Below are 55892 nucleotides of genomic sequence, written 5' to 3' on the forward strand. Positions count from 1 at the left end.
GCGACCACGAGGGCCAGGGGGCCCGTGATGCGGTCCGGCCAGCGGATCGACGAGACCAGGACGGCGGCGGCCAGGCCCAGCCCGGACAGCAGCATGAGTGAGGAGTTGGAGGCGTTCGGGGCCAAGCGGTCCGCCGCGACCCAGCCGGAGCCGAGGACCGCGACGAGGACGCCGGCCATCCCGCCGAGCGTGGACTCGAGGCGCTTGCGCTCGCCCGTGCCGCGCAACAACTGCACCATGAAGATGCCGAGCGTGCCGACGGCCGCACAGGAGGCCATCCAGAACATCGGCTGCGGCATCGGGGTCGAGGCGGCGAGCGTGGCGGCCGCGAGGCCGGACACGCCGATGACCCCGGACAGGGCCCAGGGCGCGGGCAGGTCCAGCAGGCGCGGCCAGCCGGCCGCGAAGACGAGCACGCCCACGGCCGCGACGAGCCAGACGGCCGGTCCGGAGACGGACGGCGTCCCGGCGTAGCTCGCGGCCACGAGCAGGGCGGTGGCAAGCAGGGCGGTCCCGGCGGTGGTCTTGGTCCTCACGCCTCCATCCTGCCCTATCGCCTCCCGGCCCGCTCCCCTGCCGGCCCCCGCCGCCCCTGACCGTCCCGGGCCGCGTCCCGGTGATGTCCCCCGGGATGTCCCCTGGATGTCACCGCGGTGTCCCGGCCGTAGCCCCGCGATGGCGCGCCGGTGGCGGGGATGTGTCCGTCCCGTGACGCGGCGGAACCTCCCGGAGGACGGTCCCGATCTATACTGGAGCAACCCCGGACCCAACGGCGAGCTTCGGTTCAAGAGGCCGTGAGGAGGCGCGGAATGGCCAGCATCATGCTCCTGACCAACGCAGCAGGACCGTCGATCGACGTGCTCCCGGCGTTGGAGCTGCTTTCCCACGAGGTGAGGATCTTCCCGGCGTCCGCGACGGCGCTCCTGGACGCCGAGCGCGCCGACGTCGTCATGGTCGACGCCCGCAAGGACCTCTCCGGCTCCCGTTCCCTGTGCCAGCTGCTGCGCACGACCGGCCTCTCGGCCCCCGTCATCCTGATCCTCACCGAGGGCGGCATGGCCGCGGTCTCCTCGCTCTGGCAGGCAGACGACGTGGTCCTGGACACCGCGGGCCCCGCCGAGGTCGAGGCGCGGCTGCGCCTGGCCACCGTCAAGCCGTCCGATTCCGGCGGCGACCCGTCGGAGATCCGCGCGGCCGGCGTCGTCATCGACGAGGCGAGCTACACCGCCAAGGTCCACGGCGAGCCCCTGAACCTGACCTACAAGGAGTTCGAGCTCCTGAAGTACCTCGCGCAGCATCCGGGCCGCGTCTTCACGCGCGACCAGCTCCTGCACGAGGTCTGGGGCTACGACTACTACGGCGGCACGCGCACCGTCGACGTCCACGTCCGGCGCCTGCGCGCCAAGCTCGGCGCGGACCACGAGCAACTCATCGGCACGGTCCGCAACGTCGGGTACCGCTTCGCGAACGCCCGCTCCGGCGCCGAGGAGGGCGCGGTCGTCGACGCGGGCTGAGCCCCGGCCCGCACTCCCCTTCGCCCGGCGCCCGGCGCTATGTTGGTTCCATGAGCGCCACGGAAAGCACCGACTGGACCATCACGACCCTGGCGGGCACGCCCGACGCCGATCTGCTGGGCCCGCTGCGGGCCCTCGCGGCCGCCGCCGAGGACTCCGACGGCAACCCCCCTTTGAGCGAGCAGACGCTCGTGGAGCTGGGGACCAATGACGACGCCGATGCCCTCTTGGGTGCCTACGCCTACCTCTCCGACGGCGAGGGGCGGGACTCGGCCGAGCTCGTCGGGCTCGCCGTCGCCGTCCACGCGCGCCCGGGCGCGTCCCACGGGACGCTCGAGCTCGTCGTGCATCCCGACTACCGCAACGACGGGATCGGCACGGGCCTCGTCGAGACGCTCGCGGCCCGCGTGGACCTCGGCGGCTACCAGGCCTGGTCCCACGGAAACCACGCCGGAGCGGCCCGGCTCGCCGAACGCCACGGCTTCGCCTCCGTCCGCGAGCTGTGGCGGATGCGGCTCGTGCACCACGAGGTCGTCGACGAGCCCCGTCTGCCCGACGGCGTCACGCTGCGCGCGTTCGTTCCCGGGCAGGACGAGGAGGCGTGGCTCGCGGCCAATGCCGCCGCCTTCGCCGACCACGCCGAGCAGGGCTCGCTGACGCGGCGCGACCTGCTGGCCCGCATGGACGAGGACTGGTTCGACCCGGCCGGCTTCCTGCTGGCGGTCGACGCCGGGGACCGGATCCTGGGATTCCACTGGACCAAGGTCCATCCCGCCGTGGCGAGCCGGACCACGGGCGAGCACTCCGCGATCGGCGAGGTGTACGTCGTCGGAGTCGTGCCGCAGGCCCAGGGCACCGGCCTGGGCAAGGCGCTGACCCTGGCCGGGATCCGGCACCTTCAGGAGCAGGGCCTCCAGGCCGTCATGCTCTACGTGGACGCGGACAACACGGCCGCGGTCGGCCTCTACCGGAAGCTCGGCTTCACGCGCTGGGACGTCGACGTCATGTATGCGCGGGCCGCCGTGGAGGCAGCCGGACCGGCGGCCTCCGGCGGGTAAAGTGAAACCCAACGCGACGCCGCGGGCCGCGCAGGCGCGGGCCCGCGGCGCCCACCCCCTTTTCCACTGCAAGCGATAAGGACCTGGCGATGAACACGCAGCCGGCAGCAGCACCTTCCTTTGGCGACAGCGACATGCCGTCGGCGCGCGCGACCCAGGACCGGATCGAGCTCCCCGAGTTCGAGCCGGCGCCCGGACCGGACGGCGACTTCACGCTGGAGCGCTTCCTCGACCGCGAGATCAGCTGGCTCGACTTCAACGCCCGTGTGCTCGAACTCGCCGAGGACGAAGACCTGTACCTGCTGGAGCGGGTGAACTTCCTGTCGATCTTCGCCTCCAACCTCGACGAGTTCTTCATGGTCCGCGTCGCCGGCCTGAAGCGCCGCATCGCGACGGGCCTCGCCGTCCCGTCGGCGGCCGGCGTGAGCCCGATCGACCAGCTCGAGAACATCCTCGCGAGCGCCCACCGCCTGCAGCAGCGCCACGCCCACGTCTTCGCCGAGCAGATCCGCCCGGCCCTCGCCGCCGAGCAGATCCTCATCACGCGCTGGGACGAGCTCGACGACGCCGCCAAGGCCGAGCTGCACCGCTGGTTCGTGGACCAGGTCTTCCCGATCCTCACGCCCCTCGCCGTGGACCCCGCCCACCCGTTCCCCTACATCTCCGGCCTGTCGCTGAACCTCGCCGTGATCGTGCGGAACCCCGTGAGCGGCAAGGAGCTCTTCGCCCGCCTGAAGGTGCCGGACGTTCTGCCCCGCCTGATCTCCGTGGACGGCCCCCGCGCCGGCAACACGGCCGGCCGGGTCGCCCGCTTCATCGCGCTCGAGGACGTCATCGCCGAGCACCTGGACCAGCTCTTCCCCGGCATGGAGGTCGCGGAGCACCACAGCTTCCGCGTGACCCGCAACGAGGACCTGGAGGTCGAGGAGGACGACGCCGAGAACCTCCTGCAGGCCCTCGAGAAGGAACTGCTGCGGCGCCGCTTCGGCCCGCCCGTCCGCCTCGAGGTCGCGAGCGACATCAACCCGGCCGTGCGCGCCCTGCTCGTGCGCGAGCTCGGGATCGAGGAGGACGAGGTCTTCGAGCTCCCCGCCCCGCTGGACCTGCGCGGCCTCGGAGCGATCTCGGGAATCGACCGCTCCGACCTGCACTACCCGAAGCAGCTGGCCCACACGAGCCGCTTCCTCAACGAGTCGGAGACCTCCAAGGCGGCCAACGTGTTCGCCGCGATGCGCCGCCGCGACATCCTCCTGCACCACCCCTACGATTCCTTCTCCACCTCCGTTCAGGCGTTCCTCGAGCAGGCCGCGAACGATCCCAAGGTCCAGGCCATCAAGCAGACGCTGTACCGTACCTCCGGGGACTCCCCGATCGTGGACGCGCTCATCGACGCCGCCGAGGCGGGCAAGCAGGTCCTGGCGCTCGTGGAGATCAAGGCCCGCTTCGACGAGCAGGCCAATATCTCCTGGGCCCGCAAGCTCGAGCAGGCCGGCGTCCACGTCGTCTACGGCATCGTGGGGCTCAAGACCCACAGCAAGCTCTCCCTCGTCATCCGCCGCGAGGGCGACAAGCTGCGCCGCTACTGCCACATCGGCACGGGCAACTACCACCCCCGCACGGCCCGCTACTACGAGGACCTGGGCCTGCTGACCACCGACGACCAGGTCGGCGAGGACCTCTCCCGCCTCTTCAACCAGCTCTCCGGCTACGCGCCGAAGTCCACCTTCAAGCGCCTCCTCGTGGCTCCGCGCTCGCTGCGCTCGGGCCTGATCGACCGGATCGAGCAGGAGATCGCCAACCGCCGGGCCGGGCTGGCCGGCCGCGTGGTCATCAAGGTCAACTCGATGGTCGACGAGGCCGTCATCGACGCCCTGTACCGCGCCTCGCAGGCCGGAGTGCAGGTCGACGTGATCGTGCGTGGCATCTGCGCCCTCCGCCCCGGCGTGCCCGGCCTGAGCGAGAACATCCGCGTCCGCTCGATCCTGGGCCGCTTCCTCGAACACTCCCGCGTCTTCGCGTTCGCCAACGCCGGGGACCCCGTCGTCTTCATCGGCTCCGCCGACATGATGCACCGCAACCTCGACCGCCGCGTCGAGGCCCTCGTGCGGCTCTCCAACCGGGAGGACATCCAGGACCTCGTCTCCCTGCTCGACCGCTACATGGACGATTCCACCGCGAGCTGGCATCTTGACCACGACGGCGTGTGGACGCGGCACAACCGCGGGCCGGACGGCGGGCAGCTTTCCGACGTGCAGAGCTGGCTGCTGGATTCGCGGCAGCGTCAGCGTGGGTCGGTCCGCCGCTGATGACGCTCGTCCACCGTTCCGCCGACGCGCCGGTCGCGGTCGGCGGCGAGATCGCCGTCGTCGCCGCGGGCGTGCTGCCGTGGCGGATCCGCGGCGGCGCCCTCGAGGTCCTGCTCATCCACCGCGAGCGCTACGACGACTGGTCCTGGCCCAAGGGCAAGCTCGACGACGGCGAGACCGTCCCCGAGTGCGCGGTCCGGGAGGTCTACGAGGAGATCGGCCTGCCGATCGTGCTCGGCATCCCGCTGCCCGCCATCCGCTACCCGGTCGCGTCCGGCGACAAGGTCGTCTACTACTGGGCGGCGGCCGCGGACGGGCACGTCCCCGTCCCGGACGGCAAGGAGGTCGACGCGGCGCGTTGGGTCGGACCCCGGCAGGCCCGCGAGATGCTCACGAATCCGAGCGACGCCGAACCCCTCGACGCACTGGAGGCCGCGCACCGGGACGGGGCGCTTGCAACGGTGCCGTTCGTCGTCGTCCGCCATGCCAAGGCCAAGCCCCGCTCCAGCTGGACCCAGGCGGAGGGCAAGCGCCCCCTCGCGGCGACGGGCCGGAGGCAGGCCGGCGCCGTGGCCAACCTGCTCGAGGCCTGGCGGCCCCGGAAGGTCGCGAGCAGCCCGTGGACCCGCTGCCTGCAGACCGTGGCCCCGTACGTGAACCGGCGCAACGGACGGGTCAAGCTCGTCGACGCGATCACCGAGCACGAGAGCAAGCGACGCCCCAAGAAGGCCCGCCGCGCGTTCGAGAAGCTCCTCGACAAGCGCGTGCCGACCGCCGTGTGCACGCACCGTCCCGTGCTGCCGAACGCCCTCGAGGTGCTCGCCTCCCGCGCGGGCAGGAAGCTCGCCGCGCACTTGCCGCAGGAGGACCCGTACCTGCGCCCCGGCGCCGTGATCGTGGCCCACCAGCTTCCCGGGCGCGGCGGACGCATCGTCTCGATCGAGGTCTTCGAGGCGTTCGAGGACTGACCCCTCCCGCGGACGCGTGACGCCGGCTCCCCGCATGGCTAGGCTCGAGGTGGAACGGCCGGCCTCGACGTCGAGCCCGGCCAGCGACGAAAGGGACACCAGATGAGCGCCACGGGTGCCGGGCAGCCGGAGAAGATCGTCCACGAAGGGCTGCGCCTGGAGCACGATCCGGACCGGGGGCGCTATGCCCTGTGGCACGGGCCCACCTACGTCGGCTTCCTCGGCTATGCGCGAGGCGAGGACGGCGTGCTGACCCTGCAGCACACCATCATCAACGAGGCGTACAGCCGGCGCGGCTATGCGCGGGCCCTCGTGACTCTCGTGCTCGATGGGCTCCGGGCCGACGGCGAGCGGATCGTCCCGGAGTGCAGCTACGTCCAGGACTACCTGCGCCGCTACCCGGAGTACGACGACCTCGTCGCGGGCTGACCCCGGCGTCGACCCCTTCCACTTTGTCTCAATGAATTGATACATTGAGACAAAGCCATCGCGGCACCGCGGCGCCCAGCAGGCGCCACGCCCGCGACGAACGGACTACAAGGGGCCCCGATGAACACCGATGCACAGGGACTGCGCCTCGACGAGCTCGCCAACGCGGCCTTCGGGATCGCACTGGGGGTGGCCCTGCTCTACGCGTTCCTCCGCTACCGGGCCAGGACGCCGCGCGGCGCCGACCCACGGGACAGCGCACGCAGCCACGCGTTCTGGACCGCCCTGATCGCGCTTTTCGCCTCCGGAACGGCCGGGCTCGCCGAGATGGGCTACCTGCCGGCGCCGGCCTACAGCGGCGGCTTCGACGAGCCGTTCACGATCGAAGCCGTGGCCGCGCCGGGCCCCGGCGAGCTCGTCCTCGCTGCGGCGTCGCCAGGACTCTGGCTCGGGATCGTCTACGTCGTCGCGCAGTTCACGTGGCCCCGGCCGGCGGGCCGCGTCCGCACGGCCGCCCTCGAGGTGCGCCGCCCCGCCGATTTCCTCCCCCGCTTCCTGCCCGCCATGTTCGGCACCGTGTGGCTCGCCGCCGTCGCCGCGACGGCCTGGGCGTGGACCATGCCCGGCCGTTCCCCCGTCCCGCCCCGCCGCTTCATCGAGCGCGACGGCTCGGGCGCGATCACCTCCGAGGGCATCGATTCCGGCGCGGACGGCCTCCGGGCCGGCACGGAGTTCGCGCCGTGGCTCCTCCTGGGCCTCGTCCTCCTCGCGGCCGCCGTCGCCGTCTCGGTCCTCGTGGTTACCCGGCGCAGCCCCCTCGGCGCGCTGACCGCCGGGGACGACGCGACGCTGCGGACCATTTCCCTCAATCGCCTGCTGCGGACCGCCGTCCTCGTGGCCGGGGGCTTCTTTGCGGTCGCCGTCACCTACGGCGTCGCCGGCGTCCAGGGCGCCTTCCGCGACCGCTTCCACGCCGAACACGGCTACTACCCGGGCGACTACGTACGCGGTCTGGGGGACGACTCGCTCCCGGTGGACCTCCCCCTCGCCTGGGTCAACACCTTCCTGCCCGTCCTCGTCCTCGTCGTCGTGTTCCTCATGGCCGGCTGGTCCGCCCCGCGGCTCTCGCGCGGCCCCGGTGGCGGGCCCGGGGAGATGGATTCCGACGGCGGGGCCCGCGGCTCGGGAGCGTCGGGCGCCGGGACGTCGGCGCAGGCGCCCGACGACGTCGACCGCCCCGGGACGTTCGCCGCCGCCTCCCGGCTGTCCCGGCAGCTGCACCAACTGGGCTTGATGGCAGCCGCCTTCCTGCTCCTGCCGCTCGGGCTCGCGGCCTGGGCCGGGCCGGCCCCCGAACACGCCGCCGGCATCTCGCCCGACCTCGTCGCTGCCCTGCTGCCCTTCACGGCCTACGCGCTCGTCCTGCTCGCCGGCGAAGCGCTCGTGCGCCGCGGGCACACGCCCCGTGGCGGTCCGGCCCAGGCCCTCCGCACGTGGCGGTTCGCGCGGGTCCCCCTCGGCTTCGCCGCCGCCGGCCTGCTCGCCCTCGCGGCCGCCTCGGGGCTGACGCTCGCCGCGGGAGGACGCTCCGGCGTCGTCCTCTCCCTGCTCGTCGGCGCCACCGCCGCCGCGGCCCTGTCTGCCGCCACGGCGGCCGTCGCGTTTAGCCGCGCCCCGCTGGGCCGCGGCGACGCCGCCCAGGACCTCCGCCTGCGACGCCTGACGATCCACCGCGCGCTCCGTACGACGGCCGCCGCCCTGCTCGCCGGCGCCGGGCTGCTGCTCCTCCTGGATGCCGCCTTCTGGGCCGCATGGTTCACGCCGGGGTGGCACATCACCGACGTCCGGGAACTGCCGGACGGGATCCGGCGGATCGCCTACCTCACCGGTGGTGTCCTCCTGGCCTCGGCGGCCACGGCGTTCCTCTGGCCGAGCCGGGAGTGGCCGGCCGGCGAGCCGCCGGGGCTCCGGAGCGACGGCGGCCGCCACGGCTCGCCGGCCGCGGCGGCGGACAGCCACACGAACCCCGCCGCGGGACGCCCCTGATGTCCCGCACCGTCACCGTGGACCTCGGCGACGCCACCCCGCCCTACGAGCAGATCCGCCGCCAACTGGCCTCCATGATCGCCCTCGGCGAGCTGTCCGACGGCGCCCGGCTCCCCACGGTCCGTGCCCTCGCCGCCGACCTCGGCGTCGCCCCCGGGACCGTCAACCGCGCCTACAAGGAGCTCGAGTCCGCCGGGATGATCGCCTCCCGGCGACGCCTCGGAACCGTCGTCACCGCCGCCCGGCACCCCGCGGCGCCCGGCACGGAACTGCCGTCCGGCGTCGAACGCGCCCTCGAACTACTCGTCGAGCACGCGCGGAACGCAGGGCTCGACGACGAGTCCGTGCTCGAGCTCCTGCGCGGCCGGCTGCGGGACGGCGGGCGGACACCGCGGCTCGGCGACGCCTCCGACGCGCCGAGCCCCTAGGGTGGAACCATGCGCACCACGACCGGACCCGAACTCGCCCCCGGACGCCGGCGGCCCTGGGTGCCCTTCCTCGGTGCCACGGCCGTGTTCGCCGCGCTCGCTGTCTACGGGGCCTCCCTGTACGACGGCCTTCCGGAAACGGTCCCGACGCACTTCGGGGTCGGCGGCGAGGCCGACGCATGGGGCGAGAAATCGGTGGGGACCGTCTTCGGGCCGCTCATCGTCGGCGTGGGGCTGACCGTCCTGCTGGCCCTGCTCGCCTACATGGCGCCCGCCATGAGCCCGCCACCGAAGGATGCCACCGCGTGGACCGCCTACCGCCGCGAGGGCATGCTGCGTGGCACGGTCGCGGGCCTCGGGTGGACGTGTCTCTTCCTGGCCATGATCATGGGGGTCGTGATGTGGGCCACGTGGCATCCCGGCGCCACGGTCCCAACCTGGCCCCTGCTCCTGGGAACCTTCGCCATCATCGGCGGCGTGGTGGCCTGCTCCGTGCGCTACGAGCGCTGGTCCGAGCGGGCCGCCCGGGACGCGGGAGTGGTCCCCACCGGGGACGAGGTCGAGGACGACCGCAAGTGGATCGGCGGCGTCTTCTACAACGATCCGTCGGACCCGCACCTGCTGGTCCCCAAGCGCGAGGGCACCGGATACGGGCTGACCGTCAACGTCGGCAATAGGAAGGGGCGCGTCGCCGTCGTCGTGTTCCTCCTCCTCACGGTGGGTCCGCTCGTCCTGCTCCCGATCCTGCTGGGATAGCGTGCGAGCCCTGGGCCGTCCCGCGTCGGCAGGCGACTCCGGCGCCGATAGACTGGCCCGGTGACTATCGCCACCCCCTACGAGGACCTCCTGCGCGACGTGATGGCCCACGGCACCCCGAAGACGGACCGCACGGGCACCGGGACACGCAGCGTGTTCGGCCGTCAGCTCCGCTTCGACCTGTCCGAGTCCTTCCCGCTCATCACGACCAAGCGCGTGCATTTCAAGTCCGTCGCCGTGGAGCTGTTGTGGTTCCTGCGCGGGGATTCGAACGTCGCCTGGCTGCGCGAGCAGGGCGTGACCATCTGGGACGAATGGGCCGGCGAGGACGGCGAGCTCGGCCCGGTCTACGGCGTCCAGTGGCGCTCCTGGCCCACGCCGGACGGGGGACATATCGACCAGATCGCGCAGGTCGTCGAGTCGCTCAAGGACAACCCGGATTCGCGCCGGCACCTGGTCTCGGCCTGGAACGTCGCCGAGATCGCCAACATGGCCCTGCCCCCCTGCCACATGTTCTTCCAGTTCTACGTCGCGGACGGCAAGCTGTCGTGCCAGCTGTACCAGCGCAGCGCCGACATGTTCCTCGGCGTGCCCTTCAACATCGCCTCCTACGCCCTGCTGACCCACATGGTGGCGCAGCAGACCGGGCTCGAGGTCGGCGAGTTCGTGTGGACGGGCGGCGACGTACACATCTACGACAACCACGTGGAGCAGGTCACCGAGCAGCTCTCCCGCGAGCCGTACGCGGGCCCGCAGCTGCGCATCAAGCGCGTTCCCGAGTCCATCTTCGACTACGCCTTCGAGGACTTCGAGGTCCTCGGCTACCAGCACCACCCCACCATCAAGGCCCCGGTGGCCGTATGAGCGGGGCACACTCGGCCCAGGGCCGTGATGCGGGGACGACGCCGGACGGCTCGTCCGGGCGCGCCCGCATCGGCATGATCTGGGCCCAGGCGGGGGACGGCGTGATCGGCGACGCCGGGACCATGCCGTGGTCCCTGCCGGAGGACATGGCCCACTTCAAGCGCACCACGCTCGGCCACCCGGTCATCATGGGGCGTCGGACCTGGGAGTCGATCCCGCCCCGCTTCCGCCCCTTCGCCGGCCGGACGAACATCGTGCTGACGTCCGACGAGTCCACCGCGGCCGAGGTGCGGGAAGCGGGCGGCATCGTCGTCGGCTCCCCCGAAGCGGCACTCGACGCCGCCCGGGCCGCCGAGGGATCGGACGAGATCTGGGTCTGCGGCGGCGGCCAGGTCTACGCCACCTTCGAGCCGTTGGCCGACACCATCGTGGTCACCGTGATCAATGCCGAAATCCCCGGCGACACGACGGCCCCCCGGCTCGGGGACGGATGGAAGCGCACCCTCGCGGATCCCGACGACGGGTGGCTGACGTCCAAGACCGCGTTGGAATACCGAATCGAACTCTGGGAGAAGACCCTGTGAAGGATGCCTTGAAGGCGCTGTCCGCCCGTCCCGAGCTGTTGTTCCTGATCGGCTACATGCTGTTCCCGGTGGTCGCGCTGGTCTTCGCGGCGTTGGGGCTGTGGATGATCCTCACCGGCCAGCGCGTCGGCGGATTGGTGGTCCTCCTCCTCGTGACCCAGGTGTTCGTCCTGGGGGCGTTCTGGGCGATCAGCCAGCGGCGCAAGGCCCTGGACGCCGAACGGGAGGGACGCGAACGCGGCGTCGACAGCTGACGAGGACCTGCAGGCCGAAGCGGGCTGCGCGACTGACGCGCGGCTCTTCGACCCGAGGGTGATCCCAGGGGCCGGTGCTGGATGTTTCCAGCGCCGGCCCTGCCGGTGACGTAACCGACTGCGAAGCGTCAGCGGTCAGCCCTACCATGGAAGGCATGACTTCCTCCGTTGGCTTCGTCGGCTATCGCGGCATGGTCGGCTCCGTCCTGATGCACCGACTGCAGGACGAGGGCGATTTCGCCGGCATCGACCCCGTGTTCTTCTCCACGTCCAACGCGGGCGGCCCTGCGCCGTCGTTCGCCGAGGGCGCCGGACCACTCAAGGACGCCTACGACGTCGACGAGCTCGCCAAGCTGCCGATCATCGTGACCGCGCAGGGCGGGGACTACACCAAGGCCGTCCACCCGAGGCTCCGCGCGGCCGGCTGGGACGGACTCTGGATCGACGCCGCCTCCGCGCTGCGCATGAACGACGACTCGATCATCGTGCTGGATCCCGTCAACCGCGACGTGATCGACACCGGCCTGGCGAACGGCACCCGCGACTTCGTCGGCGGCAACTGCACGGTGTCCTGCATGCTCATGGGCCTCGGCGGACTGTTCCGCAACGGGCTGGTCGAGTGGGGCACCGCCATGACCTACCAGGCGGCCTCCGGTGGCGGCGCCCGCCACATGCGCGAGCTGCTGACCCAGTTCGGCGACATCAACGCCCACGTCGCAGACGACCTCTCCGATCCGGCGTCGGCGATCCTGGAGATCGACCGCAAGGTCCTGGCCGCCCAGCGCGGCGGGCTCGACGCCACCCAGTTCGGCGTGCCGCTGGCCGGATCGCTCATCCCGTGGATCGACGCGGACCTCGGCAACGGCCAGTCCAAGGAGGAATGGAAAGCCGGGGTGGAGACCAACAAGATCCTCGGCACCTCCAACGGCGACCGGGTCGTCATGGACGGGCTGTGCGTCCGGATCGGCGCCATGCGGTCCCACTCGCAGGCGTTGACACTGAAGTTGAAGGAAGACCTCTCCGGCGAGGAGATCGAGCGCCTCCTGGCCGCGGACAACGAGTGGGCTAAGGTCGTCCCGAACACCAAGGACGCGACCGTCGACGCCCTCACGCCGGTCGCCGCGTCCGGAACCCTGGACATCCCCGTCGGCCGCATCCGCAAGCTCGAGATGGGCCCCGAGTACATCTCCGCCTTCACGGTCGGCGACCAGCTCCTCTGGGGTGCGGCGGAACCGCTGCGCCGCATGCTGCTGATCGCGCTCGGCCGCCTCTAGCGCTCCTCCGGAAGGCCACGCACCGAGGACGACGCCGGGGCCCCGCCTGACGCACGGACGGCCGCCTGCGCGACCCCTCGCGGGCGCTGGATGGGCGCCCGCCCCGAGCTCGATCGGCGCTGGGGCCCTCAGTTCTCCCGGCGGACCCGCAGGACGTCCTCGGCCGCGGTGTCGAAGAGCCGTTGCAGCTGCTCGAGCCGGGCGTCGTCGATGTCGCCCGCGGCGTGGGCCTTCTTGCCGTGGTCCAGGAGCCGCTTGGCCTCCTTGAGGTTGGCTTCCGCCAAGTCAAGCGCGTGTTCAAGACTGGTCGAATGTTCCATGACCCCATCTTGCTCCCGCCCCCACCGGAAAGTCCACGATGTGCCCGCGCCCGACGCCGAGACGTTACCGCCCGGCGGTGGTGCCCTACAGCGGGCAACGGCCGGCAGGCCCATCGCTCGGGGAACCGCGGCCCTACCCCTCGAGGAACCTTCGGTGCTCGCGCATCCTCGCTTCGAAGGCCCGTGCCCGCGCCGTCCCCCACTCCCCCGGGAACGGCTCGGCGGCGCCGGGGGCCCAGGTCGCCACGGCCCGGCCGCCCGCGACGACCACGCGCTTGAACACCCCGTTCCCGCCCGGCACCACGCGATCGGCATGGACCGGATCGAGCACGGCGCCGCGGTCCCGGTAGCCCAGCAGCAGCTCGTCGAAACCGGGCAGCGCCAGGACCGAACGGGCTCCCGGACCGTTCGGATCCGCGCGCAGCGTCTGGGCGGTCCGGGGATCCATCCAGTAGTCGGTGCCGTCCCATCGCCGGCACGCCAGCAGGGGCGCGGCCTCCGCGATCATCGCCCGCACGGTCCCGAGCGGCAACCCCAGCCACCACGCGAGGTCCCGTTCGGTGGCCGGCCCGTGGCTGCGGAAGTAGTCCAGCGCCAGGCGGGCGGGTCCGGGGAGCGCGGCCCCGGCGTCGTGCGGGTCCACGGCGCCCGGATCAACGGCGCCCGGGCTCCGGGCGGCCCCGGGGACCCACTCGCGGTACGGCACGAACAGCTGCGCGTGCCCCGTCCCCGGCGCCGGCGGCCCCTGGATCAGGATCCTGCGGGCGCACAACAGGAACAGCAGGTGTACGCCGCGCTGGGCCCCGGTCGCCTGCCCGGCATCCTCGGACGCCGCGAAGAGTGCCGCGCGCGTCGCCCCGCCGGCGGCCGTGCGCAGGGCCAGGGGTACGATGCCGGACACGTCGCCTTCCGCGATGCCCAGCTGCCGGTGCCGAGCGGCCGCGGCGGCCTCCCATGCGGGCGGCCGTGACGTCCAGGAGCGCGTCGACGCGGTCCGTCGCCGCGGCGTCGTCCTGCCGGCCGAAGCCGGGCAGCAGCCCCTGGGCGCCCAGCCGGGCGCGGGCGATGCCGTGCGGTCCGGGCTCGCGGGCGTCCACGGCTGCGTCCCCCGCCTACAAGGCGCAGTTGATGAGCAGCGACTCGCTGTGCAGCTCGATCCCGAACCGCTCGCTGACGCCGTCGCGGACCGCGCGGGCCACGGCGAGCAGATCGGAGGCGCCGGCGCCCCCGCGGTTGGTCACGGCGAGCGTGTGCTTCGTGGACAGCGATGCCCGTCCGCCGGCGAGGTCCTCGCCCGGCGTGCCCGGAAGCCCGAAGCCCTTGGGGAAGCCGGCGCGGTCGATCAGCCAGGCCGCGGAGAGCTTGACGAGGCCGTCGCCGCCGGCCGGATACCGGGGGGCGTCGTCGGGCAGGGTTCCGGCCGCGGCGGCGTCGACGACGGGGTTGGTGAAGAAGGAGCCGCTGCTGAACGTGTCGCGGTCCGCGGGGTCGAGGACCATGCCCTTGCCGGCCCGCAGGCGCAGAACCTCCCGCCGCACGTCGACGGCCGGGGCCCGCTCCCCCGGCGCGCGGCCGAGCGCCCGGGCGAGCTCGGCGTAGGCCAGCGGCGCGCCCAGCTCGCCGAGCGTGAGCTGGAAGGACACGGCGAGGACCACGTAGCGGGGCGAGCCGTTGACCGTGGTGCGCTTGAGCAGCGAGTCGCGGTAGCCGAAGCCGAGGTCCGCCGCGGCGAAGGACTTCACGCGCCCGGCCTCGCGGTCCCACGTCGTGACGCGGGAGATGGTCTGGGAGACGTCGGCGCCGTAGGCTCCGACGTTCTGCACGGGCGTGGCGCCCGTGGACCCGGGGATGCCGGAGAGGGCCTCGAGGCCCGTCAGGCCGCGGGAGAGCGTGTGCTGGACGACTTCGTCCCACGGGTGGCCGGCCTCGACGGTGACGACCGCTCCGGCGCAGGCCGCGGAGTCGTCGTCGACGGTGATCCCCCGACTCGTGATCCGCAGGACGGTCCCGGCGAAGCCCGCGTCGTCGACCACCAGGTTGGAGCCGCCGCCGACGATCAGCAGGGGCGTCCCGGAGGCGTCCGCTTCCTGCACGACGGCGGTGATCTCCTCGCGCGTGGAGGCCTCGACGAGCCGGTCGGCCGGGCCGCCGACCGCGTTGGTGGTGAGTTCGGAAAGCAGCGTCTGGGTCACCGCTCCAGCCTACTGGCAGCCGCGGCCGGACGGGCCGCGCCGGCGATGGTGAAGGACACCACGACGAGCACCGCGGGCAGCAGCAGGGCGTTGAGCAGGCCGATCTGGTCCGCGAGCAGCCCCAGGAGCGGCGGCCCGCACAGGAACGCTCCATAGCCGAGCGTCGAGACGACGGAGACGCGGGCCGCGGCGTGGCGGGGGTCGTCGGCCGCCGCCGTCATGGCCACCGGGAAGGTCAGCGCCACACCGAGGCCCCACAACGCGAGGCCCGCGAAGCCGACCGCGACCGTGGGGCCGAAGACGAAGAGCAGGAGGCCGGCGAACGCGGTGACGGCGCTCAGCCGCATGACGGCGACGCGCCCCAGGCGCTCGATCACGCGGCCGCCGAGCAGCCGGGCGGTCATCATGGCGGTCACGAAGACGCCGTAGCCGAGCGCGCCGACCGAATCCGCGGTGCCGTAGCCGTCAGCGAGGGCGAGGGCCACCCAGTCGCCCGCGGCGCCCTCGGCGAGCGCCATGCCGAGGACCATGATGCCCAGGAGCACGGTCCGGCCCTCGCGCCACGCGCGCCCCATGGCGGCGCGGCCGCCGACGGAGGCCCCCGTGCTGGAGGTGCTCGTGACCGGCGGGGCGACGATCTCGAGGGCTCCCGTGTGGGTCGAGACGGTCTGGGGCGCCGGGGCCGTTCCCGGGCGGGCGTCCGGGCGGAAGGTCCGCGAGGCCCACCAGACGAGGGCGACGACGCCGAGGCCTGAGGCGCTGAAGTGCCAGCCGACGGGCAGGAGCAGTGCGGCACACGCCGCCCCGATCCCGGCGCCGACGACCGTGCCGACGCTGAAGAAGCCGTGCAGCACGGGCATGACGACGCGGCCGAGCGCGGCCTCCATGGCCGCTCCCTGCACGTTGGACGCGACGTTCCACACGGCCGTGCCGGCCCCGAGGAGCGCGAGCGCTGTGCCGGTGACGGGCACGCTGTTCAGCACGGTGGAGCCGAAACCGGCCAGGAGCAGGGCCGCCCCCACCAGGGTGGCACCGTACTTGATGGCGTTTCCGGAGCCCAGGCGCAGCACGATCAACCCGGACAGGGAGACCGTGATGAAGGATCCCAGCGTCAGGCAGAGCAGCAGCAGGCCCACCTCGCCGTGGCTGAGGCCCAGGTCGTCGCGCACCGTGGGCAGGCGCGAGACGAGCGTCGAGACGACGATTCCGGAGGCGAAATACGCGGACATGACGCCGTTGCGCCACGCCACGACGGCCGCATCGCTTCTGGAGGTCAGAACCGCACCACGGCCTGCGCCTTGACCAGCACCTTCTGCCCCCCGGCGGTCACGGTGAGGTCCACCCGGGCGGTGCGGGCCTCGGCGTCGAGCGCCCCGATGGCGCCGGAGACGGTGATCTCGGTGCCCGGGGCGTCCGCGGGATTGCTGCCGTCCGGGTCCTCGACGACGACGGGCTTGGTGAAGCGCGTCTGGTAGTCGACGACGGCGGCCGGGTCCCCGCACCAGTCGACGACGAGCTGCACGGCGGCGCCCATCGTGAACATGCCGTGGGCGATGACGCCGGGGAGGCCGACCTGTTCGGCGAAGCGCCCGTTCCAGTGGATGGGATTGAAGTCGCCGCTCGCCCCGGCGTAGCGGACCAGGTCGGCGCGGTTCACGGCGACGACGGCCTCGCCGATGCCCTGACCGGCCTCGAGGGTGGAGAAGTCGATGGCGGTCATGTCCTAGTCCTCTCCCCGCACGAGCAGCGAGGACACCGTGGTGGCCACGGGCTCGCCGGCGGTCGTGGCGATCTCGGCGCGGGTCGTGATCATGGCCCCGCCGCCCATGGCGCGGACCTGGTCGACGTGCAGCTCGGTGACGAGCTCGTCACCGGCGACGATGGGGCGGTGGTGGGTGAAGCGCTGGTCGGCGTGGACCACGCGGGAGAAGTCGATCCCGGACTCCGGGTCCTCGATGAGCTGCGCGTCGGCGCGCTGGGCGATGATGACGGCGAAGGTCGGCGGGGCGACGACGTCGGCGTGGCCGAGCGCGGCGGCCGCGGCCGGGTCGCTGTGGGCCGGGTGGGTCGCCTTGACGGCGGCCGCGAACTCGCGGATCTTCTCGCGTCCGACGACGTACGGCTCGCCGGCCGGGTAGCTGCGCCCCTTCAGGGCGGGATTGATGCTCATGGCGGTCCTCGGGATTCTTCGGTGGTGGGCCTGCCTCCAACCCTAGGCCACCGCCCCGCCTGTCCCCTAGCCGCGACGGCCCGCGTTGACCGCCCCGCCGCGTGCCATATGATGAATTCGTCATACCGCGAAGGGAACCCGATGAAGCTCGCCCCCGGCCAGGCCCCGTTGTACGAGGTCAAGGCCAACCTCTTCAAGGCGCTCGCCCACCCGGCCCGCATCCGCGCGCTCGAGCTCCTGAGCGCCGATCCGGCCGGAACGCTCACGGTCTCGGAGCTCCTCGAGCGCATCGAGATCGAGCCGAGCCACCTCTCCCAGCACCTGCGCGTCCTCCGCCGCCACCGCGTCGTGGTCTCGGAGCGCCGCGGCAGCCACGTGCACTACGCGCTGGCCCATCCCGGGGTCGCCGAGCTGCTGGCGATCGCCCGCCGCTTCCTCCTGGACTCCCTCGAGGCGGAGGAGGCGGAGCGGGCCGCGGCCCTCCTGGGCGCCCCGGAGCTCCCAGGAGGGCATGACGCCGGAGCCCCGGCTCCGGGGGCCGGCGCGGCCCGGAGAACGGGGGCTGCGGAGACCGGCAGGGCGTGGCCGGCGGACGCGGCCGGCCCCCGGCCGGCGGGGTCCGCGCGATGAGCTGGGCGGGGGCTGCGGCGTCCTACGCGGGCCGCTTCCTGCCGCGGCGCGACGACTACGCGGAGCTGGGCACCTCCTGGCGGCCCGATGTCGCCGCCGGCCTCACGGTCGGCATCGTCGCACTGCCGCTCGCGCTCGCCTTCGGCGTCTCCTCCGGCGTCGGCGCCGCGGCCGGGCTCGTCACGGCCGTCGTCGCCGGGATCGTCGCGGCCGTGTTCGGCGGCTCCCACGTCCAGGTCTCCGGCCCCACGGGCGCGATGGCCGTCATCCTCGCCCCGATCGTCGCCGTGCACGGGGCCTCGAGCGTGGCCCTGCTGAGCCTCATGGCCGGCCTCGTCGTCCTCGCGCTGGGGCTGAGCCGGCTCGGCCGCGCCGTCGCGTTCATTCCCTGGCCCGTCGTGGAGGGCTTCACGCTCGGCATCGGCGCCATCATCTTCCTGCAGCAGGTCCCGCTCGCCACCGGCACGCAGGTTGAGGCGGGGCAGAACATGGCCGTCGCCGCGTGGCACGCGGTCGCCGGCGCGCAGTGGCCGGAGGCCGGACTGGGGCTCGCGCTCGTGGTCGGCGTCGCCGCCGTCATGCTGCTGCTCCCCCGCCTGCACCCCGCGCTCCCGGCGAGCCTGATCGCCGTCGTCCTGGCCACCCTCGTCGCGGAGGCCGCCGCCCTGCCGGTGGCCCGCATCGGAGCGCTCCCGGACTCCCTGCCCGCCCCGGGCCTTCCCGCCGTCACTTCGCAACTGCTCTCCGAGCTCGCCGGTCCCGCCCTCGCGATCGCCGCGCTCGCCGCGATCGAATCGCTGCTCTCCGCCCGCGTCGCCGCAGGCCTCGCCGGCCCCTCCGGTGCCACGACGGGCCCGTACGATCCCGACCGCGAGCTCGCCGGCCAGGGCCTCGCCTCGATCGCCTCGGGGCTCTTCGGCGGCATGCCGGCCACCGGGGCGATCGCCCGCACGGCCGTCAACGTCCGCAGCGGCGCGAGGACCCGCGCCTCGGCGATCGTGCACGCGTTGCTGCTCGTCGTCGTCTACGCCGCCGCGCCGCTCGTGTCCAGGATCCCGCTCGCCGCGCTCGCCGGGATCCTCATGGTCACCGCGACCCGCATGGTCTCCCGGCACACGGCCGCCTCCATCCTGCGCTCCTCGCGCGCCGACGCCGCCCTCTTCGTGGTGACCGCGTTCATCACGGTGGCATTCGACCTCATCGAGGCGATCCAGATCGGCGTCCTCGTCGCCGCGTTCTTCGCGCTGCGCTCCGTGGCGCGGCTCTCGGGCGTCGCACGGGAGGAGATCGGCGGGGAACCTGTGCCCGGGGATGAGAGGATCGCGGTCTTCCGGCTCGAGGGCTCGATGTTCTTCGGCGCCGCCGAGCGGATCCTGCAGGAGATCTCCAGCGTGCGCGGCGTCGAAGTCGTGGTGCTGCGGCTGTCCCACCTGCGGATGCTGGACGCGACGGGTGCCCACACGCTCGCCGAGATCATCGGCATCCTGGAGCGGCGCGGGATCACCGTACTCATCAAGGGGATCAAACCCGAGCACGTGCGGCTCGCGGACACGGTAGGCGTCGTGCGGGCCCTGCGCCACTACAAGCACCGCTTCGACGAGCTGCCGCCCGCGATCGAGCACGCGCGCTCGCACGTGCGGCGCAACGCGGAAGCGCGGGAGGGCGGGGACGCGTAGGAGTTCCGGACGGACACGACGCCGGGGCGGCCGGGCGCCGTCTTCTCGCCCCGCGCCACGGAGGCGGCCACTCAACTGCGGGGCGGCCAGGCGCCCGCTTCCGCCGCCGGACCGCCTAACGCCGGGGCGTGGGCGGGTTGTCCCTGCGGAAGGTCTTCACATCGCGGCCGCGGACCACGAGCCCGACGACGTGCAGGACCACGCCGGTCAGCAGGATCCCGACGGCGGTGTACATGAGGGAGCGGTTCCCGCCGGCCGCGCCCACGACGGCCAGGACGATCCCCAGCAGCGACAGGGACATGGAGGCCACGACGAGCTTCTTGTACAGCGGGGAGGCGGCGTCCCACGGGGTCGAGATCATGCCGTCCATCCTATCGGCGCGCGGCGCCGGCCCCGCGCTCCTGGTCTGGTCTGCAGATCCTGCAGTGCACCACGGCCCCGGGCCCTCAGGATCTGCAGACCAGAGCGGGCGTTCTGGACTCGCGGGCTAGAAAAGGGAGTCCTGCACGGCCGGGGCCTCGCTCGCGGCCCGCGTCCAGGAGATGCGCCGGCCCTTGAGCACGGAGGCGTCCGCGACGAACGGCGCCGCCAGGCCGTCGAGACCGAGTTGGAGGCCCTGGCCGATGACGCCGGTGACCGTGAAACCGTGGGTCCCGCCGTCGAGGCGGTGCGGATAGGCGTGCTGTCGCCCCGCGCCCCACGCCGCCACGACGGGTTCCGCGGCCGACGGCAGGATCCAGTCCTCGTCGAACGGCGCCGCCTCGATGCCCGCGTCGGCGAGGACGCCGGCCAGGAACTCCCGGACCCGTGCGGTCCTCTCGCGGTGCGCGGCGGCCAGCGCCCCGGCGTCGTACTCCGCCCCGGCGGCCGAGGCGAGCCCCGCCGCCTTGCCCGCGGCGCGCACCGCCTGGCCGAGCCCGCACTCCCGCGTGACCGCGTCCTCGAGGACCCGCACCGTGCGCCCGTCGGCGGCGAGCGCCACGTAGCTGGCCACGACGGCGCCCTGCTCGGCGAGGCGGCGCCACTTGCCCGGCGCGGCCGCCGTCCCGACCTTCGCCGCGCCGTGGGCGAAGCCGGCGACGTAGAGCCAATGCGGCTGCATGAGGTAGTCGCGCAGCCCCGGCGGGGCCTGGCCCGAACGGTGGAAATCATGGATGAGCCGGGTCTGATCGCGGCCGAAGCACGGGCCGCACTGGGTGCCGCGCTCCGCCGCCGCGCCCGTCGGACAGGGGTGGTGCGTGCGCTCGGTGCGGGACTCGACGCTCGTGTGGCCGAGGCACCAGCGGCCCGGCCCCACCGTGAAGGCGAGCCGCGTGCCGGGCTCGAGCACGACGGAGTGGTCGGTGCCGTCCGCCCCGGACAGGGCGAGGCGCGGCGCGCCGTCCTGCGCCGGCCACGAGAGGCCGGCGCAGAGCAGCTGCTCAGACACGCGGCCCGTTGAGCCCGGAGGAGACGGCGGCCGCGGCCTCGAGCCACGCGTGGCGCGTGGCCGGGCGCAGCGCCTCGAAGCGGATCTGGCCCTTCACGAGCGACGGGTCGTACGGCACCGTGACGACCGCCCGGGCGAGCCGGCGGAAGCCGTAGGCGATCCGGCCCAGCTGCTCCCGGCTGCCGCGCTGCTCGTGCTGGCTCACGACCACGACGGCGTTGCGGGCCAGCTCCGCGTAGTGCCCGCCGCGCTGAGCGAGCGCCTCGAGCAGCAGGGCACCGGCCTCCGCGTGCTCCTCCACCGTGGTGCTCGCGATGACGAGCTGGTCCGTGTGGTCGATCATCCGCATCCAGCGCTCCGCCGACTCGTCGTTTCCGGAGTCGATCACCGTGAGGGCGAAGTAGTTGGAGACGGCGGCATGGAGGACGTCGAAGTCCTTGGCGGTCAGGTGCTGCTCCGACGCCAACAGCGTAGGGTCCGTCCGCAGCACGCTGAAGCGGTCCTCCGTCTGGTAGTGGACGAACCCGTCCATGCGCTGCTCGCCGGCCGGGGCGTGCGCGAGCTCGGAGGCGGAGGCCAGCAGGTCCATCGCATGCGCCTCGTGCCCGCCCTGGACGGTGCGCCAGCCCAGGGTTCCGCGGGTGCCGTTGTTGTCCCACGCGAGCACCGGCTGGCCCAGGTTGCGGCCGAACGCGGCCGCGAGGAGGACCGCCGTCGGCGTCTTATTGGCGCCGCCCTTGCCGTTGACCACCGAGATGGTGCGCGGCCGGTCCAGGCGGGCCCCGACCTGGCGCCTCCACGTGCGCTGCTGGCGCTCGCGCTCGGAGGGCTTGACGTCGAAGCCGAGACGGGCCAGCACGCCGCGCAGCCCCTGCTCCGGCGGCAGGTCGACGTCGTCGCCCTGGCGCAGGAACGTCTCGCGCTCGGTCAACGCCGGGTTCAGCTCGCGCAGTGCCCGGCGCCGGGCCTCGGGGCTGCCCAGGGTGTCGGCGGCGGGCGCGGCCGGACCGGTCGTGCCCGCGGGTGCGGGCGCGGACGGCACGGGGTCCGCGGCGGGCGGCCGTGCGGCGTCGTCGTCGGGCTGCCGCTGCGCGGCGGGCGGCTCGATCGCAGACTCGAGCGGAGCCCCGGCCGCCGTGTCGGCGTCGGCGGGGACGACCCGGCCCTGGGGCTCGAGGTCGCCGTCCTCGGGGCGGCTCTCAGCGACGTCGTCGAACTCGTCGACTGCCTCCGGATCGGGTGCGACGGCCGTCCGGGCCTGCCGCAGCCGCTCGGCGGCCTCCGCGGCCCGACGCTCCTCCTCGGCGGCCTGGCGCGCGCGCCGCAGCTCCGCCCGCGTCGGAAATTCCCGGCTCGGTTCCCCCACGGCCATCAGTCCTGTTCCCTCCAGCAGTCAACACACGTCGTTCGATGCGCGGCACACACCTGCACCAGCTTAGGCGCTGAAGCGCCGGCAGAAGGCCCGCCGGGCAGCCTCCAACGCAAAGGATCCCCGGCACGGGGCCGGGGATCCTTGTTCGGTAGCGGTGCCGGGACTCGATCCCGGGACCTCACGATTATGAGTCGTGCGCTCTAACCAGCTGAGCTACACCGCCACGAATGGAAAGGGCCCGCCCCGCGTCGGGCTCTCTTGCGAGGCGACACGGACGCGGGCCTTCCATTCAGAGCCCCCCACGGGAATCGATCCCGTGACCTCAGTCTTACCAAGACTGCGCTCTACCACTGAGCTAGGGGGGCAACGGAGAAAAACTCTACCAGCATTTCGGCGCTGCACAAAAACCAAAACCGCCCCTTGTGGCCCGTGCCATAGGGGGTCCCAGCGGGCCCCGGATCGGGAGCGGCGCGGCGCGGGGATCCGGCGCCACAGGGCGGCCAGACCCTGCGCGGCGCGGAGGGAGGATCACTCGTTGCGCCACAGCATGATCCGGGCCAGCGGACGCCACTTCGGACGGAAGGCGTAGACGCAGGCCAGCCGCAACGAGGCCGACGCCGTATAGGCCTCGAGCCGCCCCGGATCCGCGCCCACCGCGTCCGACACGGAGAGCACGTGACGCCGCGCGGCGGCGGCCTCGCCGGCGTGCAGCGAGCCCTGGTCGACGCGCAGCACGAGGTGGGCCAGAAGGTTGCCGAGGTCGAGCTCACGCTCGGCGAGCGCGGCCGTGTCGAAGTCCAGCAGGCCGATCCGCCCGGTCGCCGCGTCGTAGAGCAACTGGCGCTCGTGCAGGTCGCGGTGGCAGGGAACGAGGGGCGCGGCGGCCCCGTCCTCGGCCAGTTGGCCCACAACCGACTCGACCCGGCGCTCCAGGTGCGCCCGTTCCGCGGCGTCGAGGCCGAGCGGGTCGAAGGCGGCCAGGTGCCCCGCCCAGTCGCGCAGCACGCCCGCCTCGCGCCGCGCGTCGTGCACGGCGAAGCCGCCGGGGGCCCGCTCGCCCAGGAGCCGGGGCCACGCCTGTGCCCAGGCGCCCCACGCGGCGTCCCATGCCCCGCTGCCCGCGAGGGCCGACAGCTCGCGGCCGGGCAGGGCGCTGAACACGACGTGCCCGCCGCCGTGGCCGAGCACGCGCGGCGCGCCGAGCCCCGCCCGGGCGGCGAGTCCCGCCATGGTGTCGGAGACCCGGGCGACGGCGGGCGCCTTCCCCGGGCGCAACAGCTTCCGGTAGACGGTGCCTCCCGGTTCCGCCCCGGCCGCGGCCGCGGAGCCAGCCCTTGCCCCGGCCCCGGCGCCCGGCCCGGCGTCGGCCCGTGGCCCGGCAGCGGTCTCGCGCAGGACCGCGCGGCGTCCCCAGCGGTGCACGAGCAGCCGGGCGCCGGTACCGGGGGCGGCCAAACGGGGGCCGCCCGGGGCCGGGCGCAGGCGCGGGTCCTCGCCCGCGGGCAGGACCTCGATCCGGCCGTCCCGCACGCGGCCCGCGCGCAGGCGTCCTGCCGCGTCGGCCGCGTCGAACAAGAGCGTCCCGTCGGGGCGGGGCCAGGAACGGTCGACCTCGAGCACCTCCCCGGCCACCCGGACGCTGGAGGGCAGCGCGCCGGTCCGCAGGCCCGTACGCGCGCCCGGCCCCGTCCCGCCAGAGCCCGTCCGGGGGTTCACCGCAGCCCCGCCGTCGCCGCGAGGCGGACCCGGTCCACGACCTGTTCGGCCCAGTCCGCCCGGTTCTCCCGGAAGGGCTCGACGGCCCTCAGGAGCACGTGCAGTCCCGTCCAGGCGCGGAACGCACCGACCGCGGGCCGCAAGCGGGGAGCGCCCGCGCCATAGGCGGCGAGCAGTTCCTCCGACCGCTCCGTCCCGCGGCCGGCGAGGAGCTCGGACGCCGCGAAGCAGCCCAGGTCCCATCCGGCCGGCCCCAGTGCGATCCGGTCCAGGTCGATGAACCGGATCCCGTCCGGCCCGAGCAGGACCTGGTCCGCGGAGAAGTCTCCATGGACCACGCCGTGCGTGGACCTGTGCGCGGACCCGTCGTGGCGGGCGGCGGCGTCGAGCAGCGCCCGCGCGATCCGCCCCGCGGCCTCCCCCGCGCCGGGGACTACGGTGGAGACGGCGCGGACGGCGGCCGCGGCGCGCGCGGCGGGGTCGACGTGCCGGAACGGGTGGACGGCGCTGCGGTGCAGCCGGGCGAGGGCCTCGGCCGCCGCGTGGCACGTCCCCTCGTCGGGCCCGGCGCCCTCCCCGGCCCAGTCTCCCCAGCCGTAGTGCGGATAGACGAGGGTCCTCGGGTCGGCGGATTCCCGGGGGACGAGGACGGGCACCCCCTCCCGGTGCAGCCCCGCCACGAGCTGGGCCAGGGTGGCGCCGGCGCCGCCGTGCGAGCCGTGCGGTGCCGCGGCGGTCTTGGCGACCGCCCGCTGCTCCACCCCGGCGAGGACGCCCGGCGGCAGCTCCAGGACGAGCCGGCGCCACGGGTTGTAGTTCAGGACGTGCCCGCGGGGCCCGCCTCCGGCCTCGAGGAGCCCGGCCGCCTTGAGCGCGCGGTGCAGCCTCTTGTCCTCGCCGACGGGACCGGCCAGGAGCACGTGGCCGGGGGCTCCAGGGACCTCGAGCATCGGCAGCTCGAGGCCGCGGCGCGCGGCGTGGTGGCGCAGCTTCCCGGCCTTCGCGGCGGCCCGGGGCGAGAAGCCGGCGATCCAGCGCGGACCGCCGGGGCCGTGGACGCGTCCGACGACGGAGCGGCCGGGCTTGTAGCGCAAGTGGTCGACTGGATGGCCGTCCGTGAGCGGGTCGAGGATCCCGCCGCCCGGGGCCTCGTCAAGGATCAGGCGCACGGCGGGCAGCAGGTGGGCACCGGCGGGGGCGCGACGCACGACGTCGACGCTCATCGCCCGCCTCCTTCCCGCACGGACTGCCGGGGAATCCCCGCGGGTGCCACCGCAGCCTCAGCCGCGGGCTCAGCCGCGGCGCACGCGGGCACCGCTGCGGCACCCGGGGGCTCCGCCCCGTCGTCGTCCTCCCGCTGCCGCGCCACCCACTCGGAGAAGCGGCCGTCGCCGTCGGACAGCAACTGCTCCGGGGAGCCGTCGAGGACGATCCGCCCGCGCTCCATCCACAGGATCCGGTCCGCGGCCAGGGCGGTCGCGGCATCGTGGGTGATGCTGACCGTGGTGCGCCCCTCCGCGAGGCGCTCGAGGGCGTCCAGGACGTGGCCCGCGGACTCGGGATCGAGCCCCGTCGTGGCCTCGTCGAGCACCACGACGGCCGAGTCGCGCAGCATGGCGCGGGCGATCGCGATCCGCTGCCGCTGCCCGCCGGACAGGGTGCCGCCGCGCTCGCCGACGTGGGTGTCGTAGGCGTCGGGGAACTCGTGGATGAAGTCGTGGGCGTGGGCGCGCCGGGCGGCGTCCATGATCTCCTCCTCGCCGGCGTCGAGCCGGCCGTAGCGGATGTTGTCGCGGATCGTCCCGTTGAACAGGACCGATTCCTGGGGCACGAGTCCCACGAGGGAGCGCAGCGAGGACAGCGTGATGCGGCGCAGGTCCAGCCCGTCGAGCGCCACGGTCCCGGCGCTCGGCTCCAGCAGGCGGTTCAGCAGCAGGGACAACGTGGACTTGCCCGAGCCGGACGGGCCGATCACGGCGACCTTCTGCCCGGCGGGGATCACGAGGTCCACGCCCCGCAGCACGTCCTCGCCGCCGGCGTACCCGGCGCGCACGCCGCGCAGCTCGATCCGCCCGTCGGCGCGGGCCAGGCCGCGCGATCCCGGGCCGTCGGCGATGGTGACGGGCACGTCGAGGAGGTCCGCCACGCGCTCGCCAGACGCGGCCGCGCGGGCGATCCGTCCCGTGTACTTGGCCATGTCCCGCAGCGGCTTCATGGCCGTCTTGAGGTAGGTCAGGAAGATGACCAGGTCGCCCGGCGTCATGCCGCCGTCGAGGACGCGCCAGCCGCCGCCGAACAGGACCGCGGCGGTCGCGAAGCCGACGATCACGTCGGTGCGGCGCTCGAGCCCGGCCGCGAGCCGCTTGGCCTTGACGCCGTCCTTGAGGGTCTTCTGGTTCGAGCCTGCGAAGCGGCCCTCGAGCTCGCGCTCGAGCCCGTAGGCGTGGACCACGCGCATGGCGCCGAGGCTCTCCTGGGCGATGTTCGCGAGCTGGCCCTCGCCCTTGCGCGTCTTGCGGGACGCGCCCGTGATGCTGGAGGTGCTGCCGCGGGACAACAGGGCGTAGGCGGCCGCGGCCACGACGACGACGAGCGCGAGCAGCGGGTCGAGCCAGAACATCACCCCGGCCATCGCGAGGAGCGTGACGACGTTGGCCAGCAGCGGCAGCCCCGCGGTCACGGCGACCTCCTGCAGCTTGCCGACGTCGCCGACGAGGCGCTGTACCGTGTCGCCCGTCCGGGAGCCTGCATGGAACGTGCCGGGCAGGGCCTGGACATGGGCGAACACGCGCTGGCGCAGAGACGTCGCGACGCGGGAGCCGGCGAGCGCGAACGCGATCGTGGACAGGTAGTTGCACAGGGCCCGCAGCCCGACGACCACGACGACCGCCGCAGCGCAGGCCGCGAGGAGCTGCACCGTGGCGCCGGCGATCCCGTCGCCGAGGTCCGCCCCGAGGCTGCGCGTGACGGCATCGACCACGAACTTCACGGGCCACGGTTCGAGGACGCGGAAGGCGACCTCGAACAAGAGGGCCACGACGCCTCCGGCCATCAGACGGCCGTTGCCGCCCACGTGCGGGCGGAGGATGGCGAGGGTGCGGCGGAAGGCGCGGGGCTTGTCCGCCCCGCCCTTCCCGGGGGCCGGGGGCGCCTCGCGTGTAGGGTCCGGCGCCTCCGGCGTTCCGGGGCCGGACGACGCCGGGGCCCGGCCGAGGGTGGTCCCGGCGGCATCGCGCCGGGGTGCTTCGGTGCTCATGCGGAGACCTCCTCGTCGACGATGCGCGGCGCCGCGGCCGGGAACGGATCGAGCCCGTCGAGGATGCGGTCCAGCACGCGGTCCCAGCCGTGGTGCTCCACGGCCTCGGCGCGGGCGGCCCGGGCCATCCCCTCCCGACGCGCAGGGTCGGCGGCCAGGGCGTCGAGCGCGGCGGCGAGGGCACCGGCGTCGGACGGCTCCACGAGCACCCCGGTGCGGCCGTCGTCGACGATGCCCGGCACCTGCCCGACGCGGCTGCCGACGACGGGCAGCCCCGCCGCGAGGTACTCGTAGATCTTCAGCGGCGAGAAGTAGGACTCGGCCTCGCTCGCTGCCGGGTAGGGAGCGGCCGCGAGCTCGGCGTCGCCGAGCAGCGGCCCGATCCGCTCCGGGGCGACGGCGCCCGTGAACTCGACGCGGCCCGCGGCGGCGGGACCGAGCGCCGCGGCCCGGTCCTCGAGCGCCCCGCGCAGGGGGCCGTCGCCGACGATCCGCAGGCGCCAGCGGCCGGCCGAAGCGGCCACGGCGTCGATCAGCGTCTCCACGCCGTGCCACGGCTTGAGCGTGCCGACGAAGACGACGGTCGGCACCGCGGACGGCGCGGTCCCGGTTCCGGGGCGGATCCGGTCCGTGTTGACGCCGTTGGCGACGACGCGGACGCGGTCGGCGGCCCCGACCGGCGCGTGGCCGCGCGCCCAGTCGGCGACCGCGCCGGAGACGCAGACGGTCCGCACGGCCGCCCCGATCTGGGCGCGGGCGACCTCGAGGGCCCGGCCCTCGTGGTGGAGCTCGCGGTGCCGGCGCTGCTCGTCGATGAGCGGCGCGTTGACCTCGAGGATCCCCGGAACGCCTTGGCCGCCGAGCTCGGCGAGGACCGTGCTGAAGAGGCTGTAGCGCTCGTAGACGAGGTCGGCGCCGTCGTCAGCGATCCTGCGGGCGGCCTCCCTGGAGGCCCGGATCTGGGCCAGCTCCCGCTCGGCGGCGGGGCCGCGGCCGAGCCGGCGCTCCACGACGCGCAGCCCGTCGAGGTCCGCCGGCGGCGCGCCGCCGGTCCGCGCGCAGTACAGGGTCACGGCCGCGCCGCGGGCCCGCAGGGCGCGGACGATCTCCTGGACGTGGACGGAGGCGCCCTTGGACCCGAACACGGGGATGCCCGGATCGAGGCACACGTAGGCGACGCGCAGGCCGTCGAGGTCGCGCGGCGGCACGTCCGCGCGGCGTTCGCCGCCCGCCGGCCGCGCCGTCCGCCCCGCCACGGCAGGTCCGCGGTGGACCGCGGGGTCCGCGGCGTTGACCGCGGCGACAGGGCCGGCCGTGTCCTCGAGGCGGGCCAGGGCGCGCGCCTGCCGCGCGGAGTCGAAGCGCTCCTCGATCAGGGCCCGTGCGGACCGGGCCAGGCCGACGCGGTCGAAGTCCCCTCCGGCCGCGGCCTCCAGGGCCTCGGCCAGGGCCGGCACGTCTCCGGGCTCGAGCAGGACGCCCGTGGCCGGGCCGGCCGCGCCGTGGCGCCCGGGCACCGCGCCCAGGGCGGGACCGGCGTCGGCCACCCCTCCCGGAACTCCCGGAGCCCCTGGGTGGACCGCTTCCGGGATGCCCGTGACCGAGGTCGCGATGCAGGGCACGCCCATGGCCATGGCCTCGAGCAGGACGGTCGGCAGCCCGTCGGCATTGCCGTCGGCGCCCACGACGCACGGGGCGGCGAAGACGTCCGCCCACTCGAGGAGCGAGCGCACCTCGGCCTGCGTGCACGCGCCGAGCAGCTCGGCCCTCACGCTCCCGGCCAGCCGGGCCGCGCGGCTCCTCAGCCCGTCCTCGAGCTCGCCCTCTCCCGCGATGCGCAGCTCGGCGGGAACCCCGCGGCGTCCCAGCTCCGCGACGGCGTCGAGCAGCTGGGCGAAGCCCTTCTTCTCCACGAGCCGGCCGACCGCGGCGATCCGCAGCGGTCCCCGGACGGGCCGCGGCTCCGTGAACGGGAAGCGCTCGAGCTCCAGCCCGTTGTACAAGAGGTGGACCTTGTCGACGTGCTCCGGATAGGCCGCGGCCAGGTGCTCGAGGTTGTAGCGGCTGATCGTCACCACGTGGTGCGCCCGGCCGAGCATCCGGCCGAGCCGCCCCGCGTCGACCGACTCGTGGAAGAGGTCCTTCGCGTGCGTCGTCACCGAGAACGGGATCCCCGACATCAGCGACGCGAGCTCGGCCGTCCTGCCCGCGAGCGAGGCGAAGTGCGCGTGCAGGTGCGTGATGCCCGAGCGGACCGCGGCGGTCGCGAGGGCCGCCGCCTGGTGGACCTCGTCGGCGTCGTACCCCGACAGCTCCGGAAGCAGTCGGGCGAAACGGGCGTCGAAGCCCGGCACCGTCGCCGAGGCCTCCGCGAGCACCGCCCACCCCTCGGTGAGCTTGCGTGCCCGCGCCACGAAGCGCACGGGAGCCTTGACGCGGGCCAGCTCCGGGTGGAACCGCGTGTCGCTCGTGGGGCGCAGCGCGAAGACCTCCAGCTGCTCCCCCGCGGCCTCGCGGGCCAGGAGCTCGGTCACGATGAACGTCTCGGAGAAGCGCGGGTACACCTTGACGACGTAGCCCGTGCGGTGTGCGGTATCAGGCCGTTGCATGGAGGGGTTCCTTTCCGGTGGGGGCCAGCCGGGCCGCGGAGCGCGCGTCGGCGGCCGCGAGGCGGGCGGCGTGGGAGGCGACGGCGGCGAGGCCGTCGAGGTCGAGCCGGGATCGCGCCGCGTGCTGTGCGGCGGGGACGCCCGGCGTCGTCCCCTCCGGGAAGGCCGCTGCGACGGCGGCGGGCCGGGCGCGGGAAACGGCGGGCCCCGGCGTCGTACTCTCCGGGGAATCGGGCGCGACGGCGGCGGCGAACCAGGAGGCGAGCGCCTCCGGCGTCGCGTCCCCGGCGCGCAGGAGGTCGACGGCGCCGCTGCCGGCCAGGGCCGACGCCCGGATGAGCTGCTCGCGGCGCGGCTCCTCGCGCGGGACGACGAGGGCCGGCGTGCCCGAGCCGAGGACCTCGCAGACGGTGTTGTAGCCGCCCATCACGACGACCGCCGCGGCCGCCTCGACATAGCCGAGCCCGTCCGGCACGGAATCGACGACGCGCGTGCCCGGAGCGGCCAGCGCCTGGACGCGGCGGCGCGCGGCCGGCGGCATCTGCGGGCCCGTGACCACGAGGTGCCGGTACCCGTCCGGGATCGACGCCGCGGCCGCCGCGGCGGTCAGCGCGAAGCCGTCCGAGCCGCCGCCGACCATCGTCACGAGGAACGGCCGCTCCGTCTCGGGCGGCGACGCGCCGTGGCGTCCGAGGGACAGGTACCCGGTGAAGCGGAGCAGATCCGCGAGGTCGGGCGGGATCTCGCCGCTCGCCAGGGGATCGTGGGCCGCGGGATCGCCGTAGACCCAGAGTTCGTCGAACACGGTGCGGATTCGGTCCACGCCGATGCGGGCCCACTCCGCGGCGGCCGTCTGGGGATCGTCGAGGACCTCGCGCAGGCCGAGCACAACGCGGCAGTCCGGGTTCTCGCGGCGAAGCCTCGCGAGCGGGGCGTCGAGCTCCCCGTCGACGCCGAACGCGTGGCGGTCGACGATCATCACGTGCGGGCGGAAGGCGCCCAGCGTCCCGTCGATGAGGGAGGAACGGACGTCCATGAGGCGCCCCATCCCGACGTTGAGCGTGCGGGGCGCGTAGCGGCCGCGGCTCTTGCGGATGCCGGGCATGACCACCCAGTCCCAGCCCTCGGGGCAGGCGTACGACGTCGCGCTCCGCTCGCCCGTGATGAGCAGCCCCGAGACGCGGCGGCCCGTCGCGGCGGGGAGCCGGTCCGCGAGCGCGTGGGCGATGGCCAGGTTCCGGCGCGTGTGCCCCAGCCCCACCGAATCGTGGGAGTACAGGACCACCCTCAAGCCCGGTCCGTGCGGGTCCATGTCCATCGCTGAGCCATCCTCTCAAGCACCCCGGCCGTCCGGGACGCCCCGGCGGGGCGTCCATCCAGCCTGTGGGCCGGACATGAGCCGGACATGAAGGCCCGATGAGAGAGCTCTCATGTGGGCGGTCCGGGGGTCAGCGGGGACGGCCGAGGCCGGGCACCCTCGATGGGTGCCCGGCCTCGTGTGCCTGGTCGGCGGCGGACGCCGCCGTCGTCGTCGTGCCTAGTAGCTGCGGCTGCGGCCGCCCTCGAAGCCCCGCGAGGAGCTGCGCGGCTTGCGCGAGCCGCCGAAGCCGCCGCGGTCGCCACCGGTGCCGCGGTCCTTGCGGAAGCCGCCGCGGTCTCCGCCGAACTCGCGGTCGCCACGGTCTCCGCCGCGCTCGCCGCCACGGCCCGAGTCGAAGCCACGGTCCTTGCGGTAGCCGCCACGGCCGCCGGCGTAGCCGCCGCCCTCGCGGTCGCTGCGCGGCTTGCGCCCGGAATCGAGCTCGAGGTTGATCAGCTCGCCGCCGATCCGCGTGCGGGACAGGGCCTGCCACTGGTCCTGGCTCAGCTCGGCCGGGAGCTCGACGAGGGTGTGGTCGGCGCGGATGTCGATCCCGCCGATCTGGGCGGAGCTGAAGCCGCCCTCGTTCGCCAGGGCGCCGACGATCGAGCCCGGCATCACGCGCTGGCGGCGGCCGACGGCGATGCGGTACGTCGCGTTGCCCTCGGTCAGCGGGCGGGACGGGCCGCGGGAGCCGAAGCCGTCCTTGGCGCCCTTGGACATGCGGGCCTGCTTGGCCGGCGGCACCGGGAGCTCCTCGAGGAGCAGCGGGCGGCCGCCCTGGGCCATGTGCGCCAGCGCCGCGGCGATCTCGACCGCCGTGACGTCGTGGTCGGCCTCGTACTTCTCCACGAGCCCGCGGAAGACGGTCAGGTCCTCGGCGGAAAGGGTCTCGGTGATCCGCTCGGCGAACTTCTCGAGGCGCTTGTCATTGACGGACTCGACGCTCGGAAGGTGCATGAGCTCGACCGGCTGGCGCGTGGCCTTCTCGATCGCGCGCAGCAGGTACTTCTCGCGCGGGGTCATGAACAGGATCGCGTCGCCGGTGCGGCCGGCACGGCCCGTGCGGCCGATGCGGTGCACGTAGGACTCGGTGTCGTGCGGGATGTCGTAGTTCACGACGTGGCTGATGCGCTCCACGTCGAGGCCGCGGGCGGCGACGTCGGTCGCGACGAGGATGTCGATCTTGCCGGCGCGGAGGTTCTCGACGGTGCGCTCACGCTGCTGCTGCGGGATGTCGCCGTTGATCGCGGCGGCGCGGAATCCGCGGGACTTGAGCTTGTCGGCGAGGTCCTCGGTGGCCATCTTGGTGCGCACGAACGCGATGACGCCGTCGAACTCCTCGGCCTCGAGGATGCGGGTCAGGGCATCGAGCTTGTGCGGGCCCATGACCTGGACGTAGCGCTGGCGGATGTTCTTGCCCGTGGTGGTCTTGGACTTGACCGAGACCTCCTGCGGATCGCGCAGGTACTGCTTCGCGATGCGGCGGATCGAGGACGGCATGGTGGCGGAGAAGAGGGCGACCTGCTTCTCTTCCGGGGTGGCCTCGAGGATCTTGTCGACCTCCTCGGCGAAGCCCATGCGCAGCATCTCGTCGGCCTCGTCCAGGACCACGTACTGCAGGCCGGAGAGGTCGAGGGAGCCCTTGTTGATGTGGTCGATCACGCGGCCGGGCGTGCCGACGACGACCTGGGCGCCGCGGCGCAGGCCGTTGAGCTGGGGGCCGTACGGGGAGCCGCCGTAGACGGGCAGGACGGTGAAGTCGCCCATGTGCTTGGCGTAGGAGGTGAAGGCCTCGGCGACCTGGAGCGCGAGCTCGCGGGTCGGGGCGAGGACCAGGACCTGGGTGTTGCGGGCGGGGCCGTTGAGGTCCGCGAGCTCGGCCATCTTGGACAGGGCCGGAATGGCGAACGCGGCGGTCTTGCCGGTGCCGGTCTGGGCCAGGCCCACGACGTCGCGGCCGGAGAGCAGCAGCGGGATGGTGGCGGCCTGGATCGGGGACGGCTTCTCGTAGCCGACGTCGGTCAGCGCGGCCAGGACGCGGCCGTCGATCCCGAGGTCGGTGAAGCGGACGGTCTCCTCCTCCGGGGCGTTCTCGGTGGAGGTGGTGTCGGTCGTGTTTTCGGACATGTCTGAAGACATGGGGATATACCTCATTCATAGGGGCGGATCAGCGTCCGCTCTTTCGAGCGGGATCCGCGGCACATTCGGACTCAACGCCGTAAGTTCCGGTGCTCCCCTATGAAAAACCACCCGCTTGGCGGGTTCACACACGATGAGCTCTTGCCTCAAGAATTGGGCAGGATGCGAGGGAGCCGGAGATCGGCGAACACTTAAGTCTAACGGACGCGCCGCCCCGGGGCCGACCCGGGGCCTGTGCGCTTGCGCACACCGCCGACTCCTACGGGCCCGCGCCCTCCCGGGACGACCCGTGCGGCCGGCGGGCCAGGAGCGCGGGCGGGGCCCCGGCGTCGTCCTGCTACCGCGCCCGGAGCACGTGCCGGGAGCGGGCAAGGATCTTCTCCGGCAGGACCCACTCGCCTCCCTCGTGCCCGGCGAGCAGCCGCCCGGCGTCCTCGGGCGAGGGCCCGGTGAAGAAGCTCCGGACCGTCACCCCGTGCGCGGGGCGGTGCACGACGGCGATGCCGTCCCCCGCACCCGCCTTCCCCTTGCGCACGACCTTCAGGTAGCAGCCCGTGTCGGCGCGCTCCGTGAAGCGGACGACCCACCGCTCCTCCCCCAGCCGGCGGGCGAACGTCGCGCACGGGGTGCGGGGCATCGTGACCTCGAGCTCGGCGGTGCCGATCCGCCACCGTTCGCCGATCACGGCGTCGGAGACGGGCATCCCGGACACACGCAGGTTCTCTCCGAAGAGGCCCGGCTCGATGCCGCGGCCCAGCTCCTCACCCCAGCGGGCGGCTTCCTCCTCCGAGTACGCGTACACGGCCTGGTCTGGCCCTCCGTGGTGGGCCCGGTTCGCCTGCACGTCGGCATGGAGCCCGAGCGGGCCGAACTTCACGGGACCCTCGACCGGGCGCTTGTCGATCGCCGTCACGCCGACCGATCCCCGGTCCGGCAGCAGCTGGTGGACGCGGCAGACGGCCACAAGGCGGCCCGAGTCGAGGGGTTCCATGGGGTCCATGCTAGCGGCGCCCGGTAGGCTGGACGGCGTGAAGAACCTCCCCGGAACATTGCGCGGCGCCGTGTGGTGGTGGGGCGTCCTCGCGGCGGCCTGCCTGGCCCTGTCCGCGGCGACGATCACGAACTTCGAGCTGTCGACGAACGCCGAGCGCGTCGGGCTCGTGACGCTCTCGATCGCCCTCGGCGTCCTGGCGCTGCTGATCGGCTGGGGCGCGTGGCAGCTGGCCCGCGGACTCCTCGCCGGGCGTGGACTCCTGACGACCTTCGGGCTCATCGCGGGGATCCCCCTGCTGATGCGCGGACCCCGCCTCGGCGTCCTCGCCGTCGGCCTCCTGATCGGCGTCCTGCTGCTGTGGCTTCCGCCCAGCATGGCCTACTTCAAGGAGCAGTCCCGCCAGGCCCGCGCGCTGCGCAAGGCCGAACGCCGCCAGGCGCGGCAGGCCCGGGGGCGCTAGCCGGCGCTGTGCGCTGCGCGAACAGTGACGATTTCATCGGGCCATGACAATAAAACGTCATGCCCCAGCTAAAACGTCATGCTTCGGACGATCCTCCCGGCTGGTGACCGGCGGGTAGGGTCGGGATATCCGAACCACTCGAGAGGACCCCGCCATGACCCTGCTCGCCATCACCAACGCCCACGTCGTCCCGATCGAAGGCGAACCCTTCGACGGGACGGTCGTGGTGCGCGACGGCGTCATCGCCGCCGCCGGGCCCGACGCCGCCATCCCGGACGGGTCCGAGGTCCTCGACGCGGGCGGGCAGTGGCTCCTGCCGGGCTTCGTCGACGCCCACGTGCACCTCGGGATGCATCCCGAGGGCGAGGTCGGATCCACCGCGGACGTGAACGAGATGACGGACCCCATCATGGCGGCCGTCCGCGCGATCGACGCCGTGGACCCGTTCGACCCCGGCTTCGACGACGCCCTGGCCGGCGGCGTGACGACCGTGAACGTCAATCCCGGCTCCGGCAATCCGGTCGGCGGGCTCGCCGTGGCGATGCATACCCACGGCCGCTACATCGAGGAGATGGTGTTGCGTTCCCCCAGCGGCCTGAAGTCGGCCCTGGGCGAGAACCCCAAGCGCGTCTACGGGGAGAAGAAGCAGACCCCCTCGACCCGGCTGGGCACGGCGATGGTCATCCGCAAGGCGTTCATCGAGGCCCGGAACTACATGGCCAAGGCGGACCCCGACGCCGTGGACCCGAAGCTCGAGGCGCTCGCGATGGTGCTGCGCGGCGAGATCCCGTGGCGCCAGCACTGCCACCGCGCCGACGACGTGGCCACGGCCCTGCGCCTGGCCGACGAGTTCGGCTACGAGCTGGTCCTGGACCACGGAACGGAGGCGCACGTGCTCGCGGACGTCCTGGCCGAGCGCGGCGTGCCGGTGCTGATCGGCCCGCTGTTCACGACCAAGTCCAAGGTGGAGCTGCGCGGGCGCTCGCTCGCCAATCCGGGCCGGCTCGACGCGGCGGGCGTGGAGATCTCCATCATCACGGACCATCCCGTGATCCCCATCCACTTCCTCGTCCACCAGTGCACGCTCGCGGTGAAGGAGGGCCTGGACCCCGTCGCGGCCCTGCGCTCGATCACCATCAACCCCGCGCGCGTCCTGGGCCTCGCGGAGCGGATCGGCTCGATCGAGGTGGGCAAGGATGCCGACCTGGTGCTGTGGTCCGGGGACCCGTTGGACGTGATGCAGCGGGCGCTGCGCGTCTTCATCGGCGGGCGCCAGGTCATGGAGTACGACGCCGGCGCCCGGCTTCCGCGCGTCGCTCCCCGGACGGCCGCGTAGCCGGGGGCGTGTCCCCCGGGTCGGCCGCGGCCGCGCGGCGGTTCCGGCCGACGCCGGATCTGACGTCCTCCCGTCGGCGAAGCGGCCCGGCGGGGGCCGGGCCGCCCTACAGCCGGGCGAAGGCCTGCTCGAGGTCGGCGATGAGGTCCCCGACGTCCTCGATGCCGCAGGAGAGGCGCAGGAGGTTCTCCGGCACGGCCAGCTCGGTGCCCTTGACGGAGGCGTGGGTCATCTCGGAGGGGTAGTTCATGAGCGACTCGATGCCTCCGAGCGATTCGGCCAGCGTGAAGACGCGCGTGGACTCCGCGACCGCGCGCGCCGCCGCCTCCCCGCCCGCGAACTGGACGGAGACCATGCCGCCGAAGCGCTTCATCTGCGCCTTGGCGAGCTCGTGGCCCGGGTGCTCCGGGAGGCCCGGGAAGAGGACCTTCTCCACCTCGGGGCGGCCCAGGAGCCACTCGGCGACGGCCTGGGCGTTGTCCGAATGGCGGTCCATCCGCACCCCGAGGGTCTTCAGGCCGCGCGTCGTGAGGAAGGCGTCCATCGGCCCGTTCACGGCGCCGGCGGCGAACTGCAGGAAGCCGATCTTCTCGGCCAGGTCCGCGTCCTTGACCACGACCGCCCCGCCGACCACGTCGGAGTGCCCGCCGATGTACTTGGTGGTGGAGTGCACCACGATGTCCGCGCCCAGGTCCAGCGGCTGCTGCAGGTAGGGCGTCGCGAAGGTGTTGTCGACGACCAGGAGGGCCCCGGCGTCGTGCGCGATCTTCGCGACGGCGGCGATGTCGGAGATCTTCATCATGGGGTTCGACGGCGTCTCGAGCCACACGAGGCGGGTCCGGTGCGCGGCGACGGCCGCGGCCGTCGCATCGAGGTCCGCCATGTCGACGGGGGTGTTGCCGATCCCCCACTCGCCGAAGATCCGCGAGATCAGGCGGTAGGTGCCGCCGTACGCGTCGTTGCCGAGCACGATGTGGTCGCCCGGACGGGTCAACGCCCGGATGAGCGAGTCCTCGGCGGCCAGGCCGGAGGCGAAGGTGAAGGCATGGGTGCCGTTCTCGAGCGCGGCGAGCTGCTCCTGGAGCGAGTCGCGCGTCGGGTTGGTGCCGCGCCCGTACTCGTAGCCGTTGCGCAGCCCGCCGATGCCGTCCTGAGCATAGGTCGTGGAGAAGTGCACAGGCGGGACCACGGCCCCGGTATGCGGCTCGAACGCCTGGCCGGCGTGGATGGCACGGGTATTGAATCCCTGGTTCTGGGAGGTCATCGTCGGTCCCTTCAGTGGGTCAGGTAGTTCAGCAGGTCGTGGCGGGTCAGGATGCCGACGGGCTCGCCGTCGCGCGTGACCATGAGCGCCTCGGCGTCCTGGAGCTTGGCGCGCGCGGCGGTCATCCCCTGCTGGGCGCCGATGAGCGGCAGCGGCGCGCCGACGTGGGCGTCGATCGCGTCGGAAAGCGAGGCCTCGCCCTTGAACAGCTTGGAGGTCAGGGTCCGCACGTCGATGCTGCCCACGACCTCACCCAGGCGGACGGGCGGCTCCTTGGACAGCACGGGCAGGCAGGAGACCCCGAACTCGTTCATCACGTCGATCGCGTCCCGCACCGACTCGGCCGGGTGGGTGTGGATCAGGTCGGGCAGCCCGCCGGACTTGGCGCGCAGGGCGTCCTCGACCGTGCCGCCCTCGTGCTCGGCGATGAATCCGTAGGACTTCATCCACTCGTCGTTGAAGATCTTGGCCAGGTAGCCGCGCCCGCCGTCGGGCAGGATGACGACGACGACGGCGTCGGCCGGCAGCTCCCGCGCGATCCGCAGGGCTGCGACGACGGCCATGCCGGAGGAGCCGCCGACGAGCAGGCCCTCCTCCTCGGCGAGGCGGCGCGTCATGGCGAACGCCTCGGCGTCGGTCACGGGCAGGACCTCGTCCGGGACGGAGGGGTCGTAGTTGCCCGGCCACATGTCCTCGCCGACGCCCTCGACGAAGTAGGGCCGGCCGGTGCCGCCGGAGTAGACGGAGCCGTCCGGGTCGGCGCCGATCACGCGCACGGGGCCGCCGGGGCGGTCCGCGGAGACCTCCTTGAGGTAGCGGCCCGTGCCGGTGATGGTGCCACCCGTTCCCGCGCCGATCACGACGTGGGTCACGGCGCCCTCGGTGTCGTTCCAGATCTCCGGGCCCGTGGTCTCGTAGTGGCTGGCCGGGGCGGCCGGGTTGGAGAACTGGTCCGGCTTGTAGGCGCCGGGGATCTCCCGCACGAGCCGGTCGGAGACGCCGTAGTAGGACTCGGGCGAGTCGGGGGCGACGGCGGTCGGGGTCACGACGACGTCGGCGCCGTACGCGCGCAGGACGTCGCGCTTCTCCTCGCCCACCTTGTCCGGGGTGACGAAGACGGTCTTGTAGCCCTTCATCTGGGCCACGAGGGCCAGTCCGACGCCGGTGTTCCCGGAGGTCGGTTCGACGACGGTGCCGCCGGGCTTCAGTTCGCCCGACTTCTCCGCCTCCTCAACCATCTTCAACGCGATCCGGTCCTTGATCGAGCCGCCGGGGTTGAGGTATTCGAGCTTGGCGAGGACGGTGGCCTGGAGGCCTTCGGTGACCTGGTTGAGCTTGACGAGCGGGGTGTTGCCGATCAAGTCGAGGACGGACTGCGCGTATTTCATGCCGTGAACTCTACCGCCGGGCCCCGTCGAAACGGGTACCGGGCGCAACCTCCGTACACACGCACGGCACCCCGCGGCGGCGGATCGTCGGGGGCGGGTGGCACCATGGAAGGATGCGCGCCACCGAGTCCTCCACCGCCCCGGGCCCCGGGGCGTCCGCAGGAGCCGCCGCGCGCCCGCCCGCCGCCCGGGAGCCGGGTGCGGGGGCCGCGCCCGGAGCCGGGAGTCCGCACGGTTCCTGGCGGCCCGGCGGCCCCTACTCCCTCGAGGCGACGCTCGGCGTGCTGCAGCGTGGCATGCATGATCCCTGCGTGCGCGTCGCGGGCGCATCGGCCTGGCTCGCCGTCAACACCGGGTCCGGGGCGGCCTCCCTGCGCCTCGAGCTGCGGCGGGACGACCCGCAGCAGGAACCCGTGGTGGACTGGCAGGCGTGGGGGCCGGGAGCGGACGACGCCGCCGCCACGGTCCCCGCGCTGCTCGGCGCCGGCGACGACTGGAGCGGCTTCGACGACCCGGGCTTCGCCGCGACCCTGCCCCGCCCGGCGCGGGAGGCCCGGAGGCGGAATCGCGGCATCCGGCTCCCTTCGACGGGGCGCGTGTTCGACGCCCTCGTCCCGGTCGTGCTCGAGCAGAAGGTCACGACGATCGAGGCCCGCCACGCGTGGCGCTACCTCGCGGGCCGATTCGGCGACCCCGCCCCGGGGCCCGTGCCGGAGTGGCTGCGTGTCCCGCCCCGGCCCGCGCAGTTGCGGCGCGTGCCCAGCTGGGACTGGCACGCCGCCCGCGTCGACGCCCACCGACGGGACACGATCCTGCGGGCCGCCGCCTCGGCCGCCGGTCTGGACCGGCTCGCCGCCCTGTCCTGCGGGCAGGATCCCGGGCGCCTGCTCCAGACCGTCCCCGGCATCGGCCCCTGGACGGCTGCCGAGGTCCTGCAGCGCACGCACGGCCATCCGGACGCGGTCTCGGTCGGCGACTTCCACCTCGCCGGCTTCGTCGGCCACGCGCTCACGGGCCGGCGGACCGACGACGCCGGAATGCTGCGCCTCCTCGAGCCCTGGGCAGGCCACCGCCAGCGCGTCGTCCGGATGCTCTACCTCTCGGGGATCCGCAAGCCCTCGTTCGGGCCCCGGCTGGCGCCCCTGGACCACCGCAGCCGGTGAGCCGGGCCGTCCCGCTCAGCGCTCGAGGGCACCGAGCGACTCGGCCGCCTCGCGGCGCATCTCGACCTTGCGCACCTTGCCGGAGACCGTCATCGGGAAGGACTCGCGCACCTGCAGGTAGCGGGGGACCTTGTAGTGCGCGATCCGCCCCGCGCAGAACGCCCGCAGCTCCTCGAGGCCGAACGGCTTCGCGCCGTCCTTGAGGATGACGCAGGCCATGAGCTCCTCGCCGTACTTCTCGTCGGGTACGCCGATGACCTGCACGTCGCGGATCGACGGGTGGCCGTAGAGGAACTCCTCGATCTCGCGCGGGGAGATGTTCTCCCCGCCGCGGATCACCATGTCCTTGATGCGGCCCTCGATGCGCACGTAGCCGTCGTCGTCCATCGCGGCGAGGTCGCCCGTGTGCATCCACCCGTCCGCGTCGACCGCCTGGGCCGTCTTCTCCGGATCGTTCCAGTAGCACTTCATCACGGCGTATCCGCGCGTGCAGAGCTCCCCCGTGGTCCCGCGCGGCACCACCACGCCGGTCGCGGGATCCACGATCTTCGACTCGAGCGCCGGCATCGTCCGGCCGACGGTCTGCGTGCGCTTCTCGAGCGAGTCGCCGGCCCGGGTCATCGTGGACACCGGCGAGGTCTCCGTCATGCCGTAGCAGATCGCCACCCCGGACATGTGCATCTCGTCGATCACGCGCTTCATGACCTCGACGGGGCACGGCGAACCGGCCATGACACCCGTGCGGAGCGTCGAGAGGTCGTACTCGGCGAAGTCCGGGAGCGCGAGCTCGGCGATGAACATCGTCGGCACGCCGTAGAGGCTCGTCCCGCCGTGTTCCTGGACGGCCCGCAGGGCCTCGGCGGGCTTGAAGGAGCGGCCCGGCAGGATCGTCGCGGCGCCGTGGGAGAAGGCCGCCAGGTTGCCGATCACCATGCCGAAGCAGTGGAAGAACGGGACGGGCAGCACCACTCGGTCGGACGTCGTGTAGGCGAGGAGCTCGCCGATGTGGAAGCCGTTGTTGAGGATGTTCGCGTGGCTGAGCGTCGCGCCCTTGGGGAATCCCGTGGTGCCCGAGGTGTACTGCAGGTTGATTGCGTCGTCCGGGTCGAGGGATTCCAGGATCGCGTCGAGCCGGGCCTGTTCGACGCCGGCCGCTCCGTCGAGCAGTTGCCGCCAGGTCAGCTCGGGTCCGGTGGGCGCTGCGATCGAGTCCCCGGATGCGGACGACGCCGCCGCGGTGGCCGCATCGGGGTCGTCGGCTTCCGCCGTGCTTGCGTCGCGCACGTCACCGGCGGCGGTGACCGCGCCGGGATCGCCGGTCGCCACGTGGTCACCGAGGCCCGTGTCCGCTCCGGGCTCCGGGAGGAGGACGAGCGCGCGCAGCCCGGGCGCCCCGGCCGCCACCTCGCGGGCCATCGCCGGATAGTCGCTGTTCGCGTCCGCCGGGGCCGCGACGAGCATCGCCATGCCGCACTGCTCCACCACGTAGGCGAGCTCGTGGGTGCGGTAGGCCGGATTGACGTTGACGAGGATGATCCCGGCCTTGGCCGTCGCGTACTGGAGCAGCGTCCACTCGGCGCAGTTCGGGCTCCAGAGGCCCAGGCGGTCGCCCGAGGCCAGCCCCGCGGCCAGGAGGGCGCGGGCGAGGAGCTCGGTGTCGCGGTCCATCGCGGCATAGCTCCAGCGCCGGCCCGTCGAGGCCTCGATGATCGCCGGGGCGTCCGGATGGGTCGCGGCGACCGCCCGGAAATGCGCCCCGATCGTCTGGCGCAGGACGGGGAGCTCCGCATCCCCGGCGGTGTGGGAATCGGTGGCGGCGTAGGCGGCGTGGTGGGTCATGCTCGGCTCCTGTCGGCCCGCTGCTGCGGTGTGACGTGCTCTGTGCGGTGTGACACAGAACATATCAAAGCAGGAGGCGCCTCAAGGGAAGATGGCGGCCCCGGCGGGCCGGGAAGCACGTGGGCGCGGGGAGAGCCTGACTCCCCGCGCCTTCAGATGGTCAGCTCGCAGACTCGGGCGCGGGCGGGGCGGCGATCTGCGCGTGGACCTCGGCCATGTCGATGCCCTTGACGGCCTCGACGAGGTCGTTGAACTGGGTCTGGCCGAGCGCGCCGGGCTGGGAGAACACGAGCACCTTTTCGCGGAAGGCCATGAGCGTCGGGATGGAGGTGATGCCGGCCGCGGCGGCCAGGCCCTGCTCGGCCTCGGTGTCCACCTTGGCGAACGTGATCTCGGGATGCTGTTCGGAAGCCGCCTGGAATACGGGGGCGAACTGACGGCACGGGCCGCACCATTCCGCCCAGAAATCCACGAACACGATGTCGTTCTGCTCGATGGTCTGTGCGAACTCGGCCTCGGTGATGTCGATGGTTGCCATCCTTCCAAGGTAGCGCCTCGACCCGCCCCTGTCGCGCCGAGGGGCCCGGATGTGGAGGAAAGCACGTTGCCGGCTCCCCTCACAGGCGCGCCGCCCACCGCCGATATCCACAGATCCGCCGCACCCCCTGCCGCGCGCCGCGGCCGGTGCCTAGCGTCGAGGGGAAAGGGCAGGCGCCTCACGCCGAGGGAAACGGGAGCGGACGTGCGGGCCGGCTCTCCGGCGACGGGTAGCGGGCGGCGGAGCCCGTGGGCACGGCCGCCCGGCACGGCACCGCTCGTCCCGACGCAGCGGATGGCAACGAGGAACACGACGGAGAAGACGGAGAAGGAGTCACGCATGGCAACGAGCACGCTCTTGGTGATCGTGGAGGGCTCCGGCCTCCGGGACGCGCTGCGGCGCGGGAAGACGGCGGCGGAAGGCTACCTGACCGGGCTGCCTGGTGTGGTCGAAGGCGGCGGCACGCGCCTCACGGCCGTCTCGGGGGCCGCGCGGATCCAGGCCCGGCTCGCCCTCCCCCGCCGGCTCGACGACCCGTCCTCGGCCGCGACCGCCTTCGGCCACGTCCATGCCCTCTGGAAGGACGGCCTCTGGACGACCCCGGGGAGCTGCGGCCCCGCCCCGCCGGACTCCAATGGGGCCACCGCGTGGCAGTGGGCGCACTACGCCGCGCTCGCCTCCGCCGATCCGGAGGCCGTGCTGCTGCTGTGGGAGGCGTACTTCGACGATCTCGCCGGATGGGCCGCCGCCTGACCCGGATGCGCCGCCACGGAGCCCGGACACACCGCCGCCAATCCCAGACGCGCCGCCGCGCCCAGACGCTCCGCCGCCGGGCCCGAATACAATGGGGCGCATGGAACCGCTTTCGGCCGACCAGACGGCCCGACTCATCGAACTCGCCCTGGACCGCGCCCGCGAAGGCGACACGGAGACCCTCCTGGAGTTCTTCGACCACGGGCTCGCGCTCGACGCGCGCGACCCGGGCGGCAACACGGCGCTGATGCTCGCGGCCTACCACGGCCGCGCGGCGACGGTCGAGGCGCTCATCGCCCGCGGAGCCGACGTCGACCTGCGCAACGCCCGCGACCAGTCCCCGATCGCCGGCGCCCTCTTCAAGGGCGAGGACCAGATCGTCAAGGCGCTCCTCGCCGCGGGGGCCGACCTCGACGCAGGCACGCCGAGCGCCCGCGCGACCGCCGAGATGTTCGGCCGCAGCGGCCTCCTCGACGGCTGAAATCCACCCGGAGGCCCATCCCAGCCCAGAAGGACCCCCAACGGAGACGGATACCCACGGAACCGGATCCATGCGGAGCCGGATCCATGTGGAGCCGGATCCATGCGGAGACACGTTCTTAAGGAGACACGTTCGTACGGAGACACGGGAACGCCCGGGCAGCCAGCTGGCTGCCCGGGCGTTCCCGTACTGCGGGGAGGGCGACGACGGGCGGTGGGCCGGGGCTCCCGGGCCGCCGTCCGTCGTCGTACCGTCCAGAACTAGACCGGGGCGTTCTCCGGGTTCGGGTCCTTCTGGCCGAGGCGGCCGGCCGCGAGGTCCTCGATGGCCCGGCGCACGCCCTCGCCGTAGGCCGGATCGGCCTGCGTGCAGTTGTAGATGTGGCGCTCGACGGTGGCCTCCGAGGCGCCGTTGATGGCGCGCGCCGTGTTGGCGAACAGGACTTCCTGCTGCTCACGGCTCATGAGGCGGAACAGATCGCCCGGCTGCTCGTAGTAGTTGGCGTCGTCCGCGCGGAAGTCGTAGCGGTCCGCGTAGTCCCCGCCCACGTTCAGGCCCGGGTGCGCGTACTCCGGCTGCGCCTCGAAGCGGCCGTAGCTGTTCGGGGTGTAGCCCGGGGTCCCGCCCTGGTTGCCGTCCGCCCGGCCCACGCCGTCGCGGTGGTAGGTGTTGACCACCTTGGCGCCGCGCGGGTAGTTGACCGGGATCTGGTGGTGGTTGACGCCCAGGCGGTAGCGGGCGGCATCGCCGTAGGAGAACAGGCGGCCCTGCAGCATGCGGTCCGGGGAGACGCTGACGCCGGGCACCAGGTTCGCCGGGGTGAAGGCGGCCTGCTCGACGTCCTGGAAGTAGTTCTCCGGGTTGCGGTTGAGCTCGAACTCGCCGACCTCGATGAGCGGGTAGTCCTTCTTGGACCAGACCTTGGTGAGGTCGAACGGGTGGAAGCGGTACGTCGCGGCGTCGGCCTCCGGCATGATCTGCACGAAGAACTTCCACTTCGGGAAGTCGCCGCGGTCGATCGCCTCGAAGAGGTCTCGCTGCGAGGACTCGCGGTCGTCGGCCACGAGCTTCGCTGCCTCCTCGTCGGAGAGGTTCTGGATGCCCTGCTGGGTGCGGAAGTGGAACTTGACCCAGAAGCGCTCGTTCTCCTGGTTGATGAAGGAGAAGGTGTGCGAGCCGAAGCCGTGCATGTGGCGGTAGCCGTCCGGGATGCCGCGCTCGGACATCACGATGGTGATCTGGTGCAGCGCCTCGGGGAGGTTGGTCCAGAAGTCCCAGTTGTTCTCGGCGGACCGCAGGTTGGTGCGGGGATCGCGCTTCACGGCGCGGTTCAGGTCCGGGAACTTGTGCGGGTCGCGCAGGAAGAACACGGGGGTGTTGTTGCCGACGACGTCCCAGTTGCCTTCCTCGGTGAAGAAGCGGAGGGCGAAGCCACGGATGTCGCGCTCGGCGTCGGCGGCGCCGCGCTCACCGGCGACGGTGGAGAAGCGGGCGAACATCTCCGTTTGCTTGCCGACTTCGGAGAAGATCGCGGCCTTGGAGTACTTGGTGATGTCCTGGGTCACGGTGAACGTGCCCCAGGCGCCCGAGCCCTTGGCGTGCATGCGGCGCTCGGGGATGACCTCGCGGTCGAAGTGCGCCAGCTTCTCGAGGAACCAGACGTCCTGAAGCAGCATCGGGCCACGCTGGCCGGCGGTGATGGCGTTGTCGTTCTCGGTAACCGGGGCTCCCGCCGCGGTCGTCAACGGCTTGGTGTTGTCCTGGGTCATTTCCTTCGCTCCTTCTGCTAAAGAACCGCTACCGTCCGGCACGAGGGCGGGTCGCTCCGCCCCGCCGTTCGGACGTGACCGGTGGCTTGTGGTGAATCCGCCGGGAAACGTGGCCGCCATCGCTGGCCGCACCGTGCGGAGCGACCCGGAGGGCGGCGCCGTTCCCGGTTCCGATCATGGCACCAGTCAACCACTTTTCTGGAACTATTCCAAATAAGAAAGGGTGCCCTTCCCCGTCCCGGAAACGACGAAGTCCCGTGACCTGGACCCAGGTCACGGGACTTCTTCACGGGTGGCAGATGAGGGATTCGAACCCCCGTAGGCTGTGCCAGCTGATTTACAGTCAGCCCCCTTTGGCCGCTCGGGTAATCTGCCGAACGTTCCGCTGTGGAACGAGTAGATACTCTACCCAAGAAACCCTCCAGAATCGAATCCGCCCGGAGCGGGCGCCCCGCGGGACCCTCCTCCCCCACCCCGCGGGCCGCGGCGCGTGCCGGTAGGCTGGTGCCAAACACCCCAGCAACCCCAGGAGGATTCCATGGCGAGTGATTCCACGTTCGACGTCGTGAGCAAGGTCGACAGCCAGGAGGTGTCCAACGCCCTGAACCAGGCGCAGAAGGAGATCGCCCAGCGCTACGACTTCAAGGGCGTCGGCGCCGAGCTCGACTTCAGCGGCGAGAAGATCCTGATGAAGGCCAACTCCGAGGAGCGCGTCAAGGCCGTCCTCGACGTCTTCCAGACCAAGCTCGTCAAGCGCAACATCTCCCTGAAGTCCCTCGACGCCGGCGAGCCGTTCGCCTCCGGCAAGGAGTACCGGATCGAGGCCTCCATCAAGGAGGGCATCGCCCAGGACGTCGCCAAGAAGATCAACAAGCTCATCCGCGACGAGGCGCCCAAGGGCGTCAAGTCGACGATCCAGGGCGACGAGCTGCGGGTCTCCTCCAAGTCGCGCGACGACCTGCAGGCCACCATGGCCCTGCTGCGCACCTTCGAGGAAGCCGACCTGCAGTTCGTGAACTTCCGCTAGGACGCCGGGTCCCGCGCCGCGGGCCCGGCAGGCAGTACGACGCCGCCGCCTCCTTCCGGGGGCGGCGGCGTCGTCGCGCCGGGGTGCTTATGTGGAGGCTACGATCCGAGCGGGCGCCCGGCCATCCGCTCGAGCCGGGCGATGCGGTCCGCCATCGGCGGGTGGGTGGCGAAGAGCTTCTGGGCGCCGCCGCGGAACGGATTGGCGATCATGAGGTGGGAGGCGTTGACGATCCTCTGGTCCTCCGGCAGCGGCGCGCGCTGGACGCCCATCTCCAGCTTGCGCAGGGCGGAGGCGAGGGCCAGCGGGTCGTTGGTGAGCCTGGCGCCGTCCTCGTCGGCGTCGTACTCGCGCGTTCGGCTGATCGCCATCTGGATGAGCGAGGCCGCCAGGGGCGCCAGGAGCGCGGTGGCGATCATCGCGATCGGGTTGGCGTTGCGGCGGTCGCCGCCGAAGAACAGCAGGAACTGGGCCACCGAGGTGATGACGCCCGCGACGGCCGCCGCGACCGAGGACGTGAGGATGTCCCGGTTGTAGACGTGCATGAGCTCGTGTCCCAGGACGCCGCGCAGCTCGCGCTCGTCGAGGATCTGCAGGATCCCCTCGGTGCAGCACACCGCGGCGTTCTGGGGGTTGCGCCCCGTCGCGAACGCGTTGGGGGCGGACGTCGGCGAGACGTAGAGCCGCGGCATCGGCTGCTGGGCGGCCACGGAGAGCTCGTGGACGATCCGGTACATCGCCGGCTGCTGCTCCGGCGTGACGGGATAGGCCTGCATGGCCCTGATCGCGATCTTGTCGCTGTTCCAGTACCCGTAGGCGGTGGTGCCCAGGCCGATCAGCATGAAGATCCAGATGAAGGTCGAGTTCCCGGTGCCTCCCGCGATGAGGCCGCCGATCGCCAGCAGCAGGGCGAACAGGCCGCCCAGCAGCAGCGCTGTCTTGAGTCCGTTGTTGTGACGGTGCACGGAACCTCACTCCTGGTCCATCCGGTGCGGCCCGCTCCGTGCGGCCCGCGTGTATCCAATCTAGTCAACGACGGGCCGTTCCGCCGTGTTCCGGCGCGGGAGGCCGCTTCACCACGGGTTCGCCACAGGCGGACACGCGAGGGGACAGGGGGCGCGGACGCGCTACGGGACGGGGTTGCGGGAGTCGTAGCGGAGGAACCCGGGGCTCCAGCGCACCAGGAGCCACGCGCCGAGGATGCAGGCGAGACCCCCGACGACGAGCGTCCAGGCCTCGCCGAGGCCGGTCGAGACGCCGCCGGCCACCATGTCCCCGATCCGGGGCCCGCCCGCGACGACGACGATGAACACGCCCTGCAGCCGTCCGCGCAAGTGGTCGGGCGTGGCGGTCTGCAGGATGGTGGTCCGGAAGACGCCGCTGACGGAATCGGCGACGCCCGCGGCGGCGCAGCACGCCACGGCCGCCCAGATCCACCCGGACGTCCCGCCGCTCGGCAGCGGCTCGCGGGAGGCCTGGAGCACCACGAGCCCGAACGCCGAGATGCTGGCGCCCCACGCGGCGACGGACCAGAACACCGCCGTGCCCTGGAGGTGGATCCGGGTCAGCGGCCCGGAGAACAGGCCCGTCAGGAAGGCCCCGAGGGCCACCGCGCCGAGGAGCAGGCCCACGGTCGCCTCGCCTCCGCCGAGCATGACGGCGCCGATGGCCGGCAGCAGCGCGCGCGGGGCGGCGAGGATCATGGCGGCGAGGTCGATCAGGAACGTCATCCGCACGTTCGGCTGGCCGCCCAGGAAGCGGAAGCCCTCGATCACCGAGCGCATCCCGGCCTTGGAGATCTCGCCCTGCGGGGGCAGGGGCGGCAGCCGGTAGACGGACCAGAGGGCGGCCAGGAACGTGACGACGTCGATCGTGTACGTCCAGCCGTAGCCGACCTGGGCCACGAGGACGCCGCCGAGCAGGGGCCCGACCATCATGGCGATCCCGAACGTGACCATGTTCAGCGAGTTCGCCGCGGGCAGCAGCTTGGTGCCGATGAGCGCGGGGATGATGGCCCCGCGCGTGGGCTGGTTGATGCCGGCCGCGGCGGAATGCACGGCCGTGAGCGCGTAGAGGACCCAGATGCTGTCCAGCTGCAGCCAGGCCTGGGCGGCGAAGCCGATCGTGGATAGCCAGAGGACGAACGAGGAGGCCAGTGCGACCCGACGGCGGTCGTGCGCGTCGGCGACCGATCCCCCGTACAGGCCCGCCAGGACGAGCGGGACCAGGGCGAACAGGCCCAGCAGTCCCACGTAGAAGCTCGACGCGGTGAGGTGGTAGACCTGCAGGCTCACCGCGATCAGGGTGAGCTGGCTGCCGACGGCGGAGAGCGCGTTGCCGATGAAGAGGCGGCGGAACGCGGGGCTGACCTTCAGCGGGGTCAGGTCGGCGAAGAGGCGGGACACCTGAGGATTGTACCCGCGGGCAACTATCGCGTGGGCCACATTATTTTGACGCTTTCAAAATAAACCGGTTCAATGGACGGCATGGACTATCCGGCACGGCTCCGCGCCCACGGCCTGCGCGTCACGCGCCAGCGCCTGGCGATCCTCGGCGTGCTCGACCGGATGCCGCACTCCCCCGCGGACGCGATCGCCACCGAGGTCCGCCGCGAACTGCCGGAGACCTCGATCCAGTCGGTCTACAACGTCCTCAACGACCTCACCGCCCTGGGGCTCCTGCGCCGCTTCACCCCGCCGCAGTCCGCCGCCCTGTATGAGACGCGGGCGGACGACAACCACCACCACGCCGTCTGCACCTCGTGCGGACGCGTCGAGGACGTCGACTGCGCCGTGGGCCACGCGCCGTGCCTGACCCCGTCGACCGACCACGGCATGACGATCCAGATCGCCGACGTCGTCTACCAGGGCGTGTGCTCCGCCTGCCGTGAGGCCAAGGCCTCCTGACGCGGCCCCCGCTGCACCCATCGCCATCCAGCCCAGCGCTGTTCAGACTGCCGCGTCACGACCCGGGGGTGGAGAGCGTGGCGTGGGGCGCGATGGGGTGAGTGCGAGGGTGAGGGACGAGCTCAGTCCGCGACCGGGATGCCCCGCGTCCCGCTGAAGCCGCGTCCGGCGTCGTCCTGCACCTCGACGGAGAGCTCCGCCGAGCCCCCGTCCGGGGATCCGGTCGCCGTCAGCCCGAACTGGAGCGTCTGCCGCCCGTCCGTGAGGCAGCGCCACTGGCCCGGCACGCCCGTCCGGGTGCACGCGGCCCCGCCCAGGGGCACGTCGATGAGGTTCACCGTGGCGGGTCGCACGGTGAACGTGACGGTCATGGGCGGCGCGAATCCGCCCTCCGGCTCGAACAACATCGCGGTGCTGTTGCCCCCGCCACCGGAAGTGACGGTCCAGCCGCCGATCGCGGGCCCCTCGGGCGCGGGCTCTGTCCGGGTCGGGTCCGGCGTCGGCTCGGAGGACGACGGCGGGGCGCCGCTTCCGGGGTCGGATTCCGTGGGCGTCGGGGTCCCGCTGGGCGTCGTGGACGGATCCGCGGGAGCGCTGCCGGTCGGACTGGACGATGGAGTGCCGGAGGTCGAGGCGGTCGGGCTGGGACCGGGCGTCCGCGTGGGCGAGGGCGCGCCCGTTCCTCCGGGCTCCGACGCCGAGGGGACCGCCGACCCTCCTCCCGTGCCCGGGGCGGTGGGTTGCGCGCCCGTCGTGGGGTCCGCCGCTCCGCCGCTCCCGGGCCCCGTGGCACCGCCGGATCCCGGGACGCCCGGCGCCGTCGCCTCCGCCCCTGGTCCCGCGGCCGAGTCGTCGAGGCCGCCGCCCGCTCCGCCGTCGCCCGCTCCGCCGCCTGCCGGAAGGGAGACGCCGGGCGCCGTCTCGGCGGGGTCGGCGCCGTCGGTGCCTTCCCCGTTGGAGGACCCGCCCGGCGTGTCCGTTGCCTCGTCGGACACGCCGGCACCGGGCCGCGCCCCGTCGTCGTCGCCGAGCGGAAGCACTCCGGCCGTGGCCACGGCAGCCGCCGTGAGCGCCGCGGCGACTGCCAGCCCGAGCGCGACGGCGTTGTCCTTGATGAAGCGCGCCGGCCCGCGAACGGCCGCGGCCGCGGCGGCGCCGGCCCGGGTCGGCAGCGGCGCGGCGGCGGGCACCACGAGGTGGCCCGCCGTTCCCGCTCCGAGGAAAAGCGGAACGACCACGCGCCGCACGGCGGGGCCGGGATCGCCCGCGAGCTCGAACGCCCAGCGGCACGCCGGGCAGGCCTCCCCCCGCTCCCGCGCCTCGGAGCCACGCGCCTCGGGGCCGCGCGGCCCGGGACGGCGGCCACCGGACCGGAGGCCTTCCGGTCCGGTCGGACCGCCGGCTGGCCGCGATCCAAGCGCCGCACCGCACGCCGGGTCGGCGCTCAGGGCCAGGTGGGATTGCACATAGGCGGCGGCGAGGCCCTCCCGCGCCTGCGCCGTCACGGCCGCGGCCGCCTCGCGCGTGACCGCGAGCAGCGGCGCGGCGGCGCGCTCGTCGCGGCCCTCCACCTCGACGAGCCAGAGGGCCGCCTGCTGGCGCGGTGGCAGCGAACGGAAGGCGTTCGCGAGCAGCCGGGCCTCGTGGAGGTCCATCACGCGATCCGCGTGGGCGTCGCCGCGCTCGAACAAGCGGTGCGGGTCGGAGGAGCCGTCCGCGGCGGAGAGGCCGAGCCGTGCGACGGCCGTGCACCAGCGGCCACGGAAGAACTCCGGCGGGGAGAGCCCGTCCCGCTCAGAACGCAGCACGAGCCCGAGCGCGTCCTCGGCCAGCACTTGTGCCCCGGCGTCGTCGTCGGCATGGCTGCGGGCGACGGCCAGGGCCGCCGGACGGTGCCGCTCCGCGAGGACCGCGGCGGCCGAGGGGTCGCCGGCCCGGACCCGGGACGCCAGGGCGTCATCCGGGACGGGCTGTTCCGCGGGGTGCTGGAACTCGGCTGTCACACGGTGCCTTCTACGTCGGGAACGGGGATCAGGTCACGGGCTGGCGCGTGGAGACCTCGACCATGTCCTCGCGCGGGACCACCTTGATGCGCTCGCGGGTCACGGGACCGGCCTCCGTCTGCAGCGTACCGGCCGCCTCGCCGAGCGCGCGCTCGTGGGCGTCCAGGGCCAGCCATCCCTCCCACGTCGTGTAGCGGATGCCGCGCTCCTCGAGCAGGCCGATCACGGCATCCTCGTCCGGCTGCGTCGCGGCCGGGAGGGACAGGCGGTCCTCGAGCAGGTTGCCGATGGTCTCGAGGGCGTCGCCCTTGGTGTGGCCGATCAGGCCCACGGGCCCGCGCTTGATCCAGCCCGTGGCGTAGAGCCCGGGCACGGGCTGCCCGGATTCGTCCAGGACCCGCCCGCCCGCGTTCGGTACCACGCCGCGCGCGGCGTCGAAGCCAACCTCGGGAAGCTCGGAGCCGAAGTAGCCGATCGCCCGGTACACGGCCTGGACCGGGTAGTCCACGATCTCCCCCGTACCGCGCACGTTGCCCGTGCCGTCCAGCTCCTGGCGCTCGAAGCGCAGCCCGGACACCCGCCCGTCCTCGCCCAGGACCTCGACCGGGTTGTGCAGGAAATGCAGGTGCAGGCGCCGCGAGGCCCCCGTGTCCTGCTCTTCCACGAGCCAGTTCGTCAGCGTGTTCACCATGGTCTTGACCTGGTTGTTCGTCTTGATCGCCTCGTCCGAGGCCGCGTCGAACTCGAAGTCCTCCGGGTAGAGCACGATGTCCACATCCCGCGAATGGCTCAGCTCGCGCAGCTCCAGCGGGGTGAACTTGATCTGCGCCGGACCGCGGCGGCCGAAGACGTGCACGTCCGTGACCGGGGAGGCCTTCAACCCCTCGTACACGTTCGCCGGGATCTCCGTGGAGAGCAGGTCATCCGCGTGCTTGGAGAGCACCCGGGCCACGTCCAGGGCCACGTTGCCGTTGCCGATCACCGCGACCTCGCGCGCCTGCAGCGGCCAGTGCCGGTCCACGTCCGGGTGCCCGTCGTACCAGGACACGAAGTCCGCGGCCCCGTAGGAGCCCTCGAGCTCGATCCCGGGGATGTTCAGGTCCGCGTCCCGGATCGCCCCGGTCGCGAAGACCACCGCGTCGTACATCGAGCGGATGTCGCTCAGCTGCAGGTCGCGCCCGTAGGTGACGTTGCCGAGGAAGCGGATGTCGCCGCGGTCCAGGACCTTGTGCAGGGCGTTGACGATGCCCTTGATGCGCGGGTGGTCAGGCGCCACCCCGTAGCGGATCAGCCCGTAGGGCGCCGGGTAGGCATCGAAGAGGTCGATGCTGACCTCGAACTCGCGCTCGGCCTTGGTCAGGATGTCGGCAGCGTAGACGCCCGCCGGGCCGGCGCCGATGATGGCGACGCGGAGCGGGCGGTTCTCGGCTGGGTGGGACACGGGGAATCCTTCCGGACAGGGGATCGCGGGCGCGCTAAATAGCGCACAACCACCTAGTCTAATTCGGGATCGCCCTGCGCCCTAACTTTCCCGGCGGAACGTGGCGGGCGCCACGACCGGGCAGGACCGGGCGGGAAGGCATCCTCGCGGGCACACCGGGGAAACACCACGGGGCGGGTGGCCCTCAGGCCGCCCGCCCCGTGGGTACCGCAACACCGCTCAGATGCTGTCGACGCGCGTCCCGACCTTGTTGCCGGTCTCCGCGGCGGTCACCTGGTTCTCGTCGAGGAGCTGACGGGCCTTGCGCACCAGCTCGAGGGTGTTGTTGGCGGCCGTGATCCAGGCCTTCTCCTTCTGGTCGTAGCCGTCGCGGTTCTGCTCGTCCTCCCAGTTGGTGGCGACGAAGTTCTGCTGCTGCTCGCGGTCGCCGATGATCGTCTCGATCCGGCCGGCGATGCGCAGGACGTCGGCCTCGATGCGGGCGGCTGCGCCGGCGTCGAAGGAGATCGTGTCCTTGTCCTTGCTCATGGTGTGTCCTTTCACTGCGGCCTCATGCGGCCGGTCTGCTCTGGTGGTCTCGTGCATCCGGGGTCCGGCATCGCGGCCCCGCGGGGGCGTGGGTCAGCGTCCGCCGAAGCTGAAGCCCGTGACCTCGGTGGCCGAGGCGACGGACTCCGCGGCGGAGCCGCCGGCTTCGAAGGCGTCGTCCATCGTGATGTATTCCTTGGCGATGTCGGCCTGTCCGCGGGAGATCGACGCCAGGGCGCCGATCAGGGCGTTCTGCACGCGGTTCGACTCGGCCATGAACGAGCGGAACTTGACCGCGCCGTTGCCGCTGAAGGTCTGCTCCAGGTCCTCGACGCCATCGATGAGCTCCTCGACCAGCTTCACGAGCTCCGCGCCGGAGTTCTCCGACTGGGTCGAGGCGTCGCCCATGGCGGGGACGTTCATCTTTCCCTTGAAAGTCATAGCTGCTTCCTTGCCTCTCGGTGTGGGCCGCCGGTGGGCCGGCCTGTTCCGCCGGCCCGGAGTCAGACCGTGGCGGCGGGGTTCGTGTATCTTCTGCAAGTGGACTTTCGCTTGCCGTGGTTCCATACAACGCCAGCGACGGGGAGCCGGTCAAGGCGGACGCATGGGGAGAACTCCCCATTCGGGCCGCCGCGGCACAGTTCTTGGATTAACTACTGACATGATGGGTTGCGGAAAGCCGCACACACGCCGAGGAAGGGGACGCCCATGGCCACGGAGTTCGACAGCCAGCTCATCGAGTCGGTCGCCGTGCGCCGCAACCGCGTGACGGACGCCCTGCTCTACGCCTCGAACCCCACCGAGCGCCGCTGGAAGGCCACGGCGAAGCAGTTCCTGTTCAGCGTCGTCGCGGCCGCCCTCATCGCGGCCATCTGCGTGGCCGTGGCCTTCGTCGGCAACATGATCGCCGAGCAGCAGCGCAAGAACGAGGAACGGGAACAGCAGCGCTCCGCCGTCGTCCTCGAAATCATCCAGCCCGCCGCCGCGTCCGTCCTCCCCCGCGAGGCCGGCGCCGCACCGCACGCCCCCGCCCGCATCGCCCAGCACCCGAGGGGAGCCTGAGACCTCCATGGCCCAGCCCTATACGCGCGTCACCCTGATCGGCCCGCACCGGCACGTCGACCTCCTCCTGCCCTCGCAGGCGGCCGTCGGCACGCTCATGCCGCAGATCCTGGACCTCCTGGGCGACCGCCCCGGCGAGCGCGTGGCGACCAAGATCCTGCTGACCGCCTCCGGCGAGCCGATCCCCTCGCAGGAGACCCTGGCCGGCGCCGGGGTCCTGGACGGGGAGCGCCTGACGCTCTTCAACAACGAGGACGCTCCCCCGCCGGCGGTCGTGTACGACATCGCCGACACGGTCGTCGAGCAGTCCGAGCGGGTCCGCGGCCCGTGGACGCGGGCGCACCTCGTGGCCGGTTCCGGCGTCTTCGCCGCGGCCGGGTTCCTCCTGGCGCTCGAGCTGCTGCTCGGCCGCTACCTGCCCGGGCAGCGGTGGTGGATCTCGCTCGCGGTCGGCGGCGCCGCGCTGGCGCTCGGGGCCGCCACCGCGCGCGCCGCACGCCCCGTGGCCTCGACCCTGCTCGGCACGGGCTGGGCCGCGGCCCTGCTCGGCCTGGCCCATTGGGACGCCGGCGTTCCGCTGCGCCTGCTGCTGGCCGCGGCGGCGACGGCCGTCCTGACGGCCGGCCTCGCCGCCGTCGCCCCCGATCCGCGGCCGCGCCTGACCGCTGCGGCCATCATGGCATCGCTCACGGGGGCGTGGGCGCTCGCGCTGCCGTTGGCCGCGTGGGCCGCGTCCGCGGACGGGATCGGGCAGGCGGCGGGGGTCGGCGGGATCGCGGCCGTCGCCTCGCTCCTCGTGCTCGGGCTGCTGCCGGGCATCGCGCTCTCCGCCTCCGGGCTCGCGCGGCTCGACGACCGCCGGGCCCAGGGCGACGCGATCCTCCGCCGCGACGCCGTCGGCGCGATCCAGGCCGCGCATGCCGGCCTGGCGCTCTCGACGGTGGCGGTCGCGGCCTCGATCGCGGCCGGGCTCTGGCTCGTCGCCACGGCCGCCGAACGCCCGGTCTGGACCTTCCCCCTCCTCGCGGTGCTCGTGCTCGCGACCCTGCTCCGCGCCCGCTCGTTCCCCCTGGCCCTGGAACGCTACGCCCTCTACGCCGCGGCCGGCTTCGGCGCCGCGGCCGGCGCGTGGACGCTCGCAGGGCTCTACCCGGACACGGCCTGGCTCGTCGGCCTGGGCGTGCTCGTGGCGGCGCTGCTGACCGGGCTCGGCCTCGTCGTCGTCCTCCCCGAACACACGCAGGCGCGGCTGAGGCAGCTCGCCGAACGCGTCGAGACGCTGGCCGTCCTCGCGTCGGTCCCCCTCGTCGTCGGCTACTTCGGCGTGTTCGCGAAGATGCTCGAGACGTTCTAGAGGCAAGGAAGAAGCGATGACCACGCCCCAGGATCCCGCCCGCCCGCCCGTCGACCCGTGGGCGCCGCAGCCCCAGGACGACCCCTGGGCGCCGGCCCCCGCCCCGCGCCGTGAGCGCCGCCGCCGCTCCGCAGGGCAGGGAACGACGCCGGGGCCCCGCCCGGGCGCGCCGTCCGCCTCCCCCGCGGCGTCCGGGTTCCCCACCGGGTTCGACGACGCCCGGGCGGACGACG

The 55892-nt window shown here is 73.1% G+C and carries 52 protein-coding genes and 3 tRNA genes (2 of these 55 only partly in view); 24 read left to right on the plus strand and 31 right to left on the minus strand.

Going from position 1 to position 55892, the window contains the following annotated elements; all coding sequences use genetic code 11:
* Positions 1 to 536 carry the 5' portion of a hypothetical protein gene (locus AC0QR5_RS08510; protein WP_329860652.1) on the minus strand. Its footprint begins 223 nt before the window's first position, so only the first 536 of its 759 coding nucleotides appear in the window; its start codon is at positions 534 to 536; the stop codon falls past the left edge of the window.
* A 273-nt stretch (positions 537 to 809) separates the two neighbouring features.
* Here AC0QR5_RS08510 and AC0QR5_RS08515 point away from each other — a divergent pair, with 273 nt between their 5' ends.
* The 12 genes from AC0QR5_RS08515 (at position 810) to asd (ending at position 12481) form a co-directional block, all read left to right on the plus strand.
* Positions 810 to 1514 carry a winged helix-turn-helix transcriptional regulator gene (locus AC0QR5_RS08515; protein WP_329860653.1) on the plus strand — a complete coding sequence of 235 codons (705 nt, stop codon included), beginning with the start codon at positions 810 to 812 and terminating at the stop codon, positions 1512 to 1514.
* A gap of 50 nt (positions 1515 to 1564) precedes the next feature.
* Positions 1565 to 2572 (plus strand): mycothiol synthase, encoded by a 1008-nt coding sequence (gene mshD, locus AC0QR5_RS08520; protein WP_329860654.1) that lies wholly within the window; start codon positions 1565 to 1567, stop codon positions 2570 to 2572.
* 89 nt (positions 2573 to 2661) lie between these two features.
* A complete protein-coding gene (locus AC0QR5_RS08525; protein ID WP_329860655.1) occupies positions 2662 to 4878 on the plus strand; it encodes an RNA degradosome polyphosphate kinase in 2217 nt (738 codons plus the stop codon).
* Positions 4878 to 5846, plus strand: coding sequence for an NUDIX hydrolase (locus tag AC0QR5_RS08530; protein WP_329860657.1), 969 nt, complete (start codon positions 4878 to 4880; stop codon positions 5844 to 5846). Before AC0QR5_RS08525 ends, AC0QR5_RS08530 begins: the two co-directional genes overlap by 1 nt.
* A 102-nt stretch (positions 5847 to 5948) precedes the next feature.
* A complete protein-coding gene (locus tag AC0QR5_RS08535) occupies positions 5949 to 6275 on the plus strand; it encodes a GNAT family N-acetyltransferase (RefSeq protein ID WP_329860658.1) in 327 nt (108 codons plus the stop codon).
* 120 nt (positions 6276 to 6395) lie between these two features.
* Positions 6396 to 8321 (plus strand): hypothetical protein, encoded by a 1926-nt coding sequence (locus tag AC0QR5_RS08540; protein WP_329860659.1) that lies wholly within the window; start codon positions 6396 to 6398, stop codon positions 8319 to 8321.
* A complete protein-coding gene (locus tag AC0QR5_RS08545) occupies positions 8321 to 8749 on the plus strand; it encodes a GntR family transcriptional regulator (protein ID WP_329860661.1) in 429 nt (142 codons plus the stop codon). Before AC0QR5_RS08540 ends, AC0QR5_RS08545 begins: the two co-directional genes overlap by 1 nt.
* A 9-nt stretch (positions 8750 to 8758) precedes the next feature.
* The gene (locus tag AC0QR5_RS08550) at positions 8759 to 9505 is read left to right on the plus strand and encodes a DUF1648 domain-containing protein (protein ID WP_329860663.1); all 747 of its coding nucleotides are present in this window, start codon (positions 8759 to 8761) and stop codon (positions 9503 to 9505) included.
* A 60-nt stretch (positions 9506 to 9565) separates the two neighbouring features.
* Positions 9566 to 10369 (plus strand): thymidylate synthase, encoded by an 804-nt coding sequence (locus tag AC0QR5_RS08555; RefSeq protein ID WP_329860664.1) that lies wholly within the window; start codon positions 9566 to 9568, stop codon positions 10367 to 10369.
* A complete protein-coding gene (locus AC0QR5_RS08560) occupies positions 10366 to 10953 on the plus strand; it encodes a dihydrofolate reductase (protein WP_329860665.1) in 588 nt (195 codons plus the stop codon). The genes AC0QR5_RS08555 and AC0QR5_RS08560 overlap by 4 nt, the downstream gene beginning before the upstream one ends.
* Positions 10950 to 11207, plus strand: a complete 258-nt coding sequence (locus tag AC0QR5_RS08565; protein WP_329860666.1) for an NF038396 family protein — start codon at positions 10950 to 10952, stop codon at positions 11205 to 11207. Before AC0QR5_RS08560 ends, AC0QR5_RS08565 begins: the two co-directional genes overlap by 4 nt.
* 191 nt (positions 11208 to 11398) lie before the next feature.
* The gene (asd, locus tag AC0QR5_RS08570; protein ID WP_475372518.1) at positions 11399 to 12481 is read left to right on the plus strand and encodes an aspartate-semialdehyde dehydrogenase; all 1083 of its coding nucleotides are present in this window, start codon (positions 11399 to 11401) and stop codon (positions 12479 to 12481) included.
* Between the two features lie 128 nt (positions 12482 to 12609).
* Here asd and AC0QR5_RS08575 read toward each other — a convergent pair whose 3' ends face one another.
* The 6 genes from AC0QR5_RS08575 to AC0QR5_RS08600 all read right to left on the minus strand — a co-directional run bounded on the left by AC0QR5_RS08575 (position 12610) and on the right by AC0QR5_RS08600 (position 17163).
* Positions 12610 to 12801 (minus strand): hypothetical protein, encoded by a 192-nt coding sequence (locus tag AC0QR5_RS08575; RefSeq protein WP_329860668.1) that lies wholly within the window; start codon positions 12799 to 12801, stop codon positions 12610 to 12612.
* 133 nt (positions 12802 to 12934) lie between these two features.
* Positions 12935 to 13702, minus strand: a complete 768-nt coding sequence (locus AC0QR5_RS08580) for a DNA glycosylase AlkZ-like family protein (RefSeq protein ID WP_475372455.1) — start codon at positions 13700 to 13702, stop codon at positions 12935 to 12937.
* A gap of 211 nt (positions 13703 to 13913) precedes the next feature.
* Positions 13914 to 14993 carry a UDP-N-acetylmuramate dehydrogenase gene (locus AC0QR5_RS08585; RefSeq protein ID WP_329860669.1) on the minus strand — a complete coding sequence of 360 codons (1080 nt, stop codon included), beginning with the start codon at positions 14991 to 14993 and terminating at the stop codon, positions 13914 to 13916.
* Entirely contained in the window at positions 14990 to 16222 is a 1233-nt protein-coding gene (locus AC0QR5_RS08590; protein ID WP_329860670.1) for an MFS transporter, read from the minus strand. Before AC0QR5_RS08590 ends, AC0QR5_RS08585 begins: the two co-directional genes overlap by 4 nt.
* A gap of 44 nt (positions 16223 to 16266) precedes the next feature.
* Positions 16267 to 16713, minus strand: coding sequence for a MaoC family dehydratase (locus AC0QR5_RS08595; RefSeq protein WP_329860672.1), 447 nt, complete (start codon positions 16711 to 16713; stop codon positions 16267 to 16269).
* A gap of 3 nt (positions 16714 to 16716) precedes the next feature.
* A complete protein-coding gene (locus AC0QR5_RS08600) occupies positions 16717 to 17163 on the minus strand; it encodes an FAS1-like dehydratase domain-containing protein (RefSeq protein ID WP_329860673.1) in 447 nt (148 codons plus the stop codon).
* Positions 17164 to 17304: 141 nt separating this feature from the next.
* Here AC0QR5_RS08600 and AC0QR5_RS08605 point away from each other — a divergent pair, with 141 nt between their 5' ends.
* Entirely contained in the window at positions 17305 to 17793 is a 489-nt protein-coding gene (locus AC0QR5_RS08605; RefSeq protein ID WP_329860674.1) for a metalloregulator ArsR/SmtB family transcription factor, read from the plus strand.
* Entirely contained in the window at positions 17790 to 19469 is a 1680-nt protein-coding gene (locus AC0QR5_RS08610) for a SulP family inorganic anion transporter (RefSeq protein WP_329860695.1), read from the plus strand. The genes AC0QR5_RS08605 and AC0QR5_RS08610 overlap by 4 nt, the downstream gene beginning before the upstream one ends.
* 115 nt (positions 19470 to 19584) lie before the next feature.
* Here the strand turns inward: AC0QR5_RS08610 and AC0QR5_RS08615 are convergent, their stop codons facing one another.
* The 12 genes from AC0QR5_RS08615 to AC0QR5_RS08670 form a co-directional block, all read right to left on the minus strand.
* Entirely contained in the window at positions 19585 to 19830 is a 246-nt protein-coding gene (locus tag AC0QR5_RS08615) for a hypothetical protein (RefSeq protein ID WP_329860675.1), read from the minus strand.
* Between the two features lie 126 nt (positions 19831 to 19956).
* Positions 19957 to 20898 (minus strand): DUF2797 domain-containing protein, encoded by a 942-nt coding sequence (locus AC0QR5_RS08620; protein WP_430633505.1) that lies wholly within the window; start codon positions 20896 to 20898, stop codon positions 19957 to 19959.
* Positions 20891 to 22270 carry an ATPase gene (locus tag AC0QR5_RS08625; RefSeq protein WP_329860677.1) on the minus strand — a complete coding sequence of 460 codons (1380 nt, stop codon included), beginning with the start codon at positions 22268 to 22270 and terminating at the stop codon, positions 20891 to 20893. The genes AC0QR5_RS08620 and AC0QR5_RS08625 overlap by 8 nt, the downstream gene beginning before the upstream one ends.
* A gap of 149 nt (positions 22271 to 22419) precedes the next feature.
* A tRNA-Met gene (locus AC0QR5_RS08630) sits at positions 22420 to 22493 on the minus strand.
* 70 nt (positions 22494 to 22563) lie between these two features.
* Positions 22564 to 22635 (minus strand) — tRNA-Thr (locus AC0QR5_RS08635).
* A 163-nt stretch (positions 22636 to 22798) separates the two neighbouring features.
* Entirely contained in the window at positions 22799 to 23986 is a 1188-nt protein-coding gene (locus AC0QR5_RS08640) for a phosphotransferase (protein WP_475372456.1), read from the minus strand.
* Entirely contained in the window at positions 23983 to 25209 is a 1227-nt protein-coding gene (locus AC0QR5_RS08645; protein ID WP_329860679.1) for a hypothetical protein, read from the minus strand. Before AC0QR5_RS08645 ends, AC0QR5_RS08640 begins: the two co-directional genes overlap by 4 nt.
* Positions 25206 to 27242 (minus strand): ABC transporter ATP-binding protein, encoded by a 2037-nt coding sequence (locus tag AC0QR5_RS08650; protein WP_329860681.1) that lies wholly within the window; start codon positions 27240 to 27242, stop codon positions 25206 to 25208. The genes AC0QR5_RS08645 and AC0QR5_RS08650 overlap by 4 nt, the downstream gene beginning before the upstream one ends.
* Positions 27239 to 29851 (minus strand): glycosyltransferase, encoded by a 2613-nt coding sequence (locus tag AC0QR5_RS08655; protein ID WP_430970695.1) that lies wholly within the window; start codon positions 29849 to 29851, stop codon positions 27239 to 27241. Before AC0QR5_RS08655 ends, AC0QR5_RS08650 begins: the two co-directional genes overlap by 4 nt.
* The gene (locus AC0QR5_RS08660; protein ID WP_430970696.1) at positions 29838 to 31169 is read right to left on the minus strand and encodes a glycosyltransferase family protein; all 1332 of its coding nucleotides are present in this window, start codon (positions 31167 to 31169) and stop codon (positions 29838 to 29840) included. Before AC0QR5_RS08660 ends, AC0QR5_RS08655 begins: the two co-directional genes overlap by 14 nt.
* Positions 31170 to 31388: 219 nt before the next feature.
* Positions 31389 to 33341, minus strand: a complete 1953-nt coding sequence (locus tag AC0QR5_RS08665; protein WP_430633501.1) for a DEAD/DEAH box helicase — start codon at positions 33339 to 33341, stop codon at positions 31389 to 31391.
* 349 nt (positions 33342 to 33690) lie between these two features.
* Positions 33691 to 34344, minus strand: a complete 654-nt coding sequence (locus AC0QR5_RS08670) for an MOSC domain-containing protein (protein WP_430633500.1) — start codon at positions 34342 to 34344, stop codon at positions 33691 to 33693.
* Positions 34345 to 34381: 37 nt separating this feature from the next.
* Here AC0QR5_RS08670 and AC0QR5_RS08675 point away from each other — a divergent pair, with 37 nt between their 5' ends.
* Together AC0QR5_RS08675 and AC0QR5_RS08680 are read left to right on the plus strand one after the other, a co-directional pair.
* On the plus strand, positions 34382 to 34807 hold the full coding sequence (locus AC0QR5_RS08675; protein WP_430633499.1) for a hypothetical protein: 426 nt from the start codon (positions 34382 to 34384) through the stop codon (positions 34805 to 34807).
* Between the two features lie 154 nt (positions 34808 to 34961).
* Entirely contained in the window at positions 34962 to 36143 is a 1182-nt protein-coding gene (locus AC0QR5_RS08680) for an amidohydrolase (protein ID WP_430633498.1), read from the plus strand.
* Positions 36144 to 36249: 106 nt separating this feature from the next.
* Here the strand turns inward: AC0QR5_RS08680 and AC0QR5_RS08685 are convergent, their stop codons facing one another.
* Entirely contained in the window at positions 36250 to 37407 is a 1158-nt protein-coding gene (locus AC0QR5_RS08685; protein ID WP_430633497.1) for a cystathionine gamma-synthase, read from the minus strand.
* A gap of 11 nt (positions 37408 to 37418) precedes the next feature.
* Positions 37419 to 38795 (minus strand): cystathionine beta-synthase, encoded by a 1377-nt coding sequence (locus AC0QR5_RS08690; RefSeq protein WP_430633496.1) that lies wholly within the window; start codon positions 38793 to 38795, stop codon positions 37419 to 37421.
* Positions 38796 to 38908: 113 nt separating this feature from the next.
* On the opposite strand from AC0QR5_RS08690, the gene AC0QR5_RS08695 reads away from it, so the two are divergent.
* Complete coding sequence (locus tag AC0QR5_RS08695) at positions 38909 to 39958, plus strand: DNA-3-methyladenine glycosylase family protein (protein ID WP_430633495.1); 1050 nt, start codon at positions 38909 to 38911, stop codon at positions 39956 to 39958.
* Between the two features lie 15 nt (positions 39959 to 39973).
* Here the strand turns inward: AC0QR5_RS08695 and AC0QR5_RS08700 are convergent, their stop codons facing one another.
* Positions 39974 to 41797 carry an AMP-binding protein gene (locus tag AC0QR5_RS08700; RefSeq protein WP_430970698.1) on the minus strand — a complete coding sequence of 608 codons (1824 nt, stop codon included), beginning with the start codon at positions 41795 to 41797 and terminating at the stop codon, positions 39974 to 39976.
* 160 nt (positions 41798 to 41957) lie between these two features.
* Complete coding sequence (gene trxA / locus AC0QR5_RS08705; protein ID WP_430633493.1) at positions 41958 to 42335, minus strand: thioredoxin; 378 nt, start codon at positions 42333 to 42335, stop codon at positions 41958 to 41960.
* A gap of 339 nt (positions 42336 to 42674) precedes the next feature.
* Here trxA and AC0QR5_RS08710 point away from each other — a divergent pair, with 339 nt between their 5' ends.
* Both AC0QR5_RS08710 and AC0QR5_RS08715 read left to right on the plus strand, forming a co-directional pair.
* A complete protein-coding gene (locus AC0QR5_RS08710) occupies positions 42675 to 43088 on the plus strand; it encodes a hypothetical protein (RefSeq protein ID WP_430633492.1) in 414 nt (137 codons plus the stop codon).
* A 100-nt stretch (positions 43089 to 43188) separates the two neighbouring features.
* The gene (locus AC0QR5_RS08715) at positions 43189 to 43569 is read left to right on the plus strand and encodes an ankyrin repeat domain-containing protein (protein WP_430633491.1); all 381 of its coding nucleotides are present in this window, start codon (positions 43189 to 43191) and stop codon (positions 43567 to 43569) included.
* A gap of 260 nt (positions 43570 to 43829) precedes the next feature.
* Here AC0QR5_RS08715 and AC0QR5_RS08720 read toward each other — a convergent pair whose 3' ends face one another.
* Both AC0QR5_RS08720 and AC0QR5_RS08725 read right to left on the minus strand, forming a co-directional pair.
* A complete protein-coding gene (locus tag AC0QR5_RS08720; protein WP_430633490.1) occupies positions 43830 to 45338 on the minus strand; it encodes a catalase in 1509 nt (502 codons plus the stop codon).
* A 293-nt stretch (positions 45339 to 45631) separates the two neighbouring features.
* Positions 45632 to 45713: transfer RNA gene (locus tag AC0QR5_RS08725), tRNA-Tyr, on the minus strand.
* Between the two features lie 163 nt (positions 45714 to 45876).
* Between AC0QR5_RS08725 and AC0QR5_RS08730 the strand changes: the two genes are divergently transcribed.
* Positions 45877 to 46365 (plus strand): YajQ family cyclic di-GMP-binding protein, encoded by a 489-nt coding sequence (locus AC0QR5_RS08730; protein ID WP_430633489.1) that lies wholly within the window; start codon positions 45877 to 45879, stop codon positions 46363 to 46365.
* A 98-nt stretch (positions 46366 to 46463) separates the two neighbouring features.
* Here the strand turns inward: AC0QR5_RS08730 and htpX are convergent, their stop codons facing one another.
* Together htpX and AC0QR5_RS08740 are read right to left on the minus strand one after the other, a co-directional pair.
* Positions 46464 to 47330, minus strand: coding sequence for a zinc metalloprotease HtpX (gene htpX, locus AC0QR5_RS08735; protein ID WP_430633488.1), 867 nt, complete (start codon positions 47328 to 47330; stop codon positions 46464 to 46466).
* A gap of 162 nt (positions 47331 to 47492) precedes the next feature.
* Complete coding sequence (locus AC0QR5_RS08740) at positions 47493 to 48770, minus strand: MFS transporter (RefSeq protein ID WP_430633487.1); 1278 nt, start codon at positions 48768 to 48770, stop codon at positions 47493 to 47495.
* A 72-nt stretch (positions 48771 to 48842) separates the two neighbouring features.
* On the opposite strand from AC0QR5_RS08740, the gene AC0QR5_RS08745 reads away from it, so the two are divergent.
* The gene (locus tag AC0QR5_RS08745) at positions 48843 to 49271 is read left to right on the plus strand and encodes a Fur family transcriptional regulator (protein WP_430633486.1); all 429 of its coding nucleotides are present in this window, start codon (positions 48843 to 48845) and stop codon (positions 49269 to 49271) included.
* 122 nt (positions 49272 to 49393) lie between these two features.
* Here the strand turns inward: AC0QR5_RS08745 and AC0QR5_RS08750 are convergent, their stop codons facing one another.
* From AC0QR5_RS08750 to AC0QR5_RS08765, 4 genes are all read right to left on the minus strand, one after another.
* Entirely contained in the window at positions 49394 to 51274 is a 1881-nt protein-coding gene (locus AC0QR5_RS08750) for an RNA polymerase sigma factor (RefSeq protein WP_430970699.1), read from the minus strand.
* A gap of 28 nt (positions 51275 to 51302) precedes the next feature.
* Positions 51303 to 52715 (minus strand): FAD-dependent oxidoreductase, encoded by a 1413-nt coding sequence (locus AC0QR5_RS08755; protein ID WP_475372457.1) that lies wholly within the window; start codon positions 52713 to 52715, stop codon positions 51303 to 51305.
* 219 nt (positions 52716 to 52934) lie between these two features.
* Positions 52935 to 53243, minus strand: coding sequence for a hypothetical protein (locus tag AC0QR5_RS08760; protein ID WP_329861521.1), 309 nt, complete (start codon positions 53241 to 53243; stop codon positions 52935 to 52937).
* Between the two features lie 93 nt (positions 53244 to 53336).
* Entirely contained in the window at positions 53337 to 53684 is a 348-nt protein-coding gene (locus AC0QR5_RS08765; protein WP_329861523.1) for a WXG100 family type VII secretion target, read from the minus strand.
* Positions 53685 to 53951: 267 nt separating this feature from the next.
* Here AC0QR5_RS08765 and AC0QR5_RS08770 point away from each other — a divergent pair, with 267 nt between their 5' ends.
* The 3 genes in view from AC0QR5_RS08770 to AC0QR5_RS08780 are tightly spaced (at most 16 nt apart) and all read left to right on the plus strand, a layout consistent with a single transcriptional unit that may run on beyond the window.
* The gene (locus AC0QR5_RS08770; protein ID WP_329861525.1) at positions 53952 to 54305 is read left to right on the plus strand and encodes a hypothetical protein; all 354 of its coding nucleotides are present in this window, start codon (positions 53952 to 53954) and stop codon (positions 54303 to 54305) included.
* A gap of 7 nt (positions 54306 to 54312) precedes the next feature.
* Positions 54313 to 55659 carry a type VII secretion integral membrane protein EccD gene (gene eccD / locus AC0QR5_RS08775; protein ID WP_329861527.1) on the plus strand — a complete coding sequence of 449 codons (1347 nt, stop codon included), beginning with the start codon at positions 54313 to 54315 and terminating at the stop codon, positions 55657 to 55659.
* A 16-nt stretch (positions 55660 to 55675) separates the two neighbouring features.
* Positions 55676 to 55892 carry the beginning of a nucleotide-binding protein gene (locus AC0QR5_RS08780; RefSeq protein ID WP_329861529.1) on the plus strand. 938 nt of this gene lie beyond the right edge of the window, so only the first 217 of its 1155 coding nucleotides appear in the window; the start codon lies at positions 55676 to 55678; its stop codon lies off the right edge, out of view.

This window comes from Arthrobacter sp. J156, from assembly GCF_056172865.1.

Coding starts and splice junctions, on each gene's coding strand:
- AC0QR5_RS08515 (WP_329860653.1), top strand. CDS start 810: ATGGCCAGCATCATGCTCCTGACCAACGCAGCAGGACCGTCGATCGAC.
- mshD (WP_329860654.1), top strand. CDS start 1,565: ATGAGCGCCACGGAAAGCACCGACTGGACCATCACGACCCTGGCGGGC.
- AC0QR5_RS08525 (WP_329860655.1), top strand. CDS start 2,662: ATGAACACGCAGCCGGCAGCAGCACCTTCCTTTGGCGACAGCGACATG.
- AC0QR5_RS08530 (WP_329860657.1), top strand. CDS start 4,878: ATGACGCTCGTCCACCGTTCCGCCGACGCGCCGGTCGCGGTCGGCGGC.
- AC0QR5_RS08535 (WP_329860658.1), top strand. CDS start 5,949: ATGAGCGCCACGGGTGCCGGGCAGCCGGAGAAGATCGTCCACGAAGGG.
- AC0QR5_RS08540 (WP_329860659.1), top strand. CDS start 6,396: ATGAACACCGATGCACAGGGACTGCGCCTCGACGAGCTCGCCAACGCG.
- AC0QR5_RS08545 (WP_329860661.1), top strand. CDS start 8,321: ATGTCCCGCACCGTCACCGTGGACCTCGGCGACGCCACCCCGCCCTAC.
- AC0QR5_RS08550 (WP_329860663.1), top strand. CDS start 8,759: ATGCGCACCACGACCGGACCCGAACTCGCCCCCGGACGCCGGCGGCCC.
- AC0QR5_RS08560 (WP_329860665.1), top strand. CDS start 10,366: ATGAGCGGGGCACACTCGGCCCAGGGCCGTGATGCGGGGACGACGCCG.
- asd (WP_475372518.1), top strand. CDS start 11,399: ATGGTCGGCTCCGTCCTGATGCACCGACTGCAGGACGAGGGCGATTTC.
- AC0QR5_RS08575 (WP_329860668.1), bottom strand. CDS start 12,801: ATGGAACATTCGACCAGTCTTGAACACGCGCTTGACTTGGCGGAAGCC.
- AC0QR5_RS08590 (WP_329860670.1), bottom strand. CDS start 16,222: ATGTCCGCGTATTTCGCCTCCGGAATCGTCGTCTCGACGCTCGTCTCG.
- AC0QR5_RS08595 (WP_329860672.1), bottom strand. CDS start 16,713: ATGACCGCCATCGACTTCTCCACCCTCGAGGCCGGTCAGGGCATCGGC.
- AC0QR5_RS08600 (WP_329860673.1), bottom strand. CDS start 17,163: ATGAGCATCAATCCCGCCCTGAAGGGGCGCAGCTACCCGGCCGGCGAG.
- AC0QR5_RS08605 (WP_329860674.1), top strand. CDS start 17,305: ATGAAGCTCGCCCCCGGCCAGGCCCCGTTGTACGAGGTCAAGGCCAAC.
- AC0QR5_RS08610 (WP_329860695.1), top strand. CDS start 17,790: ATGAGCTGGGCGGGGGCTGCGGCGTCCTACGCGGGCCGCTTCCTGCCG.
- AC0QR5_RS08615 (WP_329860675.1), bottom strand. CDS start 19,830: ATGATCTCGACCCCGTGGGACGCCGCCTCCCCGCTGTACAAGAAGCTC.
- AC0QR5_RS08625 (WP_329860677.1), bottom strand. CDS start 22,270: ATGGCCGTGGGGGAACCGAGCCGGGAATTTCCGACGCGGGCGGAGCTG.
- AC0QR5_RS08645 (WP_329860679.1), bottom strand. CDS start 25,209: ATGAGCGTCGACGTCGTGCGTCGCGCCCCCGCCGGTGCCCACCTGCTG.
- AC0QR5_RS08650 (WP_329860681.1), bottom strand. CDS start 27,242: ATGAGCACCGAAGCACCCCGGCGCGATGCCGCCGGGACCACCCTCGGC.
- AC0QR5_RS08655 (WP_430970695.1), bottom strand. CDS start 29,851: ATGCAACGGCCTGATACCGCACACCGCACGGGCTACGTCGTCAAGGTG.
- AC0QR5_RS08660 (WP_430970696.1), bottom strand. CDS start 31,169: ATGGACATGGACCCGCACGGACCGGGCTTGAGGGTGGTCCTGTACTCC.
- AC0QR5_RS08665 (WP_430633501.1), bottom strand. CDS start 33,341: ATGTCCGAAAACACGACCGACACCACCTCCACCGAGAACGCCCCGGAG.
- AC0QR5_RS08670 (WP_430633500.1), bottom strand. CDS start 34,344: ATGGAACCCCTCGACTCGGGCCGCCTTGTGGCCGTCTGCCGCGTCCAC.
- AC0QR5_RS08680 (WP_430633498.1), top strand. CDS start 34,962: ATGACCCTGCTCGCCATCACCAACGCCCACGTCGTCCCGATCGAAGGC.
- AC0QR5_RS08685 (WP_430633497.1), bottom strand. CDS start 37,407: ATGACCTCCCAGAACCAGGGATTCAATACCCGTGCCATCCACGCCGGC.
- AC0QR5_RS08690 (WP_430633496.1), bottom strand. CDS start 38,795: ATGAAATACGCGCAGTCCGTCCTCGACTTGATCGGCAACACCCCGCTC.
- AC0QR5_RS08695 (WP_430633495.1), top strand. CDS start 38,909: ATGCGCGCCACCGAGTCCTCCACCGCCCCGGGCCCCGGGGCGTCCGCA.
- AC0QR5_RS08700 (WP_430970698.1), bottom strand. CDS start 41,797: ATGACCCACCACGCCGCCTACGCCGCCACCGATTCCCACACCGCCGGG.
- trxA (WP_430633493.1), bottom strand. CDS start 42,335: ATGGCAACCATCGACATCACCGAGGCCGAGTTCGCACAGACCATCGAG.
- AC0QR5_RS08710 (WP_430633492.1), top strand. CDS start 42,675: ATGGCAACGAGCACGCTCTTGGTGATCGTGGAGGGCTCCGGCCTCCGG.
- AC0QR5_RS08715 (WP_430633491.1), top strand. CDS start 43,189: ATGGAACCGCTTTCGGCCGACCAGACGGCCCGACTCATCGAACTCGCC.
- AC0QR5_RS08720 (WP_430633490.1), bottom strand. CDS start 45,338: ATGACCCAGGACAACACCAAGCCGTTGACGACCGCGGCGGGAGCCCCG.
- AC0QR5_RS08730 (WP_430633489.1), top strand. CDS start 45,877: ATGGCGAGTGATTCCACGTTCGACGTCGTGAGCAAGGTCGACAGCCAG.
- AC0QR5_RS08745 (WP_430633486.1), top strand. CDS start 48,843: ATGGACGGCATGGACTATCCGGCACGGCTCCGCGCCCACGGCCTGCGC.
- AC0QR5_RS08760 (WP_329861521.1), bottom strand. CDS start 53,243: ATGAGCAAGGACAAGGACACGATCTCCTTCGACGCCGGCGCAGCCGCC.
- AC0QR5_RS08765 (WP_329861523.1), bottom strand. CDS start 53,684: ATGACTTTCAAGGGAAAGATGAACGTCCCCGCCATGGGCGACGCCTCG.
- AC0QR5_RS08770 (WP_329861525.1), top strand. CDS start 53,952: ATGGCCACGGAGTTCGACAGCCAGCTCATCGAGTCGGTCGCCGTGCGC.
- eccD (WP_329861527.1), top strand. CDS start 54,313: ATGGCCCAGCCCTATACGCGCGTCACCCTGATCGGCCCGCACCGGCAC.